Below are 57,671 nucleotides of genomic sequence, written 5' to 3' on the forward strand. Positions count from 1 at the left end.
GTTAAAGATGCTACTGAGAACTGCTCTCAATAGCATCTAAGATTATTGTAAACGATTATTTAGATTGTTCAAGCAAGCGGATCATTTCGTCTTCATCAATAACAGTAATACCTAATTCATTTGCTTTGGCTAATTTAGAACCCGCCGCTTCACCAGCAATGACCATATCTGTCTTTTTCGAAACACTACCACTCACTTTTGCACCAAGTGCAACTAATCTATCTTTTGCTTCATCTCGCGTTAATTGAGAAAGAGAGCCTGTCAGCACGACTGTTTTACCAGCAAAAGGATTATCACCTGCTTCATGAGTAGCCACAACCGGTGCCGGCCAAGTAATGCCAATGTCATTAACAAGTTGATCAATCACATTTTTATTATGTTCTTCTTGGAAAAAATTAACCACATGCTTTGCAACAATATCACCCACATCAGGAACTGCCTTTAAGGCTTCAATATTTGCTTCACGTAATGCCTCTAATGAAACAAAATGAGCGGTTAATCCATTGGCCGTTGCTTCTCCTACTTCACGAATACCAAGGGCATAGATAAAACGGGCAAAAGTGGTTGATTTTGCTTTTTCTAATGCATTAAGCAGTTTTTTGGCTGATTTCTCCCCCATACGTTCTAAACCAGATAAGATCTTTTCATCTAAACGGAATAAATCAGCCGGTGTTTTGACATACTCTTTTTCAACCAATTGGTCGATAATTTTATCTCCCATGCCGTCAACATCCATCGCACGACGAGAAACGAAATGTTTAAGCGCCTCTTTACGTTGCGCTGCACAAATTAATCCCCCCGTGCAGCGGGCAACAGCCTCACCTTCTATACGCTCAATATCAGATTGACAAATAGGGCATTGGGTTGGAAAAACAATTTCTTGTGCATTCTCAGGGCGTTTTTCTTCAATCACACTCACAACCTGAGGAATAACATCGCCTGCACGGCGAATAACCACCGTATCACCAATACGTAATCCTAAACGTTCAATTTCATCAGCATTATGAAGTGTGGCATTACTGACTATTACCCCTGCCACTTGTACGGGATCTAAACGAGCGACAGGTGTAATCGCCCCTGTACGCCCCACTTGAAATTCAACATCTTTAATCACCGTCATCTGCTCTTGGGCTTGGAATTTGTAAGCAATCGCCCAACGGGGAGCACGAGACACAAATCCCAACTCTTCTTGTAGAGCTATATCATCTACTTTGATAACCACACCATCAATATCAAAGCCTAGATTAGGGCGAATTTCTGCTACATGATGGTAAAAATCAAGTACAGCTTTAGTTCCGGTACATAATTTAATAGCATCACTAACAGGTAATCCCCATTTTTTAAATTGCTGTAAACGTGCATAATGGCTTGTCGGTAATTCACCGCCTTCAAGCACGCCAACACCATAACAGAAGAAAGTCAAAGGGCGCTTGGCTGTAATACGAGGATCTAACTGACGTAATGAACCCGCTGCTGCATTACGAGGATTAGCAAATACTTTTCCTCCCGTGCGTCGAGCTTCTTCATTTAAATGCTCAAACCCTTTTTCAGTCATAAAGACTTCTCCACGAATTTCAATTCGTGCGGGGATATTATCGCCATATAAACGCAAAGGAATGGCTTTAATGGTTCTGACATTCTCAGTAATATTTTCTCCAGTGGTACCATCACCACGGGTTGCAGCTTGTACTAAGCGACCATTTTCATACAGTAGACTTACCGCAAGTCCATCTAATTTTAATTCACAACAAAAAGTGATCTCTTCATTATTTTTCAGACGTTCACGTAAACGTTTATCAAATGCTAAATAGGTTGTTTCATCAAAAGCATTATCTAAAGAGAGCATTGGAATTTCATGTCTAACTTGCTCAAAAGCCGTTAAAGGTAATGCCCCTACCCGTTGAGTAGGAGAATCTGGGGTAATGAGTTCAGGATGTTCGGCTTCTAATGCTTTTAGCTTATTCATTAAGCGATCGTATTCAGCATCAGGAATTTCAGGTGCGTCCATGACATGATAGAGATATTCATGGTGACGTAGTGTAACGCGAAGTTCATCAATTTGTTGTTGAATATTTTGATTCATGAGGTATCACCAAAGAAAGAAAAGCCCCCGCAAGCGGGGGCTGAGGTTGTTGGCAATGTGAGAAAAACCAAGTTTCCCCACTTTGTATTATCAGCCGAAAATCAAGTCATTAATTTTCCTGATTTCTTTAAATCTATCCAACCTAGCACCGCAAGCGAGCTTTTGATAAAAAGACTATTGATGTAAATCTAGTGTTCTACGAATTCTAGATTTATAAAGTTCAATTTTTTGTGGTGTTAACAGTTTGCGCTCTTCATCAAGCACAACACCGCCCACATCAGAGGCAATACGCTGAGCTGCTTGCAACATCAATTTAAAGTTTTGATTAGCATCACCATAAGATGGCACCATCATAAACATGGATACGCCAGGCGTGGTTAATTCAGCCATCGTATCAATATTGAAAGTACCCGGTTTTACCATATTGGCAAGACTAAACAATACAGGGCCATTACCCGTCGGGTTAAGATGTCGATGGAAAATATTCATCGCACCAAACTGGAAACCCGCTTGAATAATGCTCTGCATTAACACCTCACCGTCAAGCATTTGACCATGATGAGCGCTGACATTTAATACTAATACCAGCTCTTCCTCTGCTTTTGGCTCTTCTGATCCAGATAAAGCTTGCTCAGCTTGTTTCACATCAGATGAGGTTTCAGCATCCAATGGCCTATCTGTATCAGTGGTATGTATTTCATCACTAGCAACAGAGTTCGACGATTCTGGTATCGGCTCTACATCGGCAAGTTTTGTCTCACTAATATCACCTTCTTTTACATCAGCATGGTTTACCTCTACCTCGGGTATCGGTTGTTTTTGCTGAGGCGCAGAGTCATTATTTTGTTCAATAACATCAAAAACACCAAGACTAGGCTCTCGTTGTAATGAAGTATCGTTAGAATGTCCCTGTGCTGGTGTTCCAGACATAAGTGGATCTTTATCTGCAACTGAGGATTGTGGCGCAAGTGTTGGCTCCGATTTAACCGGTGGCACACTTTGAGCCTCCTGCGTTGAAGTTAAAGACGACATCTGATGATTTGCCTCAGTATACTGGGGTTCATCATCGTTCTCATCTGACTGATAATTCTGTTTCTGACGTTTTACTGGGCGATTACGGAAAAGCTTAGAACGCTCTTTTCGACCAATCCATAAGCCGTGTAATAACAAAGCTATGATTAAAATCGCACCAACAACGATTAATATCAGACGCAAATTTTGCTGCATCATTTCTATCTCTGTTGTCTTGAGGTTTAATAGCCACAATGGCGAATATTACTTTTACTAAGAGTATTTGCCAATGCTTATAAGTGCAAGCCAATACTTAATTTTCTTGTCACAAAGATACACTCTTCAATACCTTATGCGCATTTTTTAGACAATTTATCACTAGTAAGGCTGATTATCTCTCTATATGATACTAGCTTGCCCTTATAGGAGAGAATAGGAAGTATGACAAATTTGACAGAATCGACCAAAAATTTAAATGGATTTCACTATTTTGCACTTGGGTGGCGATTAATTACTCGCCCGGGTCTAAAACGTTTTGTTATTTTACCCTTACTTGCCAATATTATTATTCTCGGTAGTGCCTTTTGGTGGTTATATGGCCAGATTGGTGAAATGGTCAATTGGATGATGGAAAAAGTCCCTGATTGGCTACAGTGGTTAAGCTATGTTATCTGGCCACTGTCAGTTATTTTTATTTTGCTGGTCTTTACCTATTTCTTTAGCACCATAGCCAATATTATCGCTTCGCCTTTTAATGGATTATTAGCGGAAAAATTAGAAGGCCAAATAACGGGTATTAATCCTCCGGATACCGGCTTATTAGGTATTACAAAAGATATTCCACGTATTTTAAAACGAGAAATCATCAAGGTCGTTTATTATTTGCCAAGAGCCATTGTATTGTTATTGCTCTATTTTGTTCCCGTTGTTGGACAAACTATCGCCCCAATTCTTTGGTTTATATTTGGTGCTTGGATGATGGCAATCCAATATAACGACTTTCCATTCGATAACCATAAAGTCTCTTTCGCCAATATGAAATCAACGCTGAAAAAAGACAAATGGAACAATTTACAATTTGGTATGGTAATTAATATCTTCACTATGATCCCAATCTTAAACCTAGTCATTATGCCGGTTGCAATTTGTGGTGCCACTGCCATGTGGTGTGATCGATATCGTCATCAACATGTACAAGCAGGCCAGTGGTAATACCACTGGTTTCATTGTGATTAGAATCTTTTGGAATAAAAAGTAAAAAAAGTTATAAGGATATTCATAAAGCTTATTTCCATCTTTTGCTTGATGGCGTATGGTAATTTCATCTGACCTTATAAAAAATCATGTACCGAGGATAAAAATGAGCAAAATTTTCGAAGATAACTCGCAAACTATTGGCCATACCCCCCTAGTTCGTTTAAAACATTTCGGTAATGGCAATATCTTAGCTAAAGTAGAATCTCGTAATCCAAGCTTTAGTGTAAAATGCCGTATCGGTGCAAATATGATTTGGGATGCAGAAAAAAAAGGTATCCTGAAACCCGGCGTAGAGCTAGTTGAGCCAACCAGTGGTAATACTGGGATTGCCTTGGCTTATGTAGCTGCTGCACGTGGCTATAAGCTGACACTGACTATGCCTGATACCATGAGTATTGAGCGCCGTAAATTATTAAAAGCATTAGGTGCTAACCTTGTGTTAACTGAGGGCGCTAAAGGTATGAAGGGAGCGATTGATAAAGCGAACGAAATTCGTGATAGCGATCCTAGCCGTTACCTTCTACTACAACAATTTAGTAATCCAGCAAACCCAGAAATTCATGAGAAAACCACAGGCCCTGAAATTTGGAATGACACTGATGGCAAAGTTGATGTAGTTATCGCAGGTGTCGGAACGGGTGGTACCATCACGGGTATTGGTCGCTATTTGAAAAATACTCAAGGTAAAGCTGTCACCATGGTTGCGGTAGAACCTAAAGATTCTCCTGTTATTAGCCAAGCATTAGCAGGTGAAGAAATTAAGCCTGGTCCACATAAAATCCAAGGTATTGGTGCAGGTTTTATCCCTGAAAACTTAGAGTTATCACTATTAGATCGCGTGATCCAAATTACTAACGAAGAAGCATTTGAAACAGCTCGTGACGTTATGACCAAAGAAGGTATTTTAGCGGGTATTTCATCCGGTGCGGCAATTGCGGCTGCAGTGAAATTAGCTAAAGAGCCAGAATTTGCTAATAAAGAAATCGTAGTGATTTTACCTTCTTCAGGTGAACGTTATCTCAGCACCCCACTTTTTGCTGATATCTCTGACAGCTAAATCGCGTCACCTAAAATGTAAAATATTTATTAAAAAAGCACCTTCAGGGTGCTTTTTTTGTGGTAGAGATCAAACTTTGTTATCCAGATAGGTGATTTATTCTGTCGAGTTTAGTATTTAATCAAGTAATTATTTCGAAGGTCGAAATTAATCAGAAAATAGGCAAGTGATAAAAATAGCACTGCTTTCAATTTCTGGGGACTATTTTTATCGGATAACGTAACATGGCTTATATTATCTGATATTGCTACGCAAAGCAGGACAATTTCATCTACACTTACTAAGTCCTGACTTAATGTGAATAATTGAGTTATAAAAGGAAAAAATCCTATGTACCAGCAAGAAGTTACTATTACAGCACCAAACGGCTTACATACTCGTCCTGCAGCACAGTTAGTAAAAGAGGCTAAAACTTTCTCTTCTGATATTAGTCTTATTTCTGGTGGTAAATCAGCCAGCGCGAAGAGCTTATTCAAATTACAAACTTTAGGATTAACCCAAGGTACTGTAGTCACTATTTCTGCTGAAGGCGAAGATGAAAAACAAGCAGTAGAACATTTAGTTAAGTTAATGGCTGAGTTAGAGTAATCCAGTTACCTTTCGCTATTCATTAACGTCCTATTTTCCCCTGAAAATCGCTCAGGGGAATTTATAACTCGATGATTTTAAAACAGCAGTGTCTCTTGATCCTATTTTTTTAAAATTATCACCAGCAAGTCGTAGGATAAATTATGATTTCAGGAATTTTAGCTTCACCGGGTATCGCATTTGGTCAAGCTCTTCTACTTAAAGAAGAACCTATTATTATTAGCCAACGTAAAATCCAAAGTGACGAAGTTGACACCCAAATCGAACGTTTTAAAGATGGTCGTAATAAATCAGCGCAACAACTAGAAATCATTAAAGCCCGTGCTGAAAAAAATCTTGGTGCCGATAAAGCTGAGATTTTTGAAGGCCATATTATGTTATTAGAAGATGAGGAACTCGAACAAGAGATCATATCCCTCATCAAAAGTGACAAGAAAACCGCAGAAGCAGCGGTTCAATCTGTTATTGAAGATCAGGCAACCGCATTAGAAGCCTTAGATGATGAGTACTTAAAAGAGCGTGCGGCTGACGTTCGTGATATTGGTAAGCGCTTAATGCGTAATATCTTAGAGATGCCAATTATCGATTTAAGTGCTATTTCTGAAAAAGTGATTTTAGTTGCTACAGATTTAACGCCATCAGAAACAGCGCAGCTTAGCTTAGACAATGTGTTAGGCTTTATCACTGACTTAGGGGGTAGAACATCACACACCTCTATCATGGCACGCTCTTTAGAGATCCCAGCGATTGTTGGCACATCTAATGCAACAGAAACCATTAAAAAAGAAGATTATCTGGTTCTTGATGCGATTAACAATAAAATCATTATTAATCCTTCTGATGAAGAGCTCGAAGCATTAAAGGCTATCAAAGAAGAGTACCTACATGAAAAAGAAGAGCTGGCAAAACTAAAAGATTTACCAGCAATTACCCTTGATGGGCATCAAGTTGAAGTTTGCGCTAATATAGGTACTGTACGTGATGTCGCAGGTGCTGAGCGTAATGGTGCGGAAGGTGTTGGACTCTATCGTACTGAATTCCTATTTATGGATAGAGATTCCTTACCAACAGAAGAAGAGCAATTCCAAGCTTATAAAGCTGTGGCTGAAGCGGTAGGCAGTCCTGCGGTCATTATCCGTACTATGGATATTGGTGGCGATAAAGACTTACCTTACATGAATTTACCGAAAGAAGAGAATCCATTCTTAGGTTGGCGTGCAATTCGTATTTGTCTTGACCGCAAAGAGATCCTTCATCCACAATTACGTGCTATCTTAAGAGCGTCTGCTTTTGGTAAACTACGTATTATGTTTCCAATGATTATCTCTGTTGAAGAGATCCGAGCATTGAAAGCGGAACTTGAAATACTGAAAAGCCAGCTTCGTGAAGAAAATAAGCCTTTTGATGAATCTATCGAAGTCGGTGTTATGGTTGAAACGCCAGCAGCGGCTGTTATGGCTCGCCATATGGCAAAAGAAGTTGACTTTTTCAGTATTGGGACTAACGATCTAACACAATATACTCTGGCTGTAGACCGTGGAAATGAGCTGATATCTCATCTATATAATCCAATGTCACCTGCTGTACTTAATCTGATTAAACAGGTGATTGATGCATCACACGCTGAAGGTAAATGGACTGGAATGTGTGGTGAGCTTGCCGGGGATGAACGGGCAACAATGTTGCTTCTGGGCATGGGATTAGATGAGTTTAGTATGAGTGCTATATCAATTCCTCGCATCAAAAAAATTATTCGTAACGCCAATTTTGATGATGCAAAAGCACTGGCAGAGCAAGCACTTGCTCAGCCGACTGCAAAGGAATTAATGGACTTAGTAGAAACTTTTACTAAAGAAAAAACACTGTGCTAATAACGTTAGCCAGAGCCCGGTCCCAACTAAAATAATTAGGAGAAGATTCATGGGTCTGTTTGATAAATTAAAATCACTGGTTTCAGAGGAAAAGAAAGGCAGTGGCACGATTGATATTGTTGCACCACTTTCTGGTGAAATCGTCAATATCGAAGATGTTCCTGATGTTGTTTTCGCTGAAAAAATTGTAGGTGACGGTATTGCTATCAAACCTGCTGGTCATAAAATTGTTGCACCAGTTGATGGTACTATCGGTAAAATTTTCGAGACTAACCATGCTTTCTCTATTGAGTCTGACAACGGTATCGAATTATTTGTCCACTTCGGTATCGACACAGTTGAACTAAAAGGTGAAGGATTTAAACGTATCGCTGAAGAAGGTCAACAAGTTAAAGTCGGTGATACTGTTTTAGAATTTGATTTAGCTGTTTTAGAAGAAAAAGCAAAATCGGTATTAACACCGGTTGTGATTTCTAATATGGATGAAATCCAAGGTTTAACTAAAATGACAGGCCCAGTAACTGTTGGTGAAACCGTTGTAATGCAGATCAAAAAATAATTTTTAATCTGTTCTCACTTTTAAACCGCCACATTTCCTCTGTGGCGGTTTTTATATGCAAGCGAATGAGCTTTAACGAGGGCAGAAAACTCAACCAAACACCCCAGTTGATAAATAGCGATCGCCTCTATCACAAATAATAGCCACAATCACAGCCCCTGGGTTCTCTTTAGCAACGCGTATTGCACCAGCTACGGCTCCCCCAGAACTAACGCCACAGAATATACCTTCTTTACTCGCTAATAGGCGCATGGTTTGTTCTGCTTCTGTTTGGGACATATCTATAACACTATCAACCAACTCTTTTCGAAAAATACCGGGTAAATAGGCTGGAGACCAACGACGAATACCCGGAATTTGACTTTTTTCTTCCGGTTGTAAACCGACAATTTTTACTGTGTCCGATTGTGTTTTTAGGTAACTCCCCACCCCAGTTATCGTACCTGTTGTTCCCATGCTAGAAACAAAATGGGTAATACGCCCTTGAGTCTGTTGCCAAATTTCAGGGCCAGTTGAAGTAAAATGCGCTCGAGGGTTATCGGGGTTATTAAACTGATCTAATACCTTGCCTTCACCTTTACGCTCCATTTCTTGCGCTAAATCTCTCGCCCCTTCCATACCAATTTCGCGGCTAACCAAAATAAGCTCGGCGCCATACGCTTGCATGGATGCTTGACGCTCTTTACTCATATTTTCTGGCATTAATAATTTTAGTCGATAACCTTTTACTGCCGCTATCATCGCTAAAGCAATCCCTGTATTACCACTGGTTGCCTCAATTAATGTATCGCCAGGTTTAATTTCACCGCGTAATTCAGCTTGCTCAATCATCGATAACGCGGCTCTATCTTTCACAGAACCCGCCGGATTATTGCCTTCAAGCTTAACCCATATTTCTGCATCTAATCCTTGTGAAAGTCGTTGTAATTTGACCAATGGTGTATTACCAATAAATTGTTCTAAGCCTGCCACAATAAATCCCTGATCATTTATTTGTTTGTATTAATGAAGAAATCATATTTAACTTATTAACGCAATAAAATTAACATTTTTTAATAGATTTTATTCTTTTTCGTGTTATAGCCTGTATAGTTAGTTTTACTCAATAGCCAAAATACCCATGCAAAAAAATCTGCATGGGCAGTCATTAACTGTAATAAAAGAATAATGCTATTTTTTTAAGCTGTGTATGCCAGTGAAACTGTTGTTAAGGGACGATCTTGTGCATATAACCGCGCTTTTGCACCGCCCATATAGTAAATATCACCTTTATGGGGTATTGATGTCATATCATTCCATACCGCGCTAATTGGCGTATTTCCCCACTCAATAGGCTGTAAAACCAATTGCCAATAGTGTCCTTTAGGAGTCACTTCTATTACTTTGACGGGAAGTTTACATAAGCTATCACTATGCGGGTTAAGTGAAATTTCCCAAGGGCGCAAAAAAACATCAACTTTGCCTTGATAGAGCGGCGTAACCGATAAAGGTAAGTGATAGCCAGCAATTTGTAATTGCGCACCATTAATTTCACCTTGGAGATGATTAACATCACCGAGAAATTCTAAAACAAAGCGACTTTCAGGCGTGTGCCAAACTTGTTGCGGTGTACCCACTTGTTCGATTTTGCCATTTCCCATAATAACGATGCGATCAGCGACTTCCATTGCTTCTTGTTGATCATGGGTGACAAAAACACTGGTAAATTTAAGCTCACTATGTAATTCCCGTAGCCAACTGCGTAATTCAGTTCTCACTTTGGCATCTAACGCACCGAAAGGCTCATCGAGTAATAAAATTTGTGGCTCTACAGCCAATGCTCTCGCTAAAGCTACGCGCTGTTTTTGCCCTCCTGAAAGTTGTGCAGGATAACGCTGTGCTAAATGAGGCAGTTGGATCATCTCTAATAATTGCGTGACTTTTTTATCAATCGCGGCTTTGTTAGGACGTTCGCGACGTGGTAATACGGTTAAGCCAAAGGCAATATTTTCAAATACCGTCATATGGCGAAACAGTGCATAGTGTTGGAAAACAAACCCAACTTTGCGCTCGCGGGCATGTAAACGACTGACATCTTGCCCTGCAAAACAGATTTTACCTTCCGTTTGATGCTCAAGTCCTGCAATGATACGTAATAGTGTGGTTTTACCTGAGCCTGATGGCCCCAATAGCGCCATCATCTCACCGGAATTGACCGTTAAATTCACGTCATGCAACACTTCAGTGCGATCAAAATATTTTGTGACATGATTAATTTCAATACTCATATTTTGCCCCTGTTTTGCGTTATTGCTGACGTTCTAAATGCCATTGCAACGCACTTTTAACCATTAATGTAATAATTGCCATCATGGCAAGTAATGCTGCTGCCGTAAAAGCCCCCACAGTGTTGTAGTCTTGGTGCAAAAGTTCGACCTGTAAAGGCAGTGAATAGGTTTCTCCACGAATAGCCCCCGAGACAACAGAGACGGCACCAAATTCCCCTATAGCACGTGCATTTGTTAAAACCACACCGTAGAGCAATGCCCAACGAATATTAGGTAATGTCACTCGCCAAAACATTTTCCAACTACTGGCACCTAATAACACAGCGGCTTCATCCTCTTGGCTTCCTTGGCTCATCATCACCGGGACAAGCTCTCTCACGACAAAAGGACAAGTGACAAATACCGTCACTAATACCATACCGGGCCAAGAGAACATTAACTGAATATCGAATTGTTCCAACCACTGCCCTGCCCAACCATTGCTACCATAAAAAAGCAGATAGAGCAGTCCCGCAACGACAGGAGATACCGCAAATGGGATATCAATCAGCGTCATTAACCACTGACGCCCCGGAAAACGAAAACGCGTAACAAGCCACGCCATACTAATACCAAACAACATATTTATCGGTACAGTAATTAAAGCGATAAGTAGCGTAAGCCAAACAGCATGTAACATATCGCTATCTAGCAAGTTGTCGGTAAATATTTCTATGCCTTTTGAAAACGCAGTCATAAAGATCCACGCAATAGGCACCACTAAAAATAAAATGGATAACACAACGCCTGTAAGGATCAATCCCCATTTTACCCAATCAATTTGGCGACGATAAAGAGAGCGTTGTTGCGCTATATCCGACATTAGTGCCCCCTTAATCGCTTGCCAAAGCGACTTTGTAATCCATTAATTGAAAACAGTAAGACTAATGAAACCAATAAAATAACAGAAGCGACCGCGCTGGCTGCAGGATAATCAAACTCCTGTAATCGAATAAATATCATCAAAGAAACCACTTCGGTCTGCCATGCAATATTGCCAGCAATAAAAATAACAGCACCAAATTCCCCTAAACTACGCGTAAAAGAGAGCGCAGTACCGGCTAATAACGCCGGAGACAATTCAGGTAACACAACTTTACGGAACGTTTGCCAACGGTTTGCCCCTAATGTTTCAGCCGCTTCTTCATATTCAGGGCCTAACTCTTCTAAAACAGGTTGCACTGTTCTGACCACAAACGGCAAACTAGTAAAAGACATCGCCACAGCAATACCAATCCATGTATTGATCACCTTGATATCAAACTTATCTAACACCAAGCCATACCATCCTTGTGTAGAAAACAACGTTGCTAAGGTTAATCCCGCTACCGCTGTAGGTAAGGCAAAAGGTAAATCCATTAATCCATCAAGAAACTTTCTGCCGGGGAAACGATAGCGCGTAATGATCCACGCTAATAACATGCCAAAAATAGCATTAAAAATACTTGCAACACCGGCTGACAACAAAGTGACTTTATACGCTGCCACAATTTGAGGGTGGGTTATCACCGCCCAATATTGTGCCCAACTCATTTCAGATAACTGCACAACCAGCGCACTCATAGGTAGCAATAAGATCAAACAAGTATAAAAAAGCGTACTACCTAAACTAAGCCCAAATCCGGGTAATACTCGCTTGCTGGCTGTGGCAAACATTATTGGCGTCCTTCTAATAATAATTTATCTAGCGTGCCATCTGTAGCAAAATGCGTTTTCATCACTTGGTTCCAATCACCAAACACATCTTCAATGGTAAATAATGAAGTGGCTGGAAATTGATCTGCTTTTTTCGCCATCACCGCTTTATCATTTACGCGATAGTTAAATTGTGTGATGATCTCCTGAGCTCTCGGGCTATATAAATAATTTAGGTAAGCTTTGGCGAGGGTTTCTGTTTTATTGCGTTGCACATTTTTATCAATCCATGCCACAGGAAACTCCGCTAAAATATCTACAGGAGGGACAATAACTTGATAATCATCTTCACCATATTGCTGGCGAATATTATTTACTTCAGACTCAAAACTAATTAAAACATCACCAAGTCCACGTTCAATAAATGAGGTCGTTGCCCCCCGTCCCCCGGTATCAAATACCGCAACATTTTTAAGTAACTTTGTCATAGCATCACGGGTTTGCGCTTCATTTCCATAAGCTTTTTCAAACGCTCCCCATGCGGCTAAATAGGTATAACGACCGTTACCTGATGTTTTTGGGTTAGGGAAAACCACTTTGACATCTTCACGGGTCAAATCTTGCCAAGAAGTGATATTTTTAGGATTTCCTTTACGAACCAAATAGGCCATTGTGGAATAATAAGGTGAGCTATTATTAGGTAGACGTTGTTGCCAATCAGCAGGAATAAGCTTGCCTTTATCATGCAAAATTTGTACATCCGTCACCTGGTTATAAGTGACAACATCCGCAGGTAAACCTTGTAATATGGCTAATGCTTGTTTAGAAGAGCCAGCATGGGACTGTTTGATAGTGACTTTGTCATCAGGATGTTGAGCATCCCATTGAGTTTTAAAATCACTATTAAGCTGTGTAAATAACTCGCGAGCAATATCGTAAGAGCTATTAAGTAATTGAGCTGCATTTGCATAACTACTCGCAACCAAAGACAATGCAACGGTTGCCTGTAATGCAAAAGTTCGGATTGTTTTGTTCTTCATTATAGTACCCATCAGCGTAAGTCTTATTCTAATGGTTACTCTATCGGCTTTATTTATAACAGTGTAGTTAGCTTTTGTTATTTGATATAACTAATAGCTATTATAAATGGATAAAGAGTGAGATTGCCCAAATAAATAAGCATCATAATGATTTAACTGAAAATAATTCAACATTGAGATATCGAGAAACAACCTCGTCAAAATAAAAACGCCAGCATAGTAAATGATACTGGCGTGGCAAAATAGTAGTGTAACGCTAAGACTTACAGAGCGGCTAATACTTCATAAGAAGGAGCGAAATAGTAGCTACCTGTCACAGGTTTACTCATACGCAGTAAATCATCGTATTTACCATCAACTTCACCAAACATACTGAGTAATTGCTGTTCAATATTATATAAACGGCCACAGTAGGCTAAGAAATAGAGGCCATGTTTACCACTAGCAGTTCCATAAGGTAAGCTATGACGCAAAATCGCTAACTCTTCACCATTTTCTTCAATAGCAACACGGGATACATGAGAGGTAATATTGCGTTCTGATTCATCCAACTCAATGCTCTCTTTTTTAGTACGACCAATCATTTTTTCTTGATCTGATTCACTAAAACGCGCCCATTTTTTTAGGTTATGCTCATAGCGTTGAACCAAAACATAGCTACCACCAGCATCAATACCTTCATTAATTAAAGCAACACCATAGCGCTCGTCACCAACTGGATTTTCTGAGCCGTCAATAAAACCACTAAGATCACGCTCTTCAATCCAGCGGAAACCGTGGATCTCTTCTTCTATTTGGAGCACGTTACCAAAAGCAGCTATTGCAGCTTGCGCTAATGAGAAATTCACATCATGACGCATGGATTGGATATGGATAAGCATATCGCGCTGAGTCGCAGGAGCTAACCCTTTGCCTAATGGACGAAATGGCTTTAACTCTGGCGCACTATTGTTATCTGATAATTTTTTCCAAAGATCTGAACCAAAAGCTACCACGGCACCTAATGAAGCATCAGGATACTGTTTTTGTAATTCGCTAAGGGATTGCATAAATTGTTGGCAGCCTTGACGTAGTTGATCAATTTCCCCCACCACCATTGCTTCAATAAATAGACCGAATTTACTATGTGCGACTAAAATACCGCTTTGTGCATGAGACATATTGCTTCCCTAATAAATAATAAAAAACATATAAATTAATGTGGTTTATTATATCCAACATTTATTTTTAGGCTTTGCTATTTAACAAATTTTTGTTAGCAGAAAAGGTAAATATAAAATTATTTTATTAATAACACTTAAAAATAACCTATTTTTGCCAAACAATTTGTGTTACCTGCCAATTTGCTAATGTTTCATCGGGTGGCATTAGACCATCAGGGCCATCCCATTGCCCAGCAAAAACATAGCTCACTGATTTTGCTTGTTCTGATTGGCATTGAATGGTTTTTTGTTTATCGACTTTCGGCCCGTTACTGCACATACCAAATGCTTTTTTATAAATATCTTTAAATGGTGTACCTATTGTCGTTCCCCACGCTGTTTTCGCATTAGGATCAGATACCGTGATTTTATCTACTGTGCCCTTTTCTTTGCCATAAAAAGCCACTTGTACTTTTTCATCTTCAAGTGCTTGCACAATAACTATAATATTGCCTTGTTGCATTTCCATTCCTTGTCGGTAATGGAAACGGCTACCCAACTCTTTTTCGATCGCTTGCTCTGTCACTGCCGTTGAAGCAGTGATATTACCTAATCCATTTGCAGAAACCGTTAACGTCTCATTTGAGAACCAATTCATTGGATTAAGTGCAGAAAAAGACATTCCCCCCATGGATGAACAGCCACTTAATAGCAAGACACTTGTGCTTAAGCACAAGGGTAACCAAAATTTAGGCATTATAAATACTCCATTTCACTTTTTCGTTATAAATTCAATTGATGCTAAGGCAACAAGTTTTTACTCGCGTTAAACTAAAATAACTGAATACTTCAGACTAGTTACGACCATAACTCAGCCAAGTTTGTTCCCTTAAATCGACAATATCAGATTTTATCCAGTAAATAAGCAAGGTTAAGTTCTTTTTTATCGAGGCAACATCATGATAGGAAAGAAAGTACAAAAAAAGAAAATCCTCTCTATTAACCGATTAAAATTATCTTAACAGTCAATAAAAGAGGATTTAGCGAAGAATTAAAGATCGAAGTCCTGATCGATAATTAGGCGTTTAGTGTAAGCCGTATTCTCTTGATTTTGATCTTCATAGAGAAGCTTTTCAAACATACAAATAGTGGCATCGTTCTCTTCGGGGATCATTAAAGTAATTTGTGGACACCCTTTTGCAATGAGTTTTTTCTCTAGCCGAGAGATTAGTGCATTGGCAATTCCTCTACCGCGAAACTCAGGATGAACGCCCAAATAGTAAAGCGAGCCACGATGACCATCATAGCCTCCCATTACACTACCGACTATTTCGCCAGCAACCTCTGCGATTAAAAAGAGATCGGGGGAGTGGTTAATCTTTCGTTCAATATCAATTTCAGGATCATTTTCTGGTGAGATCAAGTCGCAACGTTCCCAAAGTGTAATGATTGCCTCAAAATCATCTTGACGGAATACACGTATTTCCATTGTTTTGCCTGTTATCTTTCACAAGTTACTAAATTTATTATCCCTTGTTTACTTTATCAATCAACTTCAAAATGAGAGCATAGGTCATATCGCGTTCCATTTTTAATAAATATGATAAAAACTGTAGGTTATTATGAGTTTACCTGATATTCATCGTGTGCAATCATTTTTTTTGTCGTTGCAAGATAGTATTTGCCATGCTATTGAAAATATAGACCAAAAAGCAACCTTTCAGCAAGATAATTGGCAAAGAGAAGCTGGCGGTGGTGGTCGTACTCGAGTGCTCACCCAAGGTGCTATTTTTGAACAAGCGGGTGTTAATTTTTCCCATGTTTATGGAGATGCCTTACCTGCATCAGCCACGGCTCATCGCCCTGAATTAAGCGGTCGTCGTTTTCAAGCAATGGGCGTTTCATTAGTTATTCACCCTCTTAATCCCTATATTCCTACTTCACATGCAAATGTTCGTTTTTTTATTGCTGAAAAAGAGGGAGAAGATCCTGTATGGTGGTTTGGTGGAGGCTTTGACTTAACGCCTTATTATGGATTTGAAGAAGATGTTATCCATTGGCATAAAGTTGCTAAATCTGTGTGTGATCCCTTTAGCCAAAATTATTATGCTCGATATAAAAAATGGTGTGATGACTATTTTTATTTAAAACATCGTAACGAACCGCGTGGTGTTGGTGGTCTATTTTTTGATGACTTAAATACTCCTGATTTCGATCACTGTTTTGAATTTGTACAACATGTCGGGCAGGGTTATCTGGATGCCTACTTGCCGATTGTCGAAAAACGCAAATCTATACCCTGGGGAGAGCGTGAACGCCAATTCCAACTTTATCGCCGTGGCCGTTATGTCGAGTTTAATTTGGTTTGGGATAGAGGCACGCTATTTGGTTTACAAAGTGGCGGACGTACTGAATCCATTTTAATGTCAATGCCACCATTAGTGCGCTTTGCATATGATTATCGCCCTGAACCTAATACTCCCGAAGCTAAGCTGTATACTGATTTTTTAATTCACAAAGAGTGGGTATAGCAGTTACTGACGCATTAAAACTAAAGCCATTTATTTATTATAATTGGCTTTAGTTTGGTAAAAATTACTGCTTTATTAATTAGTCATTAAATAAAAAGGCGAGTAATCCAGTCACTTTATTTTTATTTTCCCACCCCTCTCCTCTCATACAAATATCAAAATACTGTTTACGCTCTGCTTCATTGGCATCATAACGAGAATAGGAATGATAATTTGAATTAGGAATAGTAACTTCTTTACCATCTACTGTTATCGTTGAAGAAGAAGGATAGCTATAATTTGGCGTTGAACTCAAATAATGCTCAGGGTAGCGTTGTTTTGCTTCTTGCATACATAGATTTTTAGCGATATCTAAAGGTGTGGGATTTTTCATATTTACTTGCCATTTTTCTGGCGTAGCACAGCCAGAAAGTAAAAAAATAGCAAAAGCCATAGTTATTTTTTTCAAAGTAAAAAACTCATTAATACGAATAGTAATCAGTTACAATTTAACTGTTTTTTGAAAAAAATAATTAATTTTTGCTTAAATTGTTTCGATTTCTTTTATGAAAGTATGAAGAATTCATCAATAATCAATAAAAAAACTGAGTCCGGTGAAACGAACTCAGTTTTTATTCTACATTTAACTGGCTATTTAATTTATTTTGATTTCTTTAAATGAGCCATTAAACGCTTACGTTTACGTATTTGCGAAGCTGTTAATTTATTTTTCTTATCCGCATAAGGGTTTTCCCCTTCTTTAAATTGAATACGGATAGGAGTTCCCATCACTTGTAGTGTGCGACGGAAATAATTCATTAAATAGCGTTTATAGCTATCAGGTAAATCAGACACTTGGTTACCATGAATAACCACGACAGGTGGATTATATCCCCCAGCATGGGCATATTTCATTTTTACACGGCGTCCACGAATAAGAGGGGGTTGGTGATCATCCTCTGCCATCTTCATTATGCGCGTCAACATTGATGTACCAACACGACGTGTCGCGCAAGTATAGGCTTCTTGAATCGACTCAAACAGATTACCAACACCACTACCATGTAATGCCGAGATAAAATGAACGCGGGCAAAATCAACAAAACCTAATTTGAGATCAAGCATATCTTTAACTTGTTCGCGATCTTCTTGGGTCATACCATCCCATTTATTGACAGCAATAACTAAAGAGCGTCCAGAATTAAGAATATAACCTAATAAAGAGAGATCTTGATCTGAAATCCCCTCACGAGCATCAATAACAAGTAGTGCAACATTACAATCTTCAATCGCTTGTAATGTTTTGATCACTGAGAATTTTTCTACCGTTTCTTTTACTTTTCCGCGTTTACGAACGCCAGCGGTATCAATAAGGATATACTCCTTACCATCACGCTCCATCGGTATGTAAATACTATCACGGGTAGTGCCTGGCATATCGTAAACTACAACACGCTCTTCACCTAACATACGGTTAGTCAGAGTTGATTTACCTACATTAGGGCGGCCTACAATAGCTAATTTAACAGGAAGTGTTGTCGGATCGAAATCATCCTCTTCTTCCTCTTCTTCTTGCTCTTTCTGCTCTGCTTCTAAAGCAGCCCAATAAGCGGCATTCTCTTCTTCTTCTGTTAATTCTTTCTCTTCTTCGACGACTTTACCCACAATAGGTAACAACGCTTGCTCAATCAGTTGAGAAACACCACGACCATGTGAGGCAGCAATAGGGAATATTTCCCCTAATCCTAAAGAGTAGAAATCAGCCAAAGCGGTATCAATATCGATACCATCTGTTTTATTCGCCACTAAATAGGTTTTTTTCTCAACACCACGCAAGTGTTTAGCAATACCTTGGTCGGCTGGCATTAATCCTGCTCGCGCATCGACTAAAAATAGCACAATATCGGCTTCTTGAATGGCTTGCAGTGATTGTGATGCCATATGGGTTTCTACACCCTCTTCTGCACCATCAATACCACCAGTATCAATGATAATAAATTCTTCACCGTCTAATTCTGCACGACCATATTTACGGTCACGGGTAAGTCCAGGAAAATCCGCAACTAATGCGTCTCTTGTGCGTGTTAGTCGGTTAAATAATGTGGATTTTCCCACATTAGGGCGCCCTACTAAGGCAATAACGGGTATCATTTTTTGATGCCTCATAAAAATACAATCATAAATCTGATGGTATTTTACATGTAAATACTAAAAAGACGAAACGGCTCCTTTAAAGGAGCCGTAAAATAATTATATTTGTCAGTGCTTAATTACCGACGATATAGATAAAGTTTACCGTCACGTGCTTGGATCATCAGTTTATCTTGAACAGCCTGTGGACGGCTTAATAAACCTGAGCTATTTACTTTATTTTGAGCAATAAATTTGCCTGTACTGGTATCAATCCAATGGAGATAGCCTTCTGCATCTCCCACCACTAAATAACCATCAACGATAGCCGGGGCGGTTAAATTACGGTGCAGTAGGTCTTCTTGTGTCCATAATGTCACACCATCAGATTTGCGCACAGCTAAAACTCGGTCATTTTGGTCAACAAGGTATAGATTGTCACCCAAAAGTACCATGTCATTAACTGAACCTAAATCACGTTTCCAGATGATCTGTCCTGAACGCATATCTAGACTGACTAAATTACCGTTGTAAGCCATGGCATAAACAGTATTTTCATCAATAATTGGCGTAATATCGACATCATTTAAGCGGCTGATCTCAGTAGAGCCTTTCACTTGTGAAATATTTTGCTGCCAAACTAATTGCCCTTGAGATAACACCACCGCACTAACACGGCCATTATCAGCGCCCACAATCGCTGCACCATAAGCAACAGCCGGTGCTGATTCACCACGTACGGATAATGATGGTGTATCTAAGTTGACCGTCCATGATACTTCACCTGTCAGCAAATCAAGCCCTTGCAACATACCGTTACTGGTATGAATAAGCACTAAACCATCACTAACAACAGGTTTGGAAATCGCTTCTCCGGCAACATCTGTTTCCCAATCAATAGAGCCATCATCTGTATTTAAAGCATACACTTTTGCTTTTTCTGTGCCGACAAAAACACGAGTACCAGAGACGGTTAAACCACCGGAAAGTAATGCTGATTCATTAGAGGAGAAGAAACCTTTTTTAGTTGAGAGATCTTGAGACCAAATCTCTTTACCCGTTTCTAATTCTAATGCTTTAACTACCCCATGGCGATCAGCGACATACACAACTGAACCATCCCATGCTGGTGACAAGTGGGAATAGTATTTTCCAATACCATTGCCAACCGATTTGTCCCACACCACATAAGGGGTAAATTGGCTCTGCACCTCAGGCAATGGAGACATTGTCACATTATCCTGCTCACTAGAACACCCAGCTAATAATGCTGATGCTAGTAGACCGATCAGGAGAGTTTTACGCAGTTGCATGTCTGAAGATCCCTTTAATTGGATAAATTATTGAGTTTAAGTTCAACCAATGAGCGAATAGCGCCTGCATTTTCATCATTCAATGCATTACGATAAGCGGCGGCTGCACCTGCGTTATCGCCTTTTTTCGCTAATACATCACCACGGATATAATTTTTCATTCCATCCCATGCTTTACTTTTCACTTGCTCTAATGAAATTAACGCAGCATCAGTTTTATCTAATGCCAGTTGCACACGTGCTAAGCGAAGGTTAAGCATATCTGCAAATGCTTCATTCTTTACCATAGATATTGCTTTAGTCAGGTGAGTTTCACCTTTGGCTAAATCGTTGGCATCAATCGCTAATTGAGCTAACTCTAAAGAGGCTAAAGCACCATAAATATCGTTAGTTTCAGAAACAAATTTTTCGGCTAATGCGATATTTTCAGGCGTTGGTTTCGTTAATGCTTCATTTATTGTTGCAAATTCACCCGCACTTTCTTGTAGACGGTTGGCTTGATGTGATTGCCAATATTTCCAACCCCAAATTCCACCCACGCCAATGACAATAGCGAGAATGATCGTTAAACCATAATTTTTTAAAAACTGTTTAATTGCATCAACTTGTTCGTTTTCGGTGCTATAAACTTCCACAAGTCTCTCCTTAACCTAATAACAGCGTCAATTGTTGGGCCAGTTCGCTACGCGATACAATGGTCTGTTCACCTGAACGTAAATCTTTCACGGCTACTGTGCCAGCGTTAATTTCATCTTCACCTAAAATTAACGCGATTTTAGCACCATGTTTATCAGCACGTCCTAATTGCTTTTTAAAATTGCCTTTACCGTGATTGGTCATTAAGCGCAATGTAGGTAATTGATCACGGATTTCTTCTGCCAGCATTAATGCTGCACTTTGGCTATTATCACCAAAAGACGCAAGGTAAACATCAGCGACATGAGTATCAGCAACAAACTCAGGATTAACCGCTTGAACTAATAAGATCATGCGCTCCATCCCCATGGCAAAACCGACCGCAGGCGTTGGGTGTCCACCTAATTGTTTCACTAATCCATCATAGCGACCACCCGCACATACCGTTCCTTGTGAACCTAATGCACTGGTTACCCATTCAAAAACAGTACGGTTATAATAATCTAAGCCTCGGACTAAACGCTGATTAACACGATAAGTAATACCTACAGCATCAAGTAATGCACATAAACCATCAAAGTGTTCTCTTGATTCGTCATCAAGATAATCGAAAAGTTCAGGCGCATCATTCAATAAAGTCTGAATTTCAGGATTTTTAGAGTCTAAAACACGTAATGGGTTAGAATACATACGACGTTTGCAATCTTCATCTAATTGATCAACGTGTTGCTCTAAAAATGCGACTAATGCTTCACGGTATTTTGCCCGCGCTTCGAGTGAACCAATAGAGTTCAGTTCTAAAGTCACGTGCTCTGCAATACCTAACGCCTTCCACCAGCGTGCCGTTAACATAATCAGTTCAGCATCAATATCAGGCCCTTGTAGGCCAAATACTTCTGCACCTAATTGGTGAAATTGGCGATAACGACCTTTTTGAGGGCGTTCATAACGGAACATTGGCCCTAAATACCATAAGCGTTGCTCTTGGTTATAAAGTAAACCATGTTCAATTCCTGCGCGGACACAACCTGCGGTATTTTCAGGACGTAAGGTTAAGCTTTGTGCGTCTTCACCTCGATCGGTAAAAGTATACATTTCTTTTTCAACAACATCGGTCACTTCACCAATTGCTCGCTGAAATAGAGGGGTATGCTCTACGATAGGTGTTCTAATTTCACTAAAACCATAACCGGCTAAAATTTGTTTTAGCGTATTTTCGATTTTCTGCCATACCCGCGTATCAGCAGGTAGGTAGTCATTCATACCACGAATGGCTTGGATTTTTTGTGCCACTTTTTTTCTCTAATAGTTATTAATTGATCAATAAACTGATTATAGAAGCGAAAACAATCAGTATTCAATGTGAAATCAAAAGTAATACAGGCTCATTAGTTAATGAGCCTGTTAATTGCGTATTATTTATCCAATTGATTTATATTAATTCGGAGGTTGCCGTCAAGCATTGCCGCTTTTGTACGGATTTTCGCCTCTAATAAATCAATCATATTACTATTATCAAGACGCTCTTTCTGTCTTACACCGTCTTCATAAAAACCACTGCGCGTTTTAGCTCCGGTTACACCTAGTGTAGAAACTTCGGCTTCACCAGGACCATTAACCACACAGCCAATAATAGAAACATCCATTGGTGTAATGATATCTTCAAGACGTTGTTCTAATTCATTAACTGTACCAATAACATCAAACTCTTGACGAGAGCATGTTGGGCAAGCAATAAAATTGATACCACGAGAGCGAATACGTAATGATTTTAAGATATCAAAGCCAACTTTTACTTCTTCAACCGGATCTGCGGCTAAAGAGATACGTAAAGTATCACCGATACCTTCTGATAGAAGGATCCCAAGGCCAATAGCTGATTTCACTGATCCAGCTCTTGCACCACCAGCTTCTGTGATCCCTAAATGTAAAGGCTGATCAATTTTTTTCGCTAATAAACGATAAGAATCAACAGCAAGGAAAACGTCAGAAGCTTTTACACTGACTTTAAACTGATCGAAGTTCAATTTATCTAAGATATCAACGTGGCGCATAGCCGATTCAACTAGCGCTTCGGGGGTTGGCTCACCATACTTTTCTTGAATATCTTTCTCTAGTGACCCCCCATTCACACCAATACGAATGGGAATATTGCGATCCCGGGCACAATCGACAACTTGACGAATACGCTCTTCATTACCAATATTACCAGGATTAATACGTAAACAATCGACACCATATTCAGCAACTTTAAGTGCAATACGATAATCAAAATGAATATCAGCGACCAAAGGTACTTTCACTTGTTGCTTAATTAGTTTGAATGCTTCAGCCGCATCCATAGTTGGTACAGAAACACGTACAATATCCACCCCAACACGTTCCAGAGACTTAATCTGGTTTACAGTCGCTTCAACGTCTGTTGTTCGTGTGTTCGTCATCGACTGTACCGCGATAGGAGCCCCATCGCCAATAGGTACATTACCAACATAAATTCGCGTCGATTTACGACGAATAATAGGTGATTCTTTATGCATTGATTAATTCTCCCATGCTTCCATGCTTGCTCAAATGTATAGTCAGATTAAGCGCTCGGTACTGTTATTTTTGCTATTTTTCCAGTAAAACGGCTTAAGTCAACAGCTTCACCATTAAACTGTAAACGAGTAACAGAAGGTGCGCCTATTTTTAGTTTATAAGGTTGCTCACCATTAAATTCCAAACGGTCACCGGCTTTCTTAATACCATTAAATAAAACTTTATTTTGAGCATTACGAATTTCTAACCAGCATTCACCATCAAACATCAAGACCAGTTGATTTTCCACAATTGGTGCGGGTGTTGAATTGCCTTCAGCAGAATCAGCACGAGAAGTCGTTGATGTGGTTAATGGTGACACCGGTAATGGAACTGTTTTAACTTCTGCCTCAGGTGTGGCATCTGTTACTGATGGCTCGGCAACCTTATTAGCCTGATTATCTACTAATGGAGAAGCAGGCACTTGTACATTTTCACCCTCAGATGATGGGCTATTATTATCTAAGGTTGATAAAGGAGATTCTATCGTATTGGTGTTTTCTTGCGGACTATTTTGTCCTATGTCTTGCGAAGCCATAGAGACTAATTCTTGTTGATCGGCTTGATGACCCTGCCACCACCATAAACCGACTAAAGCTATCATTGCTATTACAATAACCCAAGTCAATTTCATCAACCAGCCTTCACGCTTTTTATGGCGCTTACCCAATGAGTAATTTTGTGTTGTTGTTACTTTGACTTGTTTTATTGGGGCTTGTTGATCAATTAGACCTAGAATTGCGCTTTCAGGAACACCGACAAGTTTTGCATAAGAGCGCATATAACCACGTAAAAATGTCGGTGCAATACCAGAAGAGATAGTATCAGCTTCAATTTCACATACTGTTGTTAACTTCAAACAAAGTCGATCAGCAACAGTCTGCTGAGTTAGCCCCGCTTTTTCACGTGCCTGACGTAAAAGTTGACCCGCTGTTAATTTCACTTCTTCGGTTTTGTTTTCAGTATTCATTAGCAATCTAGGCACTGTGGCTATTGGATGTTTAACATTGATGAACACGAGAAAATACAGTTTTTAACGTCCTCATCGCGAATTTGGTGATTTTTGGTATTCAGCATGCTGACAAACCAAATAATCTGACGGTATATCCTCAATTAACACATTATTGTTGTTTAATAAATTTTGTTCACAAAGGAAATTACCATAAAACCTTAATACATTAACATTTACTGGCTTCGACTTCATCGCTAATTTGTAATAATCTAGCGCCTGAATAGGATTTCCCAATAACTGGGATGTTAATGCCATTCCTAAATTTGCTTCAGGATGCTCAGGCATCACTGACAGCACTTTTTGAAAATGATATTGGGCTATCTGATATTGTTGCTCAGCCAGATAAGCTTCCCCTAATTGAAGACGAAGAGGCACTGCAACATGTTTTTTATTTGCTGTTGATTGGCAGCCTATTGTCAATAACACCAAGCAGATAGCAACAACCTTTGATGACATCCTTATCATCGTTATCTTCCTTAAATTAATTCATTCTTGCAACTCTCTACTTTGTTTTAAAACCACAGCACAAAGCGAGAGTTATCCACCTCTATCAGACTGCTTTTACTGAAATTGGTTCACCTTGCAGACGTTTTTTCAGAGTACGCTTAGTTCGGTCAATCACATCACCAGCAAGTTGACCACAGGCAGCGTCAATATCATCACCACGAGTTTTACGTACAATAGTGGTGAAACCATATTCCATTAACACTTTAGAGAAACGATCAATGCGACTATTAGAACTGCGTCCATAAGGTGCGCCTGGGAACGGGTTCCATGGAATTAAGTTGATTTTACAAGGTGTATCTTTTAAGCACTCTGCTAATTGATGTGCTTGTTCAGTGCTGTCATTAATATGATCAAGCATGACATACTCAACAGTAACTCGACCTTGGTTTGCATTAGATTTAGCAATATAACGACGCACGCCATCAAGAAACATTTCAATATTATATTTCTTGTTAATAGGAACAATTTCATCACGAATATCATCTGTTGGTGCATGCAATGAAATCGCTAAAGCAACATCAACCGCATCAGCTAATTTATCTAATGCAGGTACGACACCGGATGTAGACACGGTGACTCGACGTTTAGATAAACCAAAGCCAAAGTCATCCATCATAATTTCAAGAGCAGGAATAACATTGTTAAGGTTAAGTAATGGTTCACCCATTCCCATCATAACAACATTAGTGATTGGACGACGGCCTGTCTCTTTTAAAGCACCAATAATTTTAGCAGCACGCCACACTTGGCCAATAATTTCAGAAACTTTAAGGTTACGGTTAAAACCTTGTTGTGCCGTTGAACAGAATTTACACTCTAACGCGCAACCCACTTGTGACGAAACACATAACGTCGCACGATCATCTTCAGGAATATAGACTGTTTCAACTTGTTGAGAGCCTACTTTAATCGCCCACTTAATAGTGCCATCCGCAGAGCGTTGTTCTTCAGACACCTCAGGTGCCTTGATTTCGGCAATCTCTTTTAACTTCGCACGCAGCACTTTATTGATATCTGTCATCTGATCAAAATCATCATAGCAATAATGGTATATCCATTTCATGATTTGATCAGCGCGGAAAGGCTTTTCGCCCATAGAGACAAAAAGCTCACGCATCTGTTTACGATTTAAATCTAACAGATTGATTTTTGTTTTTTGATTCACAGTATTTTCTTTAGAAACAGCGACAGAAGCGCTTGGCGCTGGAGTGGTAGATTGGGTCATGACATTGCCTCGTTGTTACACTATGCGGCCTACGTTAATAAAATCTATTAACGGGATACTTATTAATTAATAAAAAGACGCCCCATTAAAGATTAACAGGGCGTCGCATTGTACATTTTTTCGTATACAGATGCTAATAAATTAGCGTGGGCAAATTTCGTTTTCAGTAAAGAAATAAGCAATTTCACGCGCAGCTGAAGCTTCTGAATCTGAACCATGCACTGCATTTTCTGTAAAGCTATCCGCGTAATCAGCACGTAAAGTACCCGCTAAAGCGTTATCAGGATTAGTTGCACCCATTAAGTCACGATGACGTTGGATAGCATTTTCGCCTTCTAATACTTGTACCATGATAGGGCCAGAAGTCATAAACTCAACTAAACCATCAAAGAAAGGACGGCCTTTATGCTCTTCATAAAAACCTTCTGCTTGTTCACGAGTTAAATGCAACATTTTGGCTGCTACGATGCTGAAACCCGCACTTTCAAAGCGGTTATAGATTGCACCAATAACATTTTTTTTCACTGCGTTTGGTTTGATAATAGAAAAAGTGCGCTGAATAGCCATGTATTACCTCAAAATATTGTATTAATAACAACTTATGTTGCCTGTTTTTATCGCAGATCATGGAAAAACAGCTCAAAACCGTATCCCCTGCAAAAATAAGGGATTGATTATAGGGGGATAACAATAAATTGCACAGATGAAATCCCGCTTTTTTTTAAAAAACTGTGGCAAAAAAGTTATAATTTATCGATTTAATCACATTTTTTGCCTTCATTTGATTAAACTCTGCACTTATTTAACGAAAACTGAAATTCACCATATCCGTTTGACCGCTAAGATCAAGCACCGAAAGTTGGTATTTGCCACGTTTTTCTAATAAATAAGAGAACGTTGCCCCATTTTCAGTTTTACCGATTTGTTCACCATTTAAAAACCACCACTGCATACCACTTCCCCCTTGTGTAGAAACCGTTATTTCAAGCTGAGTTTCACCAGGCAATGGACGCAATAAATCCCCTTTTCTTATCCCAGAGATATACAAGGGGATCATATCTTCTTTAATCGGTGGACATGTTAATGAAATTGGTAGTAATCGTTTTGCTCTACGCTCTTTTTCAGGCAACCAAGCATCTAATGCTATCGGCCATAGAGCAATATCCTTTAATTGAGCACCAGGACAATTAGGCCCTGTACGTTTTCCTTCTTTATCTATCCATACTTTTTCATTGATGCCTAAAATGCCCTCTTGGCTTTCATTCAATAGTGTTGGGGGAATAGTATTATCAAGGATCCAGCTTCGTCGGCTGACTCGACAGTTACTATCTTCTTTAGGCAAAGCTTTTCCCGTTGGCCAACAAATAGCTGCGGCTGAGACACTATTTGGCCTAGGATCAACAGGAGGCCGCTGTTTATTTTGATAAAAATAACTCGTCAATAAATTATTAACTTGATTCATTATCGGTACAGCGGTTGCAAATCCAAACTGCCCCGCAACAGGTGTGCCATCAGGTCTCCCCACCCAAACACCAATGGTATAACGCGCATTAACGCCTATCGACCATGCATCACGATAACCATAACTTGTGCCTGTTTTCCAAGCCAAAGGAACAACCGCTGAAATAGCACTATCAGGACGAGGCCGTGCCTCTCCCGCTAAAATTCGCCGAATGATCCACGCAGCACCGGGTGACATTAACATACGTTCATTGATGGTTTGCTCTGGCGTAAAACGTAACGGCGCTGTTTTTCCATGCCTTGCAAGCGCACTAAAAGTCGCCACTAATTGATCCATTCGTGTTGCTGTTCCTCCTAAAATAAGCGCTAAATTAGGTTCAGAGCCATAAGGAAAACGCATTTCAAGGTGATTATGTCGCAACTTAGCTGCAAATTTTTTTGCGCCATAAGCTTCTATTAATTGAACGGCAGGTAAATTTAATGAACGACTAAGGGCTTCACTGGCACTCACGGCACCGTTAAATCCAGTATCAAAATTACCAGGACGGTAATCTTCAAAACGGCGCGGAACATCTTGTAATAGTGATTCTGCATGGATCAATCCTTCATCCAAAGCAAGACCATAAATAAAAGGCTTTAAGGTTGATCCCGGCGAACGCCATGCACTTATCATATCAACATGCCCAAAGCGTTGATTATCATTAAAGTCCGCCGATCCAACATAGCCTTTAACACTCATATCCGTGTGATCGACCACAAGTATTGCCAGAGAAGTTTTATCGGCTAGCTGATATTTCCACTGTTTGGCTAGCTCTTCTAGTTGTCGCTGAAGATTAATATCAATCGTGGTTGTGATCACCGGCGCTTTTTGCTCGTTATACATACGCCGAGCCAATAACGGCGCGAGTTGTGGCGTTTGTCTTGGTGCAAGTAGCACTTGCTCTTGCTTTATTTCAGCCACTTTCTCTTTGGGCCAAATTTGATATTCCGCTAATCTATCTAATACTTTATCCCGTGCAGCTTGAGCACGCTCTGGATACCGGTCTGGCCTTAAACGACTGGGTGCTTGAGGTAATACCGCCATTAATGTTGCTTCACCTGCTGATAAATCAGCGGGAGATTTACCTAAATAGGCCCAACTTGCAGCGCCAATCCCTTCTAAAGTGCCACCAAAAGGTGCACGGTTAAGATAAATTTCTAAAATCTCATCTTTCGAGTAATACCATTCAAGCTGTAATGTCCGCCATAATTGTTTTAATTTTCCCCCTAAAGTCCGTGAGTGGGGGTCAATCAAACGCGCAACTTGCATTGAAAGCGTACTGCCTCCAGAAACAATTTTTCCCGAGCTTAAGTCTTGCCATGCGGCACGTAAAATAGCTATAGGATTAACACCGGGGTGCTGATAAAACCAGCGATCTTCATAAGCTATCAACGCCTGCAAATATTCAGGGGAAACATCAGAAAGGGTAACGTGATAACGCCATATTCCTTCTTTATCAGCAAAACGCCAAAGTGGTGTTCCATCTTCAGCCGTTACTATGGTGGCGATTTGAGGCTCGGGATCTGGCAGTGGCCAGATCTTATCTGCTATCCATAGCAATAATGGTGTTACTAATAGAAAAATAACGCTCGCGGCGATTAACCGCTTATATCCTAGTTTCATTCAATCACTCAAAGGAAAAAGCCCTTTCCGAAGAAAGGGCTGTCTAGCTTAAGGCACAACATCAATTTTATTTTTTGTTGCCCCTACGGCACGCCAATAAGGCACATACATTGACTCAACTTGCGGTGGCGGTACTTGATAACTCCCCGGAGTTACCGCTCTTGCTAAGTAAAGTAATGTCGTAGGACGATATTTATCAACCGCTATTGCGGCAACAAAACGATCATCACGATATTCAAGATGTTTAATATTGGCTTGTCCCATATCATCAATAAACTCCTGCAAATCAGCAGCACTATCGCTTAAGCTTGCGCTACTTGATGCTAAGTTTTGATTTTCAATTTCAAGCCCCGCAGGTAATAGATCAACCACTAAGGCATCAGGTACATCTCTATTAGCTGAAACCTCTAATTTTACCACCAGCATTTCACCACTTTGTAAGCGATTAGGATCGACTCGATTGCCTTTTAGATCGTAATAACTACGATTGATCTTCAATACATTGCTATAAGGCGCTGGGGCAACTTTTGGATATCCGACAACATTCATTCGAGAGTAAATGGTTGTACCACCTTGGTTGTTTAGCTCTAAACCTTCTTGCAATTGTGTTGCTGTCAATGCTTCATTAACTGCGCGATCACTACTCATTGCTGGCACTTGACGATTAATGGTTACTTCCCAAGGCTTCTCTGCCATATCAATAAAGAAACGACCAGCAAGGTATAGTGAGTTACTCTCCTGTGTAGAGAACCATTCACGCCCTGTTAAGTTATCAGATAATGTAATAACACTGGCATCACGAGTTTGAGTTTCCAAATTGTTTTCACTGAGTAGCGCAATAATCAACGCTTGGTCACGAATAGTACTGCCGTAATCACCTAAACCGTAATTATATTTACGTGGCATGGTGACCCCTTCAGCAATTAGGCTTTCAGCGCGAGAGTTATCTCCCATCAATTTCAAAGCAACACCTAACTGCACAAGCGCTAAACCACTACCCGCTTGATTACGTTCTAGATATAAACGGCGCAATTCTCCCAAAGGGGCTTTTTGCTGATTAGCCAGAACTAAAGCTGCATATGCTCTTGCTGAGAATCGAGCCGCATCTTGGTTAACCACATACTCTTCATTAACAATGTTTTTATCTTGTAAATAACGTAGTAGACGATCATTTGCCCGTTTTAATGCCTCAGTAGGAACTTCATAACCTTGTTGAGACGCTCTAAATAAGAAATCTGTTGCATACGCCGTTAACCAAAACTCTTCACGCCCACCTTGAGCCCACAAGGCAAATCCTCCTTCGGATTTTTGCATTGTTAAGATATGAGCAATCCCTTTTTCTATGGCTTCTTTTCTTTGCATATCTGTTTGTGTTTTGATCCCCAATTGCTTCAACTCTTTCTCTGTTGAATACAAGGATGGATATAATCCACTAACAGTTTGCTCAAGACATCCATAAGGATATGCAAATAACTCTCTAACATAACGCGCTACCTGTAACGGAGGGCGACTGGTAAGTAATAATTCCCCCTCAAGCGTTGAGCGATTAAATTGATTTAATGCTTCGTTTGGTAGGCGCCAAGACTCACCATCTGCTAATGTATTGGCGTAATGTATTGTCTCAGCAGGATACGCAGGGCGTACACCTATTTTCCAAGTATTTTGATAAGGTTTTATCTCTTCATTAGGTACTTTAATACCATAAATAGACAGGGAAAATTCTCCTTGGCCAAATCCATGTTTTGCCGTAATAGGGATTTGAACTTGAGTTCGTTCACCTTTCGATAATGAAACGGTTTTACTATCGACACCCGCTAAATCAACTAATCCTGATGCCGTATAATTTAACGTAATAGATTGTGGTGCATCCGTTAAGTTAGTTAAATCTAATGACAGTAACGCATCATCTCCCCCAGCCATAAAGCGTGGTAATGAGAGTTGAGTAACTAATGGCGCGGCAACAACAACTTTACCTTCTTGGCTACCAAATTTATCGGCAGTCCATGCTTGAGCCATAAGGCGGACTTCACCATTAAACTCAGGTATAGGTAAAGAAACCTCACCTTCACCTTGTGCATTTAATTTTACAGATGTTGCTTGTTGAGCAATGATTTGCACATCTGTTAATGGTTTTTTACCACCACGAGATAATGCGCTTTCTTCGCTTCCATCACCACCAAAACGTAGGTTGGCTAAACGCCCTTCACCTTCAATTAACTGACCATAAACATCGTATTGATCAACGCTATAACGCTTACGACCAAAGAAAGCTTCGTACGGATCAGGCGTTTTATAGTCGGTAATATTTAAGACACCTGTATCAACTGCAGACACTAATACATTGATGTTTTCCGGCAATGGCTGGCCTGCAACGGGCTTAGCTTTAATCCGAATTTTTAGATCTTGATTTGGACGAATTTTTTCAGGTGCATCCAGTGCAATATCTATACGGCGATTGTTATCTTGTAGTGGTAAATGCAAAATACCTACTGCACGTTTTACCGTCGCTTGTTTGGATGTATCCCCCGGTCTTACCACCACCGAAGTCAAATATAAATCGTGTCTTGCCCACTCTTTATTAATAGGTACTTCAACATCAAGCCCTTTTTCAGGTACATCAATCTCTTGCCACCATAGTGGCCCATCACTCGATTCTAATAACACATAACCTTTGCCAGGATGAGGGGCTGCAATATTGAGTTTGACTTTTTCACCCGGTAAGTAACTCTCTTTATCTAATTTTAATTTAACTTGATCAGGTCTTACTGCCCCGGTTCCGCCTGTATTATCCATCCAAGAATAGCCCGCCCAAAAACGTAAGCTACTGACAAGTTCTGTTTTAGGATCGACCACTTCTATACGATAAGAGCCCCATTCAACAGGGAAAGCCACTTTTGCGGTACCATCTTTAGCTATTTTGATAGTCTGCTCATCCATTTGCAGATCTTTTTGATTGTAGCCAGACTCCCAACCATTTGAATTAGACCAACGCCAATAATAATCATAACGTTCGTAAATAAATCTTACTTTTAGGTCATCTGCAGGTAATTTTTTACCCTCTTGATCGGTATAAACGATTTCAAACTCCGCCATTGAGTTTTCATCAACACTATAGCCTGATTTATATTTATCATTACGGTAGTCATACACCTCTTTTTTAGCAAAAACAGGGCGAATTCCCGCAAGATGTGTCGCTGGCCATACCGCTTGTTGATAACGGCGAGTAACAGGACGCCCTCCGGCTTCAAGTAAGCTTGCTTGTAAGATAATATTAATCGGTGATTTTACTTCAGCATAACGGTCTTTATCAACCGTTAATGCCCCTTCACCATCTGTATCAAGAGTAAGTTCAAATTCATCTAATAAACGACTTAAATTTTCATCTTTTACGGCACCAAATTCATAACCCGGCAGTTGACTGACGGCTTCTCGCGAAGCTTTTAAGAAAACCTGCCCTTGTAAGCGATTATCTGCTGCCGGTGCACCATAAAGATAACGACCTTTAATATCAAAATAAGCATTATTACCACTGAGTAAAATGCCTTTTTTACCGGTGATCTCTAATGCCATACGCTCAGGCATAAAATCTTCAACTTGGAATTGGTAGAAGCGTGGAGTGCCATCGCCTAAATCAAAACGTAATTTCCGAATACCTGTACTCTCATTTTCAGGGATCATCAGTTTCAACTGATAAAAACCATTTTCAGGTTGCCAAACAAAACTACGGGAAACCTGACCATCCGTTTTTAATAAGTCAACTTTAACAGGTTGCTCTTTAATCGGGTTTCCATCACCATCTCGCAATAAACCATTAACGATTAAGGTTTCGCCGGGGCGGTACAGATCGCGTGGACCAAAAACAAAAAATTGTTTGCTATAACCTTGTGGCCCGCCGATATCAAATTCGGATAAATCAAGGGCTGGTTTACGCAAATCAATCATACTGGTTTGCCCATTACGAATAGCGAGTAATAAACGTGCTTTATCACTCTTTTCTAATGTGGCATGCCCTTGATTATCAGTTTTTGTTTTAGATATTAAATTACCTTTTTCATCCAAAAGACGAATTTCAATATTGTCTAATGCTGCGCCATTTTTCAGGGATTGAGTAAAAATATCTAGCGTATTAAGGTAGCTATGTACTGATAAACCGATATCACTAAAAGTAAATACCGTTGCCGGCATGGTATAGGAGTATTTACCTGCCTGCTGCATTACAGCGATATAGACACCCTCTTTTTTTAGGGCTTCAATGGATTTGAGTGGTAATAAGACATTTTCACGGGTGTTTTTTTCTGTATCAAGTTCAAAGCGCCCGCTATACACCAAATCCGCTTGTGACAGAAAATCGTCTGATTCCCAATAGTTAATATTAGAGCGGCTTTCCCATTGAGTTAAAAATTGTGTCAACCGATCATCTTTAACTCGGAAAAAGTTAACATCGACTTGTTCGACATTTAATGCGCTAATTGGTAAACCTTCCGTTGCTTCTAACGGTAATAATGAGCCTTTACTGGTAAAGCCAACCGATGGAAAAATCTCTTCTGTAGTAAATTTTTGGCTAAATGGCTCTACTAATTTACGTTCGTTAATTCCTTTAATTTGAGCATCAATAGTCAGGTTTAACTCTGTTGAAGGTGGCAAATGGCGGAATCGTAACTCCATCAGATTATCAGATAGCTCCCAAGCCCCCTCTAATTTACCTTTTTTAGTATCAACAAGACGGATAACATCATCAAATTTCTGGTCAGGATCGAGTGGTACTGAAAAAGTCACTACCATCGTACTTGCGCCATCGCGTTGTAATTCAGAGGCATCTAGTACAGTCACCTCTTTACCTGCATAACGACGAGCAAGTTCATTGCGCACTTCTTGGCTAGTTAATGCAGTTTGATTATTCGTTTTGGTTGTAACTGCGGTTTTATCACCAAGTTGTGTTGTCGTTTGTTGCGATGTGCTTTTTTGTCCCGCAACTTGTGTTGGTTGTGAGTTATCACTCGTCGAAGATTGCTCATCTTCTGTTTTGTTATCATCACAGCCTGTTAAAGCTAATGCTGAAGCCAGTACCACTGCAAGTGTACACCAACGGTACCCTCTTTTTTCCGTGTACTGTCTAAATTGATCTCGATTCATATCCATTTCCTTTAATTCAACCCCTGAATTATATGATGTTTTATGCAGGCTATAATAATATACAACGTATTAAGTAAATTAATTATCTAATACTACAGCCTTATTTAGGCTTTACTAATTATTTGTTTGTGCGTTTTTAAGCAAAATAATAGTAAAACAAAGAGTTACATATAAATGCAAACCATTTGCTATTTTAATCATTTTCTTATTATAGGGTAAAAAAAAGCGATATCTGATGAGATATCGCCTAAACTGCAAAAAAACTAGGTTAGGTATTCAAATTAACGATTGGAATACCCTTACGAAGAAAGCCCCCTAGTTTGCGTTGATAAAAAGGGGTTACATGGTGAGTCATAAAATGACTTACACCTTGCTCATCTTTATTCACAAAACAGAAATCCAGAGATCGTCCTTCTTCTAGATGCTCAAAAGCGGCTTCAGCAGCTTGTGGGAGTATCTGAGCAATAATATTTTCTTCTCCAGTGATTTCTAGCCCAATCAAATAAAATGACTCATCATCACCTTGCTCCAAAGCATTAACAATAAATGCACGACGAATAGGCTTATGTTGACCAAAAAATTCGCTCAATGCTTGTGTTAATTTTTCAGGCTGTGGCTCAAGCACACTCAGTTGTAGAGAAGAACCTTCAACAGCAACAATTTCTTGTACTTCAAATTGTTCAGATACATCCATTACAAACTCCAAATCACATAATGTTTATTATTTTGCTTTTGTTAATAATAAATTAGCGATAGAACGAACACCATATCCTGTTGCCCCAGCAGCCCATTGCTCTACAGATGATTTTCTGTAAGTTGCTGAACAGTCGATATGTACCCAGCCTTTTTTATAATCTTTCACAAAGTGAGAAAGGAAAGCGGCTGCTGTACTTGCGCCTGCGGTATGTGAAGGTGCGGCAATATTATTGAGATCAGCAAAACTTGATGGTAACTGGCTACGATGGAAATCAGCTAATGGTAAGCGCCAGAACAGTTCATTTTCTTGATCTGCACTTGCTAATAATTCATTCGCTAATTTATCATCAAAACTTAATACAGAGTGATAATCATTACCTACGGCCACTTTAGCTGCACCTGTCAATGTTGCCGCATCGATAATCAATTCAGGGGCAAAGTTGCTAGCATCAATTAAACCATCTGCTAAAACTAAACGACCTTCTGCATCCGTATTCATGATTTCAACGGATTTACCATTACGATAACGGATAATGTCTCCTAACTTAAAGGCATTACCGCTAACCATATTATCAGCAATACAGAGCAATAGTTTTACGCGTTTATTTAAACCTCGTGTAATAGCTAAAGCCAAAGCACCTGCTAAGGTTGCAGCACCGCCCATATCCGCTTTCATAGAATTCATGGAAGAAGAAGGTTTGATGCTATATCCGCCTGAATCAAAGGTGATCCCTTTACCAACAAGACAGGCAAAGATAGGGGCTTCGGCATCTTTAGTTGGATTAAAATCTAATGCTAAATAGACGGGATCACGTGAAGAGCCTCGACCTACAGTATAAATTCCCGCATAGTTCTGATCACGGAGATCAGCCCCTTTGGTGATTTTATAGCTGATATCTTCTTTATCTAAACCACAGAACAGATCAACAGTACGCTGTGCCAGTTGTTCAGGCCCTAACTCTTCTGCTGGAGTATTTATTGTGTCACGCACCCAATCAACAATGCGGATACGCGACTCTAATTCTTTTTTGTCCGCTTCACTTAATTGTGGCCATTCGATTGAACGTGCGCCTTTAGGTGCTCTAAAACCTAACCAAAACGCCCAACTACGTTCTAAATCCCAGCCGTCACCAACTAGAGCAACATTACGAATACCTTGACCATCAATTTTGCGCCCACCACGCTGAATGGCCCCTAAGCGGTTTTCTTCCGTTAAGTGAACGGTCATGCCAGTTTCGTTAGTGCTAATTAGTGCTTTTTCTCCCCAACATGCTGCTGCAGGTTCATTAGACAGCATGATAGGCATAATTTGTTTATTCATTTATTATCTCACTTATTATTACTGATGGCAGTTAACCTATTCAGACTACCAGATATTTACCTTTTAGCGTGATCAATTTACTGCAAAAAATCAGTCACGACTATTCTCATTAAAGCCTTTTAGCTAATTGCATGTTACTTTACGAGCAATATCCCATAAACAAACGCTGGTTACTCAGTCTTTTGGGGTATTTATTCCTCTTTTAAAGTTAAATCATACTGAGCAATAAAAACAAAAAGACTGGCAATTAACCAGTCTTTCGCATTAATCATTTACTCGATTATTCAAATTCATCAAGCCAAACTAATAAAATTGCCTCAAGAATTTTTTCATTCGATTTTTGTGGATCATCATCAAAATCGTCTAATTGGCAAATCCACTGATGCATATCGGTAAAACGAACGGTTTTTGGATCTGTATCGGGGTAGAGATCATAAAGTGCTTCCCCTATTTCACGTGTATCACTCCATTTCATTTTAAACTCCTAAAATCAGTGTTCTCTCGCATGGTTGATAGAATATTTAGGTATTTCAACGACTAAATCTTCATCAGTTACCTTCGCTTGGCAACTTAAACGACTTTCTGGCTCTAATCCCCACGCTTTATCTAACATATCGTCTTCCAGCTCTGTACTTTCATCAAGAGAATCAAAACCTTCACGAACGATACAGTGACAAGTGGTACACGCACACGACATTTCACACGCATGTTCAATCTCAATGCCATTACGTAATGCAACATCAAGAATAGACTCACCTTCAGTGGCATCAACAACAGCACCTTCCGGGCAAAGAGTGCTATGGGGTAAAAATACAATTTTAGGCATAGTTATATCTCATCCACAGAATGACCTGCCAACGCTTGACGAATGGAAGTATCCATACGACGCGCAGCAAATTCCTGAGTTTGCTTATCCAGTTGTTTAATGGCGTTTTCAATGGCAACAGGATCTGTTCCCTCAACGCTTTCTATTAAAGTATCTACAACATTATCGATAGCCGTTTTCTCATCTTCAGTTAAGAGATGAGCATCTTCTTGTAATGCTGCGGTTAAACTTTCTAACACGCGAGCGGCTTCGACTTTTTGCTCGGCAAGACGACGAGCTTGTAAATCTTCTTTGGCATTTTCCATTGAAGATTGGATCATATTAGCGATTTCTGTATCACTAAGACCATAAGAAGGTTTTACCTGTACTGAGGCTTCAACACCAGTGGATTTTTCCATCGCACTAACGCTTAATAAACCATCAGCATCCACTTGGAAGGTAACACGTATATGTGCTCCTCCCGCCGCCATTGGCGGAATACCCCGCAAAGTAAAACGGGCTAATGAGCGACAATCACTCACCATTTCACGTTCACCCTGTACCACATGAACACTCATGGCAGTTTGACCATCTTTAAAAGTGGTAAATTCTTGTGCTCTCGCAACAGGGATAGTGGTATTTCGTGGGATCACTTTTTCAACCAGCCCGCCCATGGTTTCTAAACCTAATGAAAGCGGAATAACATCCAACAAGAGCATTTCGCTATCAGGTTTATTACCCACCAGAATATCAGCTTGAATAGAGGCACCAATAGCAACAACTTTATCAGGGTCAATCGAAGTTAATGGTTCACGTTTAAAATAATCGCCTACCATTTGGCGCACCAGAGGCACGCGAGTTGATCCGCCCACCATAACCACTTCGAGCACTTCATCCACGTCAACATCAGCATCTTTTAATGCTCGACGAACGGATAACAACGTACGTTTAACTAAAGGTTGAATTAATGATTCAAATTCAGCGCGGGTAATTTCCCCTTTCCAACCATTGATATTGATATCAGCCACATCATTATCACTTAAAGCGATTTTAGTTTCTGAGGCAATATCAAGTAATTGACGTTGTAAAATAACATCATTTTGATAGCCAAATCCCGCACGCTCTCTGATCCAGTCGGCTAACATCATATCAAAGTCATCACCGCCTAACGCAGTATCACCACCAGTTGCTAAGACTTCAAACACCCCTTTAGTTAAACGTAAGACAGAGATATCAAAAGTTCCGCCCCCTAAGTCGTAAACGACAATAGTGCCTTCTTTTCCGGAATCTAATCCATAAGCAATCGCGGCAGCAGTAGGTTCATTTAATAAACGTAATACATGTAAACCTGCACGACGTGCTGCTTCTTTAGTGCCTTGACGCTGTGCATCATCAAAATAAGCAGGTACAGTGACAACCACACCATCAAGTTCGCCACCTAATGATTGAATTGCACGCTCCGCTAAGGCTTTTAAAATATCCGCAGAAACTTGAATAGGATCGACAATGCCAGCAGGTGTTTTAATTAATGGCAGTCCACTATCATTGTCATGAAAATGGTAAGGGAGGTTAGGATAACGACTGGTTATATCATTTAGCGAGCGCCCCAGCATTCGTTTTATTGAGCTGATGGTATTGGCGGGATCTTTTTCAGCTTCTTGTTTCGCCTGCCAGCCAACATTAATATTATCAACTTGATACTGCACAACAGATGGCAATAAATAGCGACCTTCACTATCAGAAAGCGCTTCGGCTTGCCCACTACGTACAGTGGCAACAAGTGAGTGTGTTGTTCCTAAGTCAATACCCGCAGCTAATCGACGCTGATGTGGCGCAGGTGTTTGTCCTGGCTCGCTAATTTGTAATAATGACATAACAATTTTCCTTAAAAACCATCAAACAAGCGTTCTTCAAGATGCTCGACTTGCTCTTTTAATTTCGCGAGAAAACGTAATTTTCTCACATTGTCTGCGGCAATGTCCCAAGTCTGACTGTCCAGTGTTTTCACCATTTCATCATAGCGTACAGTGTACATTTTCTCTAAGCGCGCAGAAAAATCAGCCAGTAAATTTTCAGCATCAGTACTATGCTCTATATCATCCAGCTCTTCACGAAGCGTAAGCTGCTCCATAAGAAAAGCCGTATCGTGCATCGTTTGTTGCTCATTAGCAATATCGATGCCCTGTAAAGAGAGCATATATTCAGCTCTTGAAAGTGGATTTTTTAAGGTTTGATAAGCCTGATTGATAGTCGAAGCAAACGAAATTGCTTGTACTTGCTCTTTGTCAGATTTACCCGCAAAACGATCGGGGTGATATTGACGTTGCATCTCTTGATAACGAGAAGCAAGCTGTTGTTTATCAATATCAAAACGATTAGGCATGCCTAATAGGGTGAAATAGTCCATACTTCTGCTCTTGGATTAATTGATATTAATACCGTGTATAAATATTGATTACACGGTAAAGCTTTCTCCACAACCACATTCGTTAGCCACGTTTGGGTTGTTAAACTTAAAGCCCTCGTTTAATCCTTCTTTAACGAAATCAAGCTCTGTTCCATCTAAATAGACCATGCTTTTACCGTCAATAATAACTTTCACACCTTTATCTTCAAAAACGGTATCTTCGTCATTGATGACATCAGCAAACTCAAGAACATAAGCCATCCCAGAACAGCCTGATGTTCTTACGCCTAAACGCAAACCTTCACCTTTGCCACGATTAGCAAGAAAAGAGCGAACACGGTTAGCAGCGGCTTCTGTAAGGGAAATTGACATGGCACACCTCACTCATAAAGAACGAAAGCGGACACTGAAACATAACCTTCAGCATCCGCCAATATTTTATTTTTTTATTATAACAGGCAATTATTTGCCTTGGCGTTTGCTTTTATAGTCTGCAATCGCGGCTTTTATTGCATCTTCAGCCAGAATTGAACAGTGAATTTTCACTGGTGGTAATTCTAACTCTTCAGCAATTGCGGTATTTTTAATCGCTTCTGCTTCATCTAAGGTTTTACCTTTCATCCATTCGGTAACCAAAGAGCTTGATGCAATCGCTGAGCCACAACCATAAGTTTTAAAACGTGCATCTTCAATTACACCGTTATCATCAACTTTGATTTGTAGCTTCATGACGTCACCACAAGCTGGTGCGCCTACCATACCGCTCCCTACTGTAGGGTCGTTGTTATCAAATGAACCCACATTACGAGGATTTTCATAATGATCAATTACTTTATCGCTATAAGCCATGATTTAACTCCTGAAAACGTCTGATTAATGGTGAGACCATTCGATACTGTTGATATCAACGCCTTGTTTATGCATTTCCCAAAGTGGAGAAAGATCACGTAAGCGACCAATTGCACTGTGAATTTGTTCAATTGCATAATCGATTTCTTCTTCAGTGGTGAAACGACCTAAAGAGAAACGAATAGAACTATGTGCTAATTCATCGGTTAATCCTAAAGCACGTAGTACATAAGAAGGCTCTAAACTTGCTGATGTACAGGCTGAACCTGAAGATACAGCAAGATCTTTCAGTGCCATCATTAATGATTCACCTTCAACATAGTTGAAGCTGACATTAAGAATATTTGGCGCTGTATGTTCTAAAGAACCATTGATATACACTTCTTCAATATCTTTGATGCCATTCCATAAACGTAAACGTAATTCATTTAAACGTTTAGTTTCATCAGCCATTTCTTCTTTCAATATACGGTAAGCTTCACCCATACCCACGATTTGGTGAACGGCTAATGTACCTGAACGCATACCACGCTCATGCCCACCACCATGCATTTGTGCCTCTAAGCGAATGCGTGGTTTACGGCGAACATAAAGCGCACCAATACCCATAGGTCCGTAAACTTTATGTGCAGAAAGAGAAAGTAAATCGACTTTTAATTTGGAGAGATCGATTGGTAATTTACCAACGCTTTGCGTTGCGTCAACGTGGTAAATAATGCCTTTGCTACGGCATAACTCACCAATAGCAGCAATATCTTGCACCACACCAATTTCATTATTCACGTGCATGATAGAAACTAAAATAGTGTCATCACGCATAGCGGCTTCGAGTTCTTTCAAATCAATTAAGCCATCGCTTTTTGGTGCTAAGTAGGTCACTTCAAAACCTTCACGCTCAAGCTGACGACAAGTATCTAAAATCGCTTTATGCTCAGTTTTTGATGTGATGATGTGCTTACCTTTTTTCTGATAAAAGTTTGCAACACCTTTTAGTGCCAAGTTATCTGCTTCAGTTGCCCCTGAGGTGAAAACAATTTCACGAGGATCAGCACCAATAAGATCAGCAATCTGATTACGAGCGATATCGATCGCTTCTTCAGCTTGCCATCCAAAACGGTGCGAACGAGAGGCTGGGTTACCAAAAATGCCGTCAATAGTCAGGCATTGCATCATTTTTTCAGCAACTCGAGGATCAACGGGTGTGGTTGCTGAATAATCTAGATAAATGGGTAATTTCATTGCTCACTAACTCCAAAGACGACAGATCTTCTTTAATAATTTTGTTTTGTTTGCCTAGAGATCGCCGTTAAACTCGCATATTAACAATGGTTTCTTGTAAACGACCATTGATAGCATGACGTTTTTCATTGTCTTGACGATCAGCGACATCCATAACCTCTTCGTTATTAACTAACTCTTCAAGGCTAATGCTGCTAAGGAAACTGGTAATACGATCACTTAAATCACGCCACAAAGTATGAGTCAGGCAACGATCGCCACCTTGACATCCTTCTTTATTACCCTGACAACGGGTAGCATCAATAGATTCATCAACTGCTGAAATGACTTGAGCAACAAAAATTTGCCCCGCTTCACGACCGAGTAAATAACCACCACCTGGGCCACGCACACTTGCGACTAATTCATTTTTACGTAAACGTGAAAAAAGCTGCTCAAGGTAAGAAAGGGAAATCCCTTGACGCTCAGAAATATCAGCGAGGGGGACAGGGCCTTGCTGCGAATGCAATGCAACATCAAGCATAGCAGTAACTGCATAACGCCCTTTTGATGTCAGTCTCATAACAAATACTCCGTGGTGAACAATAGTCAAATTGTGTCATTCCTGAGTAATTTAGTCAACTATTTATCTGAGTGTTTTAGTCAGGTATTAAGCTCAGCAACAATGACGCATGTTAATCAACTTAATCCTTTATTTCTTAGCCCATTTTTCAACGGATGTTAAAATACCACGTAAGATATGAAGCTCTTGTGTTTCTGGACGTGCGCGTGTAAACAAACGGCGTAAACGGCTCATCACTTGTCCGGGATGTTTAGGACGAATAAAACCAGACTCATTAAGTACCTGCTCTAAGTGAACATAAAAGCGTTCAATATCTTCAGCGGGTGGATAATCAATCTCTGATGAAGCATTTTCCTCTTGTTTTTCCTGTTGAGCAAGTGCAGCCATGCGAATTTCATAACAAACAAGTTGCACCGCCATCGCTAAGTTTAAAGAGCCATATTCAGGGTTGGTAGGAATATAGAGGTGGTAATCACATTTTTGTAATTCTTCATTAGTTAAGCCTGTGCGTTCACGGCCAAAGATCACCGCAACGGGCTTATTTGCTGCCTCTTTTACGCAACGTTCACCACATTCACGAGGTGCTAGCATTGGCCAAGAGAGCGTACGATTACGCGCACTTGTTCCAATCACTAACCCACAGCCTTCAATGGCATCATCAATAGTATCAACAATATGAGCATTGCCAATAACATCGCTTGCCCCTGCTGATAAGGCTATAGAGTGAGAGTCGGGTTTTTCTTTAGGATTAACAAAATAAAGATTCGTTAATCCCATGGTTTTCATAGCACGAGCTGTCGAGCCCATATTGCCTGTATGTGAAGTTTCGACAAGGATAATGCGAATATTTTCTAACATTGATTTCTAACTAATTGTTTTATGATCCATCTATTTTATCACAAATGTAGCCAAAAACGCGAACGCCTGTTATACTTCGCCTCGTTTTTTATCCCCGTTCTTTAACATCTTGTGGAAGATAACCATGCATCCGATGCTGAATATTGCCATACGTGCTGCACGTAAGGCTGGTAATTTAATCGCCAAAAATTACGAAAATCCTGAATCTGTAGAAACGAGCCAGAAAGGTAGCAATGATTTTGTCACTAATGTTGATCGCGAAGCGGAACAGGCAATCATTGAAATCATTCGTAAATCTTATCCAAAACACACCATTATTACGGAAGAAAGTGGCGAGTTACTCGGTGAAGATCACGATATCCAATGGGTTATAGATCCACTTGATGGCACCACTAACTTTATTAAACGCCTACCACATTTTTCTGTTTCTATCGCTGTACGTATCAAAGGTCGCACAGAAGTTGCTGTGGTTTACGATCCTATGCGTAACGAACTTTTCTCAGCTGTTCGTGGTCAAGGTGCACAATTAAATGGTTACCGCCTCCGTGGCTCTAATGCACGTGATTTAGATGGTGCTGTTTTAGCAACTGGTTTCCCATTCAAAGCAAAACAACATTCAGCAGCTTATATGAATATGCTGACTAAACTGTTTGTACCATGCGCTGATTTTCGTCGCACAGGTTCAGCAGCATTAGATTTAGCTTATGTTGCCGCGGGTCGTGTGGATGGCTTCTTTGAAATTGGTTTAAAACCTTGGGATTTCTTAGCAGGTGAACTTATTGCTCGTGAAGCGGGTGCAATTGTATCTGACTTTACTGGTAATCACGGCTATCTACAAACTGGTAATATTGTTGCGGGTAATCCTCGAGTTGTCCGAGCATTATTGGCAGAAATTCGTAGCGAATTAACTGATGCTTTAAAACGTTAATTGATACGAATAACAATAAAATATAAAAAACTATCTTATAAAATGATCCCCAATAGTTGGACAGCCAATTACTGGGGGTCTTTTTTATTGCCTATGCGTTTTCAATTAAAAGGGCATTTACTGAAAGTTGGCTAATTTCTTGTACAATCTTATCTAATAGTTGTGATGTTATCTCTTGCTTATTAACACGTAATAGAAAAGCTTTTCTTGCAATGACAAACCCTAATATCTGACCAATAAGAGCATGAGCACGAATAGTGATTGTTACTTCATCACTCTTTGTATCCATTAATCCAACTAAACGAGAAAGACGAAGATGAAAAGGCTCAATCAGATTACTATAAATAAGATCGTAATTTTCCGTCGGTTCTAACTGTTCACGTAGAATCAACTGACTGTAATAATGGCGTTTTGATGATAATAATGCACGAGTTAAACCTGTGACTAGTAATAGAACTAATTCAGCCACTTTTTCATTTTTATAAGGTCGGTTTTCTTTCAATAAAAACTGAAGCTTATTATCAAATTGGTCAAACTGAATTTCAGAGGCTAATTCTGTCGCAATATATCGGATCACTGCTGTATAAACCCCTAATTTTCCGCCAAAGTGGTAAGGTATTGCTGATTGATTAACACCAGCATCTTGCGCAAGTTGTCGCGTTCTCAATCCACTGATCCCATATAGTGCAAAAAGCCTAATACCTTCTTGCACTAATTTCTCTTGAGTTTGTTCTGTACTTACTGCAGTTTTACTGGTGTTTTTCATTATAATCAACTGGTTACTATTAGGACTATATATCTGCCCGCATTAATTGTGTTGAGTTAGAATTTAACTCAATCCCTTTGCTTTTGCCAACCACAACAGTGCCACCTAAATTACATAAGTGGTGGCCGAAGCCACAATTAGGTTCAAAAGCAAATGTCATACCTTCTTGTAATACCAATTCTCTCCCTGGATTAGGTAATCGCTCAATTTGTTTATAACGATGAGCAAGAGGTAATGATTCAATACCTGGCGCTGTGCCAAAGCCGATTGGACCATAAGGATTAATACTGTGAATAAGTGGATGAACATGCCATCCCCCTGATTCTAATAGTGGTTTTTCCATTAAATCAACGACTTCACCAAAGGTTATCCCTGCTTTTAAATGTTCAACGCCAATTTCATAGCATTCACGTGCAACTAATGCTGCTTTTTCTAAGTTTTCGTGAATTTTACCTACAGCAACCGCCGCTTGATGTTGCGTTTCATACATTCCATATAAAGCAAAAATCTCTGATAATATAATATCACCCATTTGAATTTCACGAGGGGCTTGTGAGCGATATTGCCAAGCAGGAGGCCCCCAACCGATATACTCAGATCCTGATCCCATTAAAATTTCAGCGGTAAATCCACCCCTTGATAAACAAGTGGCAGTAATTGCGGCCGCAAGCTCCGCCTCTGTTGCACCAGGCCTTGCAGTCACTCGCATTGCCTCGCTCATTGCTTCACCAATGGCGGCGGCATATCTTACATGAGCGAGCTCTTCTTCACTTTTAACTGATGCCCGTCTAAAGAAATCACGATACACACTGCTAAATTTTGCATAAGGAAATGCTTCCTTAATACCATTTAGAGTATTAAATGGCATTGCACCATCAAAATAAAATGGGGGATAGGGTTCTAAGCCAATAATACCAATATGTGCATTTTGTTGTACTCCCATCTCTTTTAGAAAATGAGCAATACTACGCCCTGTTTTTCCTACAACAAGATTATCTTCATCAACCCACTGCAAATCACCACGTAGTTTTGCCTGCATATGATCAGCTATCATCATTGGTGCAAAAGTAACTATCAATGGTTTCTTATCTTCATGAAAAATAACAACCGATCCTAATCTGTCATTTGTAAAATAGTGGTCAATACAAAACGGTGCAGGTGCTGCCGATTCTCTATCACCATAAATAATTAATGTATCTAATTGGTTATCTCTCATAATGTCTCTAGCTAACTGCCAGCGTCGGTCTCTTTCTTGTAAAGAAAAACTAGCTGGGATCACTGATTTACTTTTCATAGTAATACCTTTTTCTATTCATTCATTTGAATGAATTAAATTTAGCTTTAATATTTAAAATGATCAATCGTTTGGTTGATCAAAAAATGCGCTTTAAAAAATAAAAAGAAAAAAACCTGTAATATCAAAAGGTATTACAGGCTTAGACGTTTATGAAAAATAGGAAATAAAAGGATTAAGTATTTTGCGGTTGTACTTTCGGTCTAATAAACATTGCAGGAATAGTTAATGCCGCCATCAACCAGAAAATGAGGTATTCTTGGTTAGGGAGTTTTTCATATAACCATCCCGATACAATCGTCATAATAGCGATACTTCCCCCCATTGCTAGAGCAGAATAAACCGCTTGTAAACGAATAATTTCATGCTCTTGACGTGCAGTAATAAAACGCATTGCCGCTAAATGGCATACGGTAAATGTGCCACTATGCAAAATTTGTACAATAATAAGCGCCGGTAATGCTGTAAAACTGCCCATCATCCCCCAGCGCAATAGCCCTGCAAATGCTGAAAGTAATAATAAGTTTCGAGCACTCCAACGGCGGAATAAACGACGGCTAAACATAAAGACAACCACTTCAGCAACTACGCCTAAGGACCAAAGATAACCAATCGTTGCTGTATCATAGCCTGCTTTTTCCCAATAAAGTGCGCTAAAACCGTAATAAGCAGCATGAGCACCTTGTAGTAAAGAAACACATAATAGAAAACGCCAGACTGGGCCATCTGAAATCAGTTTCATAAATGAAACATGATGGTGTTCCGTTTTTTTGACCTTACCTTGGGGCATGATTTTCGGACGTAACATTGAGGTAAGGAATAATGCAAGAGTGCTGGCAATCAATCCATAAAGAATAATCGGGTGTCCAAAAGCATCAATCAATATCCCCAATAATGAGGAACTAATAATAAATGCAATAGATCCCCAAACCCGAATTTTGCCATAATCTAAAGGAAATTGTTTTTGCCATGTTCCCGCAAGTGAATCTCCCAAAGGCACCATAGGTGCAAAAAAAACGTTAAATCCGGTCATTACCAAAAAGAGCCAAGCCCAATGAGTGCCCAACATAAATGCAACGGTAAATAGGAGAGATAAAAAAGCAAAAAGTCGCAGTGCAGTAATGAGCTTTGATGGATCTTTTACAGCCGGCGTTAAAATCAAGCTTCCTACAAAACGAGCGGTTAAGCCCACCCCAAGTAGTAAGCCTATCATCGCAGGATCAACCCCCTCGCCCTTTAACCAGATAGACCAAAAAGGCAAGAAAATACCATATGAGAAAAAATACGTAAAATAATCTAAGGCAAGCCACAGTGTTGATGGAATAACCATCCAACCCCCCATTTTTAACATGCAAAAAAACCCGCCAAGAACATGTTCTCGAAGCGGGCTTGTATAACGGGTTTTATTATATCGTTACAAACTTATGCGTAAACTGGAAATTTAGCGCAGATATCCAAGACTTTTTGTTTCACTTTTTCAATGTTCGCTTCATCATTGATATTATCAAGGACATCACACATCCAACCGGCTAAATCTTTTGCTTCCGCTTCTTTAAAACCACGACGTGTAATCGCTGGAGAACCAATACGAATACCAGATGTAACAAATGGACTGCGAGGATCATTTGGCACACTATTTTTGTTCACAGTGATATTAGCACGACCTAGTGCGGCATCAGCATCTTTACCTGTAATATCTTTATCAACTAAGTCTAATAAAAACAGGTGGTTCTCTGTGCCACCAGATACTACTTTATAACCGCGCGCTAAGAAAACGTCTACCATTGCTTTCGCATTTTTTGCAACTTGTTGCTGGTAAACTTTAAACTCAGGTTCCATTGCTTCTTTTAATGCAACGGCTTTACCCGCGATCACATGCATTAAAGGACCACCTTGAGAGCCAGGGAATACGGCAGAGTTTAATTTCTTATAAAACTCTTCATCGCCACCCTTAGCAAGGATAAGACCACCACGAGGACCTGCTAATGTTTTGTGTGTTGTTGTAGTCACAACGTGAGCATGTGGTACTGGGTTTGGATAGACACCCGCTGCAATCATACCTGCAACGTGAGCCATATCGACAAATAAGTAAGCCCCTACGCTATCTGCGATTTCACGCATTTTAGCCCAATCAACCAAACCTGAATAAGCTGAAAAACCACCAATGATCATTTTTGGTTTATGCTTTTTAGCTTGCTCAGCGATATCTTGGTAATCAATTTTACCTGCTTCATCAATACCATAAGGAACGATATTGTAGAGTTTACCAGAGAAGTTAACCGGAGAGCCGTGAGTTAAGTGACCACCTTGGGCCAAATTCATCCCTAATACTGTATCGCCCGGTTTAAGTAATGCCATATACACAGCCGCATTCGCTTGTGAACCAGAGTGAGGTTGTACGTTTGCATAATCAGCACCAAATAGTGCTTTGGCACGATCAATGGCTAATTGTTCAACAACATCAACGTATTCACAACCGCCGTAGTAGCGTTTACCTGGATAACCTTCTGCATATTTGTTGGTCAGCTGAGATCCCTGCGCCTGCATAACACGAGGGCTAGTATAGTTTTCAGAAGCAATTAATTCGATGTGCTCTTCTTGACGAGTCACTTCACCTTCCATTGCATTCCATAATTCCGGATCGTAATCAGCAATATTCATTTCACGTTTTAACATTCACATCTCCTGACTCAGCTAACTTCACTAAAGGCGAACTCCCTTACGGGAGTAAGAATGACATACAGTGTAAACTCTTTTTCCTCATTGAGATAGTCCCAAAAGAAAAAATACGCAATCGTTTGCTAAGCCACTATAACACAGTTCTATTACTTTTTGATAACCTCATTTTATCTGCTGTTTTTGTTCTTTTTGAGGCACATCTCGCTAATTTATGTAAACCCTCAACATCATTCTCTAAGATTTCCCCATTTTCCTAAAAAAAATAAAAACTCAGATTTACAAATAAAGCAAAAAGATATAAGTTGTATTAAAAATACATGTTATAAAAATCATATTAAACTGAATATTTTTCAGGAGCAATTATGTTAGATGCACAAACTATCGCGACAATTAAATCCACTATTCCTCTTATTGCTAAAACAGGCCCCGCGTTAACGGCGCATTTTTACGACAGAATGTTCTCTCGCCATCCTGAGTTAAAAGATATTTTTACCATGAGCCACCAAAGCAGTGGCGCACAACGTGAAGCGTTATTTAATGCGATATGTGCTTATGCAACGCACCTTGAGGATTTACCTGCTATTTTGCCGGCGGTAGAAAAAATTGCACAAAAACATGCCAGTTTGAATATTCTTCCTGAACATTATCCTATTGTTGGAGAAAACTTATTAGCCACCATTGATGAAATGTTTAACCCGGGCAAAGAAGTGCTTGATGCTTGGGGAGCCGCTTACCAAGTTTTGGCTGATGTTTTTATTAATCGGGAAGAGCAAATTTATCAACAAAAAGAACAAGCTTCTGGAGGCTGGCGAGGATTACGCCACTTTAAAGTTAAGCATAAAGTAAAACAAAGTGAGGTTATTACCAGCTTTGAATTAGAGCCTGAAGATGGACAAGCGGTTACACCTTACCGTGCAGGCCAATATTTAAGTATTTATATTCGTGATGAGAAACTTGCAAATCAAGAAATTCGTCAATATTCCTTAACGCAATCGGCAAACAATAAAACCTATCGTATTGCGGTAAAACGTGAAGACAAAGGAATTTTATCTAATTTTCTTCATGACCATATCCAAGAAGGAGACATCTTACAAGTTGCCGCACCAGGGGGCGATTTTTATTTAGATATCTCATCAACAACGCCTGTCACATTAATTTCAGCAGGTGTAGGCTTAACTCCTATGTTAGCGATGTTGCACACTCTCTCTTCTCACCAAGCACAAGTCAATTGGTTACATGCAGCGGAGCATGGTGGCGTGCATGCTTTTAAGGAAGAAATCGCACAAGCAGGAAAGCAAATTGAACAATATCAACAAGCCGTATGGTATCGTCTCCCTCGTACTGAAGATATAATCAATAAAGACTATCAATTTGAAGGGTTGATGGATTTAACCAAGATACATGAATGGCTATCAATACCTAATATGCAGTTCTATTTCTGTGGTCCATTACCTTTTATGCAATCTGTCGCTAAACAACTTATTACTCTCGGTATTGAAAGCGATAAACTTCATTATGAGTGCTTTGGCCCTCATACTGTTATTAGCCAATAACAGCCAGAATAGGTAAGAGAATAAATTAAATAATAAGGGAAAAGCGCTGATTATTTTACTATTCAGCGCTTTTTATATTGGAAACAACTAACTATTTAATAAGTAACTTTTATTGATGTCGGTATAACATGATATTTAGACGAATAGCGATACCAAATAACACTAATTAAACAGAGTGTATAGCCGAACAACTCGCTACCTTCTTCCACCATATTTTTTACTGTGCGGTTATAGTCTTCACCTAACAATTTCTCCCACAAAATCCCCATACCAAATAAGCGAGAGAACAGTAAAACACTGAGTAAACCCGCCATAAGCATTCCTTGACTAGAATGCGTTATAAAATGGGTTAAGCCATATAATGTTTTTTTCCCTTCTCTGATAGCGATCGCTATACAGACAAATGTTACCGTTAATGCAAACCAAACCCATGAACCATGTGCTAATTGGTCAAAAACACCATCTAACTCACGAATTAAGATACACAAGAAAAAGCCCATAATCAGTGTGTATCCCCCTCTCATTTCTGGCTGTTTATAAGCAGGTATAAAGAAAAGAAGACATATTATAGCCACAATAAGTTCTTGCCCCAGTTCGGTTGCTGAGGTTTCAGAAATACCATTATTCAGCACCAAAATATCGAGGAAAATAAACCCTGTTGTTATTGCCACAATCATGGCGGAAAACAAAAATAAAGCAAAACGCTTTAATAAATAGCTAAGCACGATATTACCCATAGAATAATAAATATTTAAGTTGATGATAATAACTGTCTACAAAAGTTATTGAATAACATTTTGTGCCTTAAAAGGTGAGAATTTTAGTAAAATAAATTGTTTATTATCATCAATAGACTTGTATAAGATATAAATAGCACAATAGGTGAAACATAAAAAAACATTTTATGAACAAAGAAAGGTAATTATTAATATTACTTATTTAATGAGTATAATTATCAGCAATACAAATCATTTATTATCACTTATAAATTTATAAAAGATAATCAGTAAATAAATAAACTTATTGAGATAATATAAAAAAGAATTAATTAATAAAGATAAAAAAACCTGATAATTAAACTAATAATCATCAGGTTTCATAAACAACGCTTATTTATTTTTTAAATAGCTTCTTCGTCTTGCTCTCCAGTACGAATACGGATAACTCGATTCACATCAAAAACAAAAATTTTACCGTCGCCAATCTTCCCCGTTTGAGCGGTAGTCATTATAGTATCGACACAAGTTTCAGCTATTTCATCAGCAACAACGATCTCAATTTTTACTTTAGGTAAAAAATCGACCATATATTCTGCACCACGATAAAGTTCGGTATGCCCTTTCTGACGACCAAAGCCTTTTACCTCTGTTACCGTCATACCCGTGATACCAACTTCGGCTAGTGCTTCTCTTACATCATCTAATTTAAACGGCTTAATTATCGCTTCAATTTTTTTCATCGGATTATCCTGCTATTACCAGTTATGGCGACCAAAACCGCTTGTGATCGGATAGCGACGATCTTTACCAAAATTACGACTGGTAATACGCGGTCCTACCGGTGCTTGACGACGCTTATATTCATTAATATCGACTAATTTTACCACTTTACGAACAATGGCTTCATCAAATCCAGCCGCAACCAAGTCAGAAACAGATTTATCTTGCTCAACATAGCCTTCAAGAAGGGCATCTAAAATATCATAAGGTGGCAGATTATCTTGATCTGTTTGTCCTGGTGCTAATTCTGCTGAAGGGGGCCTATCAATCACACGTTGTGGAATAGCGGGTGAAAGAGTATTACGATATTTAGCCAGTTCAAACACCAGTGTTTTAGGAACATCTTTTAAAACATCAAAGCCCCCCGCCATATCACCATATAAGGTCGAGTAGCCTACGGCAGATTCACTTTTATTACTCGTGGTGAGCACTAACCGACGACGTTTATTGGACATCGCCATTAAAATAACAGCACGACAACGCGCTTGTAGATTTTCTTCTGTGGTATCGATAGCGCTACCTTTAAACATAGGCGAAAGTTGATCCATAAAAGCATCAAACATCGGCTCAATAGAGACAGTATCAAACTCAACACCTAATAAATCAGCTTGCTCTTTCGCATCGTGAATACTCATTTCTGAGGTATAGCGAAATGGCATCATTACCGCTTGAACGCTCTCTTTACCTAATGCATCAACGGCAATTGCAACTGTTAAGCCTGAGTCGATGCCCCCTGATAATCCTAATATAGCGCCTTTAAAACCATTTTTTGTCACATAATCACGCGTTGCCAGCACTAACGCTTGATAAACTTGCGCTAAAGGAGAAAGCTCTGGTGCCGCATCTTGCATTGGTACGATAGTTAACTCATCAAACTCCACCACGGCCACTTGCTCATCAAAAGCCGCTAAACGATGGGTGATTGTTCCTCGTTCATCAAAGACTTTAGAACATCCATCAAAAACCAATTCATCTTGACCACCAATTTGATTGAGATACACCACAGGCAGATGCGTTCTTTGGCAATGTTCTTTAATTAATTGGGTACGAATATGTGGCTTTTCACGACTATAAGGTGAAGCATTAATAGAAAGAACTAGATCAGCACCCGCTTGTTTTAGTGCATCAATAGGCTCGTTGATCCAAATATCTTCACAAATTAATAATCCTAAATGATAGCCTTTAAAAGGCACAACACAACGTTCATTTCCTTGCTGGAAATAACGTTTTTCATCAAATACACCATAATTAGGTAGCTGTTGTTTGAAGTAACGCGCCTGTAACTCACCTTGATAGAAAAATGACAGTGCATTATAGATAGTACCGTTTTGCCACCAAGGATGCCCAACCACAATGGCCGTTTTCTTACTTGCTTGTTCTAAACGAACCAGTTGCTCTTCACAACGTTGTTGGAAATCAGGGCGAAATAGTAGATCTTCAGGAGAGTAACCGCATAACGCAAGCTCAGAAAACAAAACCAGATCGGCATCTTCTTGCGCTTTTACGGTGGCTAACATGCGTTCACAGTTGCCTTCAATATCGCCAACAACCCAGTTTAACTGAGCAAGTGCGAGTTTTAATTTACGACTCATAAAAATTAGTCTCTCCAGCTATCTTTGCTATCTAAAGAAAGCAAGTTTAAAAAAATTTTTGTTATCTACAAAGATCATTCTTTGAAATCATTGGCATCAAGTCCATGACGTGACAACAATTTATAAAATTCTGTTCGATTTCGCCCTGCCATCCTTGCAGCCTGAGTGACATTGCCCTTTGTCATCTGCAATAACTTCCTTAAATAGGTCATCTCAAAATGGCCCCGTGCTTCAGCAAAAGTAGGTAATGCGGTATTTTCCCCTTGCAATGCTTGTGTGACAAGGGCTTCGCTAATCACAGGTGCAGTCGTTAAAGCGACACATTGCTCGATGACGTTAACTAACTGACGCACATTTCCCGGCCAACTTGCTGTCATTAGACATTTCATCGCATCCGTTGAGAAGCTACGCACAAAAGGTTTATGTCGTTTTGCTGATTCGCGCAATAAATGGTTAGCAAGAACAGGAATATCCTCGGCTCTTTCGCTCAACGTGGGGATACGTAAATTCACCACATTTAAACGATAGTATAAATCTTCTCGAAATTCATTACGCTCCATCGCTTTTGGTAAGTCACGGTGGGTTGCAGAAAGAATACGCACATCAATATCAATATCACGATTACTGCCTAATGGCCGCACTTTACGCTCTTGTAATACACGCAGTAATTTCACTTGCAATGCCATTGGCATATCACCAATTTCATCCAAAAATAGAGTGCCTCCTTCTGCCGCTTGGAAAAGTCCTTCACGACTACTTACCGCGCCAGTAAAAGCACCTTTAGCATGCCCAAATAGTTCAGATTCTAATAATTGTTCAGGTAAAGCACCGCAGTTAATAGCAATAAAGGGTTTTTTAGCTCGTGGGCTGGCGCGGTGGATTGCTTGAGCAAGGACTTCTTTACCTGTACCGCTTTGCCCATTAATCAGTACGCTAACATCGGATTGTGCAACTAACTTGGCTTGCTCTAATAAACGTAACATTTGGGGGCTACGGGTCACGATATCTTTTGACCACTCTTCATCAGATACCGTCGTCACTAATTCTAATGCTTCATCGATAGCTTTATAAAGCGCATCTCTATCAACAGGTTTAGTCAAGAAACTAAACACCCCCTGTTGAGTTGCCGCGACAGCATCAGGAATGGAGCCATGTGCAGTTAAAATAATCACAGGCATACCGGGTTGTTGGCGCTGTATTTCTGCAAATAGCGCCATACCATCCATTTCATCCATACGTAAATCGCTGATCACCAGATCGATTTTTTCTTTTAATAATAGTTTAAGTGCTTCTTGCCCACTTTCAGCGGTAACGATATGAAACCCTTCACTTGTTAATCGCATACCCAGTAGCTTTAATAATCCCGGATCATCATCGACAAGTAAAAGATTCGCTGATTTATGGCCAGCCATGCACATTCTCCTTATTTAGATCCTGTTTCAGTAGGTTTAACCGTTGCGCTATTCTCTTTTTCTGTCGAGGTATTTTTCGCATCAGGTTTTACTTGCTCTGCTTTTGGTGGTTCAGGTTTAACTGCTGATACCGAAGGTTGTGAAACCTCATTATTTTCTTTGGTTATCGATTGCTCGCTTGCCGTTGACTTATTGGATTGCTCCGCTATCGGTTTATCGGCTGGTTTTTCTGTATTACTCGCATCTGAAGATTGAACATCAGACAGCGCTTCTTCTTGAGAAATAGCATCCACAGAAGCCCCTTGTTTTCGGCTCGATAATTGACGTTCAATTTGTGTGAGGCTTTCGAGTTTTTTACGTGTGGTATTTAACTCATGCTCTAATGCATTATTTTGTTTTTTCAGCAAATCCATTTTATTTTCCGTTTCTGTAACAAAACGGCGATTACGATTTTTCTCATCAGCGAGAGCAAGCGTAAGCGTTTGATTCTCAATCCAAGTAGATAATAGAACACGCATAGAGCTTGGAAATTGCAATTGATAGCTTTCTAATAAAACCAACTGTGAACGACGTTCAGCAACCGTCATTCCGGCTCGCTCTAATAAAATACTTTTATAAAAGGCGCCATCCCATCCGGCAACGATAACACTACTGGCTTGACGTTGTGCTTCTGTAGACATAATACGCTGTGTGCACTCAATGGTACGCAACCAAAATAGCGGATTATTGAGCCCTTCATGATAAAAAGCAGCTAAAGTTTTACATTCTGCCCAACGATAATCGATAGTTTTTTGTTTAACAACGGGGGTTTCAGGCTCAATATTAGCGGTTTCGGTCAGCGATTTTTGTGCACATCCAGCAAGAAACATAGGCAACATTATCCAACACAGATACTGTTTCCAGTGTGAAGCGATCCTCTTAATTGATGCAGGGGCCATAGATAATTGCTCATTAGCCAGTGTCTTTCGCTTTAATTTTTTATACTGATGAAAAGACACCTGTTTTTGTGACCTGATATGCATTATTTATTCTCAGAAAGTAGCGGTAGTTCAATACGAAAACAGACATCAGCATAGTCAGAATGAACAATATTTAACTGGCCATCCATTCTTTTGATACAGTCATGAGCAATACTTAACCCCAAACCACTCCCTTTGACAGCCCCTTTACGTAATAGAGAACCTTGAAAAAAGGGCTCAAAAATCATTTTTTGTTCTGATTCAGGGATCGGAGTGCCTTTATTGGCTATATCAATAACTATTTTCTGTTCAATTTGATAACTAGAGATCCAGATATTACCCGATTCAGCGCCATAGTGCACCGCATTCGAGTAGAGATTATCAATAACTCTTGATAATAACGTCGTTTCTGCTCGACATTTTTTCAGATCAAGTGAAATTATCGTCTTAATGCCTTTCGCTCGGGCGGGTAAACTATGCGCTAACACCACATCATTCACTAATGTGGTTAAATCAACTTCCTCAATTTGCTGAGGTACTTCGGAAAGTTTACGATTATAATCAAGTAGTTGCTCAATTAATAATTGAAGTTGTTTACTACTATTATCAAGAATAGCTACGACTTCTTTTTGATCTAAGGTTAAAGGCCCTGCTACTTCATCCGCTAATAATTCTGTTCCTTCGCGCATACTGGCTAACGGTGTTTTTAACTCATGAGAAATATGACGTAAAAACTCATGGCGTTGCGATTCTAGCCATGCAAGACGTTCACTTAACCAAATAATACGTTGAGCTAAAGAGCGTAATTCACGTGGCCCCTGAAACGAATTCAAGTTATTATTTAATGTACGCCCTTCCCCCAATCGGTTAATCATTTTTTCTATACCTTTAACCGGACCGATGATCATACGGGTAAATAAGGCAATTAAAATCAGGCTAAAAACAAAAACAATTAAACTTTGCCAACCAAAATAACGCCCTTTTTCAGCAATAGCCATTTGTAGTTGCTCGCCACGACTAAAAATAATCTCTTTGGTTAACACGACAATGCGGTTATTGGCATAAGAAAATTGCTCTAATGCTTGTTGCATTTGAGAAGTGGGTTCACTATTTTTGCATTGAATTGATTTGAGCGTTTTCAAAGAAGTATTCAAGGCTTGTGCTTCTTTAGACTCAGAAAGAGGGATGATGGTCTGCTGCAAGGTAGAGAACATTTTGCTGTATTGTTGATAACGCTGTTGATACATTTCTTCATCAGTTTTATCACGCAATACACAATATCGTCGATAATTTCCTTCCATTTCAATAGCTAAATTACGCATCACCTCACTACGCTCGGTATCCGCTAACGCATTTTTATTGGTAATAGCGGCTTGGTTACTAAGCTGATCCAAACTTTGATAAGCCTGATAGGCAAGGACGAGAAGCGGTAACAGCACCATCCAAAATGCCATGATAACCAATTGTCTTAAAGATCGGGGGAAAATACGCCACTTTTTCAATGAAATCATCTCAACACCTATTAGAGTAATGCGA

General features: G+C 39.7%; 51 protein-coding genes. 8 read left to right on the forward strand and 43 right to left on the reverse strand.

The window, feature by feature from the left end:
- Positions 1 to 55: 55 nt before the first annotated feature.
- Positions 56 to 2,083, reverse strand: coding sequence for an NAD-dependent DNA ligase LigA (ligA, locus tag HMPREF0693_RS04590; protein WP_004243791.1), 2,028 nt, complete (start codon positions 2,081 to 2,083; stop codon positions 56 to 58).
- A gap of 174 nt (positions 2,084 to 2,257) precedes the next feature.
- Positions 2,258 to 3,310, reverse strand: a complete 1,053-nt coding sequence (zipA, locus tag HMPREF0693_RS04600) for a cell division protein ZipA (protein WP_370463168.1) — start codon at positions 3,308 to 3,310, stop codon at positions 2,258 to 2,260.
- Between the two features lie 225 nt (positions 3,311 to 3,535).
- Here zipA and cysZ point away from each other — a divergent pair, with 225 nt between their 5' ends.
- The 5 genes from cysZ (at position 3,536) to crr (ending at position 8,426) form a co-directional block, all read left to right on the forward strand.
- Positions 3,536 to 4,306: a sulfate transporter CysZ gene (gene cysZ / locus HMPREF0693_RS04605; protein WP_004243796.1), complete on the forward strand. Its 771-nt coding sequence runs from the start codon at positions 3,536 to 3,538 to the stop codon at positions 4,304 to 4,306.
- A 148-nt stretch (positions 4,307 to 4,454) separates the two neighbouring features.
- Complete coding sequence (gene cysK / locus HMPREF0693_RS04610) at positions 4,455 to 5,408, forward strand: cysteine synthase A (RefSeq protein WP_004248422.1); 954 nt, start codon at positions 4,455 to 4,457, stop codon at positions 5,406 to 5,408.
- Positions 5,409 to 5,738: 330 nt separating this feature from the next.
- The gene (ptsH, locus tag HMPREF0693_RS04615) at positions 5,739 to 5,996 is read left to right on the forward strand and encodes a phosphocarrier protein Hpr (RefSeq protein WP_004243798.1); all 258 of its coding nucleotides are present in this window, start codon (positions 5,739 to 5,741) and stop codon (positions 5,994 to 5,996) included.
- Positions 5,997 to 6,139: 143 nt separating this feature from the next.
- Positions 6,140 to 7,867, forward strand: a complete 1,728-nt coding sequence (ptsI, locus tag HMPREF0693_RS04620; RefSeq protein WP_004243799.1) for a phosphoenolpyruvate-protein phosphotransferase PtsI — start codon at positions 6,140 to 6,142, stop codon at positions 7,865 to 7,867.
- 49 nt (positions 7,868 to 7,916) lie between these two features.
- Positions 7,917 to 8,426 carry a PTS glucose transporter subunit IIA gene (gene crr, locus HMPREF0693_RS04625; protein WP_004243800.1) on the forward strand — a complete coding sequence of 170 codons (510 nt, stop codon included), beginning with the start codon at positions 7,917 to 7,919 and terminating at the stop codon, positions 8,424 to 8,426.
- A 90-nt stretch (positions 8,427 to 8,516) separates the two neighbouring features.
- Here crr and cysM read toward each other — a convergent pair whose 3' ends face one another.
- The 8 genes from cysM to HMPREF0693_RS04665 form a co-directional block, all read right to left on the reverse strand.
- Positions 8,517 to 9,398, reverse strand: coding sequence for a cysteine synthase CysM (cysM, locus tag HMPREF0693_RS04630; protein WP_004243801.1), 882 nt, complete (start codon positions 9,396 to 9,398; stop codon positions 8,517 to 8,519).
- Positions 9,399 to 9,604: 206 nt separating this feature from the next.
- Positions 9,605 to 10,693 carry a sulfate/thiosulfate ABC transporter ATP-binding protein CysA gene (gene cysA, locus HMPREF0693_RS04635; RefSeq protein WP_004243802.1) on the reverse strand — a complete coding sequence of 363 codons (1,089 nt, stop codon included), beginning with the start codon at positions 10,691 to 10,693 and terminating at the stop codon, positions 9,605 to 9,607.
- Between the two features lie 19 nt (positions 10,694 to 10,712).
- Positions 10,713 to 11,555, reverse strand: coding sequence for a sulfate/thiosulfate ABC transporter permease CysW (gene cysW / locus HMPREF0693_RS04640; protein WP_004243804.1), 843 nt, complete (start codon positions 11,553 to 11,555; stop codon positions 10,713 to 10,715).
- On the reverse strand, positions 11,555 to 12,388 hold the full coding sequence (gene cysT, locus HMPREF0693_RS04645) for a sulfate/thiosulfate ABC transporter permease CysT (protein ID WP_004243805.1): 834 nt from the start codon (positions 12,386 to 12,388) through the stop codon (positions 11,555 to 11,557). The genes cysW and cysT overlap by 1 nt, the downstream gene beginning before the upstream one ends.
- Positions 12,388 to 13,419: a thiosulfate ABC transporter substrate-binding protein CysP gene (gene cysP / locus HMPREF0693_RS04650; RefSeq protein WP_004243806.1), complete on the reverse strand. Its 1,032-nt coding sequence runs from the start codon at positions 13,417 to 13,419 to the stop codon at positions 12,388 to 12,390. The genes cysT and cysP overlap by 1 nt, the downstream gene beginning before the upstream one ends.
- Before the next feature lie 251 nt (positions 13,420 to 13,670).
- Positions 13,671 to 14,567, reverse strand: coding sequence for a Dyp-type peroxidase (locus tag HMPREF0693_RS04655; RefSeq protein WP_004243807.1), 897 nt, complete (start codon positions 14,565 to 14,567; stop codon positions 13,671 to 13,673).
- Between the two features lie 148 nt (positions 14,568 to 14,715).
- Entirely contained in the window at positions 14,716 to 15,306 is a 591-nt protein-coding gene (locus HMPREF0693_RS04660) for an RpoE-regulated lipoprotein (protein ID WP_004243808.1), read from the reverse strand.
- Positions 15,307 to 15,600: 294 nt separating this feature from the next.
- A complete protein-coding gene (locus HMPREF0693_RS04665; protein ID WP_004243811.1) occupies positions 15,601 to 16,038 on the reverse strand; it encodes a GNAT family acetyltransferase in 438 nt (145 codons plus the stop codon).
- A gap of 133 nt (positions 16,039 to 16,171) precedes the next feature.
- Between HMPREF0693_RS04665 and hemF the strand changes: the two genes are divergently transcribed.
- Positions 16,172 to 17,080 carry an oxygen-dependent coproporphyrinogen oxidase gene (gene hemF, locus HMPREF0693_RS04670; protein WP_004243812.1) on the forward strand — a complete coding sequence of 303 codons (909 nt, stop codon included), beginning with the start codon at positions 16,172 to 16,174 and terminating at the stop codon, positions 17,078 to 17,080.
- A gap of 79 nt (positions 17,081 to 17,159) precedes the next feature.
- Here hemF and HMPREF0693_RS04675 read toward each other — a convergent pair whose 3' ends face one another.
- From HMPREF0693_RS04675 to trmJ, 23 genes are all read right to left on the reverse strand, one after another.
- Positions 17,160 to 17,528 (reverse strand): hypothetical protein, encoded by a 369-nt coding sequence (locus tag HMPREF0693_RS04675; protein WP_004243814.1) that lies wholly within the window; start codon positions 17,526 to 17,528, stop codon positions 17,160 to 17,162.
- Positions 17,529 to 17,719: 191 nt separating this feature from the next.
- Positions 17,720 to 19,210, reverse strand: a complete 1,491-nt coding sequence (gene der, locus HMPREF0693_RS04680; protein ID WP_004248431.1) for a ribosome biogenesis GTPase Der — start codon at positions 19,208 to 19,210, stop codon at positions 17,720 to 17,722.
- 119 nt (positions 19,211 to 19,329) lie between these two features.
- A complete protein-coding gene (gene bamB / locus HMPREF0693_RS04685; RefSeq protein WP_004243816.1) occupies positions 19,330 to 20,502 on the reverse strand; it encodes an outer membrane protein assembly factor BamB in 1,173 nt (390 codons plus the stop codon).
- A gap of 14 nt (positions 20,503 to 20,516) precedes the next feature.
- Entirely contained in the window at positions 20,517 to 21,137 is a 621-nt protein-coding gene (locus HMPREF0693_RS04690) for a YfgM family protein (protein WP_004243818.1), read from the reverse strand.
- A 10-nt stretch (positions 21,138 to 21,147) separates the two neighbouring features.
- Positions 21,148 to 22,431, reverse strand: coding sequence for a histidine--tRNA ligase (gene hisS, locus HMPREF0693_RS04695; protein ID WP_004243819.1), 1,284 nt, complete (start codon positions 22,429 to 22,431; stop codon positions 21,148 to 21,150).
- Between the two features lie 122 nt (positions 22,432 to 22,553).
- Positions 22,554 to 23,675, reverse strand: a complete 1,122-nt coding sequence (gene ispG / locus HMPREF0693_RS04700) for a flavodoxin-dependent (E)-4-hydroxy-3-methylbut-2-enyl-diphosphate synthase (RefSeq protein ID WP_004243820.1) — start codon at positions 23,673 to 23,675, stop codon at positions 22,554 to 22,556.
- Positions 23,676 to 23,722: 47 nt separating this feature from the next.
- Positions 23,723 to 24,685 (reverse strand): cytoskeleton protein RodZ, encoded by a 963-nt coding sequence (gene rodZ, locus HMPREF0693_RS04705; RefSeq protein WP_004243822.1) that lies wholly within the window; start codon positions 24,683 to 24,685, stop codon positions 23,723 to 23,725.
- 72 nt (positions 24,686 to 24,757) lie between these two features.
- Positions 24,758 to 25,192, reverse strand: a complete 435-nt coding sequence (locus HMPREF0693_RS04710) for a hypothetical protein (protein ID WP_004243824.1) — start codon at positions 25,190 to 25,192, stop codon at positions 24,758 to 24,760.
- Positions 25,193 to 25,277: 85 nt separating this feature from the next.
- Positions 25,278 to 26,459, reverse strand: coding sequence for a dual-specificity RNA methyltransferase RlmN (gene rlmN / locus HMPREF0693_RS04715; RefSeq protein WP_004243825.1), 1,182 nt, complete (start codon positions 26,457 to 26,459; stop codon positions 25,278 to 25,280).
- A gap of 141 nt (positions 26,460 to 26,600) precedes the next feature.
- Positions 26,601 to 27,026, reverse strand: coding sequence for a nucleoside-diphosphate kinase (gene ndk / locus HMPREF0693_RS04720; RefSeq protein WP_004243827.1), 426 nt, complete (start codon positions 27,024 to 27,026; stop codon positions 26,601 to 26,603).
- Positions 27,027 to 27,261: 235 nt separating this feature from the next.
- Positions 27,262 to 29,583 carry a peptidoglycan glycosyltransferase PbpC gene (gene pbpC, locus HMPREF0693_RS04725; RefSeq protein ID WP_004243828.1) on the reverse strand — a complete coding sequence of 774 codons (2,322 nt, stop codon included), beginning with the start codon at positions 29,581 to 29,583 and terminating at the stop codon, positions 27,262 to 27,264.
- 48 nt (positions 29,584 to 29,631) lie between these two features.
- On the reverse strand, positions 29,632 to 34,716 hold the full coding sequence (locus tag HMPREF0693_RS04730; RefSeq protein ID WP_445260492.1) for an alpha-2-macroglobulin family protein: 5,085 nt from the start codon (positions 34,714 to 34,716) through the stop codon (positions 29,632 to 29,634).
- A gap of 268 nt (positions 34,717 to 34,984) precedes the next feature.
- Positions 34,985 to 35,410 (reverse strand): enhanced serine sensitivity protein SseB C-terminal domain-containing protein, encoded by a 426-nt coding sequence (locus tag HMPREF0693_RS04735; protein WP_004243832.1) that lies wholly within the window; start codon positions 35,408 to 35,410, stop codon positions 34,985 to 34,987.
- A gap of 27 nt (positions 35,411 to 35,437) precedes the next feature.
- A complete protein-coding gene (gene pepB / locus HMPREF0693_RS04740; protein ID WP_004243837.1) occupies positions 35,438 to 36,733 on the reverse strand; it encodes an aminopeptidase PepB in 1,296 nt (431 codons plus the stop codon).
- A gap of 280 nt (positions 36,734 to 37,013) precedes the next feature.
- Entirely contained in the window at positions 37,014 to 37,208 is a 195-nt protein-coding gene (gene iscX / locus HMPREF0693_RS04745) for a Fe-S cluster assembly protein IscX (protein WP_004243841.1), read from the reverse strand.
- A gap of 15 nt (positions 37,209 to 37,223) precedes the next feature.
- Positions 37,224 to 37,559, reverse strand: coding sequence for an ISC system 2Fe-2S type ferredoxin (gene fdx / locus HMPREF0693_RS04750; RefSeq protein ID WP_004243842.1), 336 nt, complete (start codon positions 37,557 to 37,559; stop codon positions 37,224 to 37,226).
- 2 nt (positions 37,560 to 37,561) lie between these two features.
- Positions 37,562 to 39,412, reverse strand: coding sequence for a Fe-S protein assembly chaperone HscA (gene hscA, locus HMPREF0693_RS04755; protein ID WP_004243843.1), 1,851 nt, complete (start codon positions 39,410 to 39,412; stop codon positions 37,562 to 37,564).
- Between the two features lie 11 nt (positions 39,413 to 39,423).
- Positions 39,424 to 39,945, reverse strand: a complete 522-nt coding sequence (hscB, locus tag HMPREF0693_RS04760; RefSeq protein WP_004243844.1) for a co-chaperone HscB — start codon at positions 39,943 to 39,945, stop codon at positions 39,424 to 39,426.
- A gap of 48 nt (positions 39,946 to 39,993) precedes the next feature.
- Entirely contained in the window at positions 39,994 to 40,317 is a 324-nt protein-coding gene (gene iscA, locus HMPREF0693_RS04765; protein ID WP_004243846.1) for an iron-sulfur cluster assembly protein IscA, read from the reverse strand.
- A gap of 90 nt (positions 40,318 to 40,407) precedes the next feature.
- Complete coding sequence (gene iscU, locus HMPREF0693_RS04770) at positions 40,408 to 40,794, reverse strand: Fe-S cluster assembly scaffold IscU (RefSeq protein ID WP_004243847.1); 387 nt, start codon at positions 40,792 to 40,794, stop codon at positions 40,408 to 40,410.
- A gap of 24 nt (positions 40,795 to 40,818) precedes the next feature.
- Positions 40,819 to 42,033 carry an IscS subfamily cysteine desulfurase gene (locus tag HMPREF0693_RS04775; protein WP_004243849.1) on the reverse strand — a complete coding sequence of 405 codons (1,215 nt, stop codon included), beginning with the start codon at positions 42,031 to 42,033 and terminating at the stop codon, positions 40,819 to 40,821.
- A gap of 67 nt (positions 42,034 to 42,100) precedes the next feature.
- Complete coding sequence (gene iscR / locus HMPREF0693_RS04780; protein WP_004243850.1) at positions 42,101 to 42,595, reverse strand: Fe-S cluster assembly transcriptional regulator IscR; 495 nt, start codon at positions 42,593 to 42,595, stop codon at positions 42,101 to 42,103.
- Between the two features lie 129 nt (positions 42,596 to 42,724).
- Positions 42,725 to 43,453: a tRNA (cytosine(32)/uridine(32)-2'-O)-methyltransferase TrmJ gene (gene trmJ, locus HMPREF0693_RS04785; RefSeq protein ID WP_004243854.1), complete on the reverse strand. Its 729-nt coding sequence runs from the start codon at positions 43,451 to 43,453 to the stop codon at positions 42,725 to 42,727.
- A 124-nt stretch (positions 43,454 to 43,577) separates the two neighbouring features.
- Between trmJ and suhB the strand changes: the two genes are divergently transcribed.
- Complete coding sequence (suhB, locus tag HMPREF0693_RS04790) at positions 43,578 to 44,381, forward strand: inositol-1-monophosphatase (protein ID WP_004243855.1); 804 nt, start codon at positions 43,578 to 43,580, stop codon at positions 44,379 to 44,381.
- Between the two features lie 91 nt (positions 44,382 to 44,472).
- Here suhB and HMPREF0693_RS04795 read toward each other — a convergent pair whose 3' ends face one another.
- From HMPREF0693_RS04795 to glyA, 4 genes are all read right to left on the reverse strand, one after another.
- The gene (locus HMPREF0693_RS04795) at positions 44,473 to 45,147 is read right to left on the reverse strand and encodes a CerR family C-terminal domain-containing protein (protein WP_004243856.1); all 675 of its coding nucleotides are present in this window, start codon (positions 45,145 to 45,147) and stop codon (positions 44,473 to 44,475) included.
- Positions 45,148 to 45,172: 25 nt separating this feature from the next.
- The gene (locus tag HMPREF0693_RS04800) at positions 45,173 to 46,441 is read right to left on the reverse strand and encodes a M24 family metallopeptidase (RefSeq protein ID WP_004243858.1); all 1,269 of its coding nucleotides are present in this window, start codon (positions 46,439 to 46,441) and stop codon (positions 45,173 to 45,175) included.
- Between the two features lie 175 nt (positions 46,442 to 46,616).
- Positions 46,617 to 47,771: a 3-phenylpropionate MFS transporter gene (locus HMPREF0693_RS04805; protein WP_036900443.1), complete on the reverse strand. Its 1,155-nt coding sequence runs from the start codon at positions 47,769 to 47,771 to the stop codon at positions 46,617 to 46,619.
- Positions 47,772 to 47,863: 92 nt separating this feature from the next.
- The gene (gene glyA / locus HMPREF0693_RS04810) at positions 47,864 to 49,117 is read right to left on the reverse strand and encodes a serine hydroxymethyltransferase (RefSeq protein ID WP_004243862.1); all 1,254 of its coding nucleotides are present in this window, start codon (positions 49,115 to 49,117) and stop codon (positions 47,864 to 47,866) included.
- A gap of 365 nt (positions 49,118 to 49,482) precedes the next feature.
- On the opposite strand from glyA, the gene hmpA reads away from it, so the two are divergent.
- Complete coding sequence (hmpA, locus tag HMPREF0693_RS04815) at positions 49,483 to 50,673, forward strand: NO-inducible flavohemoprotein (protein WP_004243863.1); 1,191 nt, start codon at positions 49,483 to 49,485, stop codon at positions 50,671 to 50,673.
- 95 nt (positions 50,674 to 50,768) lie between these two features.
- Here hmpA and HMPREF0693_RS04820 read toward each other — a convergent pair whose 3' ends face one another.
- The 6 genes from HMPREF0693_RS04820 to HMPREF0693_RS04845 all read right to left on the reverse strand — a co-directional run bounded on the left by HMPREF0693_RS04820 (position 50,769) and on the right by HMPREF0693_RS04845 (position 57,646).
- Positions 50,769 to 51,410 (reverse strand): hypothetical protein, encoded by a 642-nt coding sequence (locus tag HMPREF0693_RS04820; protein ID WP_004243864.1) that lies wholly within the window; start codon positions 51,408 to 51,410, stop codon positions 50,769 to 50,771.
- A gap of 383 nt (positions 51,411 to 51,793) precedes the next feature.
- Entirely contained in the window at positions 51,794 to 52,132 is a 339-nt protein-coding gene (gene glnB / locus HMPREF0693_RS04825) for a nitrogen regulatory protein P-II (protein WP_004243865.1), read from the reverse strand.
- A gap of 15 nt (positions 52,133 to 52,147) precedes the next feature.
- Positions 52,148 to 53,764, reverse strand: a complete 1,617-nt coding sequence (locus HMPREF0693_RS04830) for an NAD+ synthase (RefSeq protein WP_004243866.1) — start codon at positions 53,762 to 53,764, stop codon at positions 52,148 to 52,150.
- A gap of 74 nt (positions 53,765 to 53,838) precedes the next feature.
- The gene (gene glrR, locus HMPREF0693_RS04835) at positions 53,839 to 55,176 is read right to left on the reverse strand and encodes a two-component system response regulator GlrR (protein WP_004243867.1); all 1,338 of its coding nucleotides are present in this window, start codon (positions 55,174 to 55,176) and stop codon (positions 53,839 to 53,841) included.
- Between the two features lie 11 nt (positions 55,177 to 55,187).
- Positions 55,188 to 56,174, reverse strand: a complete 987-nt coding sequence (gene qseG / locus HMPREF0693_RS04840; protein WP_242503453.1) for a two-component system QseEF-associated lipoprotein QseG — start codon at positions 56,172 to 56,174, stop codon at positions 55,188 to 55,190.
- A 23-nt stretch (positions 56,175 to 56,197) separates the two neighbouring features.
- Complete coding sequence (locus HMPREF0693_RS04845; protein WP_004243869.1) at positions 56,198 to 57,646, reverse strand: sensor histidine kinase; 1,449 nt, start codon at positions 57,644 to 57,646, stop codon at positions 56,198 to 56,200.
- Between the last annotated feature and the right edge of the window lie 25 nt (positions 57,647 to 57,671).

This window comes from Proteus mirabilis ATCC 29906, from assembly GCF_000160755.1.
Classification (GTDB): domain Bacteria; phylum Pseudomonadota; class Gammaproteobacteria; order Enterobacterales; family Enterobacteriaceae; genus Proteus; species Proteus mirabilis.

Coding starts and splice junctions, on each gene's coding strand:
- ligA (WP_004243791.1), bottom strand. CDS start 2,083: ATGAATCAAAATATTCAACAACAAATTGATGAACTTCGCGTTACACTA.
- zipA (WP_370463168.1), bottom strand. CDS start 3,310: ATGCAGCAAAATTTGCGTCTGATATTAATCGTTGTTGGTGCGATTTTA.
- cysZ (WP_004243796.1), top strand. CDS start 3,536: ATGACAAATTTGACAGAATCGACCAAAAATTTAAATGGATTTCACTAT.
- cysK (WP_004248422.1), top strand. CDS start 4,455: ATGAGCAAAATTTTCGAAGATAACTCGCAAACTATTGGCCATACCCCC.
- ptsH (WP_004243798.1), top strand. CDS start 5,739: ATGTACCAGCAAGAAGTTACTATTACAGCACCAAACGGCTTACATACT.
- ptsI (WP_004243799.1), top strand. CDS start 6,140: ATGATTTCAGGAATTTTAGCTTCACCGGGTATCGCATTTGGTCAAGCT.
- crr (WP_004243800.1), top strand. CDS start 7,917: ATGGGTCTGTTTGATAAATTAAAATCACTGGTTTCAGAGGAAAAGAAA.
- cysA (WP_004243802.1), bottom strand. CDS start 10,693: ATGAGTATTGAAATTAATCATGTCACAAAATATTTTGATCGCACTGAA.
- cysW (WP_004243804.1), bottom strand. CDS start 11,555: ATGTCGGATATAGCGCAACAACGCTCTCTTTATCGTCGCCAAATTGAT.
- cysT (WP_004243805.1), bottom strand. CDS start 12,388: ATGTTTGCCACAGCCAGCAAGCGAGTATTACCCGGATTTGGGCTTAGT.
- cysP (WP_004243806.1), bottom strand. CDS start 13,419: ATGGGTACTATAATGAAGAACAAAACAATCCGAACTTTTGCATTACAG.
- HMPREF0693_RS04655 (WP_004243807.1), bottom strand. CDS start 14,567: ATGTCTCATGCACAAAGCGGTATTTTAGTCGCACATAGTAAATTCGGT.
- HMPREF0693_RS04660 (WP_004243808.1), bottom strand. CDS start 15,306: ATGCCTAAATTTTGGTTACCCTTGTGCTTAAGCACAAGTGTCTTGCTA.
- HMPREF0693_RS04665 (WP_004243811.1), bottom strand. CDS start 16,038: ATGGAAATACGTGTATTCCGTCAAGATGATTTTGAGGCAATCATTACA.
- hemF (WP_004243812.1), top strand. CDS start 16,172: ATGAGTTTACCTGATATTCATCGTGTGCAATCATTTTTTTTGTCGTTG.
- der (WP_004248431.1), bottom strand. CDS start 19,210: ATGATACCCGTTATTGCCTTAGTAGGGCGCCCTAATGTGGGAAAATCC.
- bamB (WP_004243816.1), bottom strand. CDS start 20,502: ATGCAACTGCGTAAAACTCTCCTGATCGGTCTACTAGCATCAGCATTA.
- ispG (WP_004243820.1), bottom strand. CDS start 23,675: ATGCATAAAGAATCACCTATTATTCGTCGTAAATCGACGCGAATTTAT.
- rodZ (WP_004243822.1), bottom strand. CDS start 24,685: ATGAATACTGAAAACAAAACCGAAGAAGTGAAATTAACAGCGGGTCAA.
- HMPREF0693_RS04710 (WP_004243824.1), bottom strand. CDS start 25,192: ATGATAAGGATGTCATCAAAGGTTGTTGCTATCTGCTTGGTGTTATTG.
- rlmN (WP_004243825.1), bottom strand. CDS start 26,459: ATGACCCAATCTACCACTCCAGCGCCAAGCGCTTCTGTCGCTGTTTCT.
- ndk (WP_004243827.1), bottom strand. CDS start 27,026: ATGGCTATTCAGCGCACTTTTTCTATTATCAAACCAAACGCAGTGAAA.
- pbpC (WP_004243828.1), bottom strand. CDS start 29,583: ATGAAACTAGGATATAAGCGGTTAATCGCCGCGAGCGTTATTTTTCTA.
- HMPREF0693_RS04730 (WP_445260492.1), bottom strand. CDS start 34,716: ATGAATCGAGATCAATTTAGACAGTACACGGAAAAAAGAGGGTACCGT.
- HMPREF0693_RS04735 (WP_004243832.1), bottom strand. CDS start 35,410: ATGGATGTATCTGAACAATTTGAAGTACAAGAAATTGTTGCTGTTGAA.
- pepB (WP_004243837.1), bottom strand. CDS start 36,733: ATGAATAAACAAATTATGCCTATCATGCTGTCTAATGAACCTGCAGCA.
- iscX (WP_004243841.1), bottom strand. CDS start 37,208: ATGAAATGGAGTGATACACGTGAAATAGGGGAAGCACTTTATGATCTC.
- fdx (WP_004243842.1), bottom strand. CDS start 37,559: ATGCCTAAAATTGTATTTTTACCCCATAGCACTCTTTGCCCGGAAGGT.
- hscA (WP_004243843.1), bottom strand. CDS start 39,412: ATGTCATTATTACAAATTAGCGAGCCAGGACAAACACCTGCGCCACAT.
- hscB (WP_004243844.1), bottom strand. CDS start 39,945: ATGGACTATTTCACCCTATTAGGCATGCCTAATCGTTTTGATATTGAT.
- iscA (WP_004243846.1), bottom strand. CDS start 40,317: ATGTCAATTTCCCTTACAGAAGCCGCTGCTAACCGTGTTCGCTCTTTT.
- iscU (WP_004243847.1), bottom strand. CDS start 40,794: ATGGCTTATAGCGATAAAGTAATTGATCATTATGAAAATCCTCGTAAT.
- HMPREF0693_RS04775 (WP_004243849.1), bottom strand. CDS start 42,033: ATGAAATTACCCATTTATCTAGATTATTCAGCAACCACACCCGTTGAT.
- iscR (WP_004243850.1), bottom strand. CDS start 42,595: ATGAGACTGACATCAAAAGGGCGTTATGCAGTTACTGCTATGCTTGAT.
- trmJ (WP_004243854.1), bottom strand. CDS start 43,453: ATGTTAGAAAATATTCGCATTATCCTTGTCGAAACTTCACATACAGGC.
- suhB (WP_004243855.1), top strand. CDS start 43,578: ATGCATCCGATGCTGAATATTGCCATACGTGCTGCACGTAAGGCTGGT.
- HMPREF0693_RS04795 (WP_004243856.1), bottom strand. CDS start 45,147: ATGAAAAACACCAGTAAAACTGCAGTAAGTACAGAACAAACTCAAGAG.
- HMPREF0693_RS04800 (WP_004243858.1), bottom strand. CDS start 46,441: ATGAAAAGTAAATCAGTGATCCCAGCTAGTTTTTCTTTACAAGAAAGA.
- HMPREF0693_RS04805 (WP_036900443.1), bottom strand. CDS start 47,771: ATGGTTATTCCATCAACACTGTGGCTTGCCTTAGATTATTTTACGTAT.
- glyA (WP_004243862.1), bottom strand. CDS start 49,117: ATGTTAAAACGTGAAATGAATATTGCTGATTACGATCCGGAATTATGG.
- hmpA (WP_004243863.1), top strand. CDS start 49,483: ATGTTAGATGCACAAACTATCGCGACAATTAAATCCACTATTCCTCTT.
- HMPREF0693_RS04820 (WP_004243864.1), bottom strand. CDS start 51,410: ATGGGTAATATCGTGCTTAGCTATTTATTAAAGCGTTTTGCTTTATTT.
- glnB (WP_004243865.1), bottom strand. CDS start 52,132: ATGAAAAAAATTGAAGCGATAATTAAGCCGTTTAAATTAGATGATGTA.
- HMPREF0693_RS04830 (WP_004243866.1), bottom strand. CDS start 53,764: ATGAGTCGTAAATTAAAACTCGCACTTGCTCAGTTAAACTGGGTTGTT.
- glrR (WP_004243867.1), bottom strand. CDS start 55,176: ATGGCTGGCCATAAATCAGCGAATCTTTTACTTGTCGATGATGATCCG.
- HMPREF0693_RS04845 (WP_004243869.1), bottom strand. CDS start 57,646: ATGATTTCATTGAAAAAGTGGCGTATTTTCCCCCGATCTTTAAGACAA.